Source organism: Emticicia agri (assembly GCF_004168285.1).
Taxonomy (GTDB): Bacteria; Bacteroidota; Bacteroidia; order Cytophagales; family Spirosomataceae; genus Emticicia; species Emticicia agri.
Genome location: NZ_SEWF01000005.1, coordinates 173,014 through 230,684 on the forward strand (window position 1 = coordinate 173,014; position 57,671 = coordinate 230,684).

Sequence of the window (57,671 nt, forward strand, 5' to 3'; positions counted from 1 at the left end):
TTATATCCTTTATAATAAATGGGAGTTCCGTTTAATACTTCCTTTACCAGATATTCAGGAATTTTTCTCTCTCGTTTTTTGGGAGTTAAGAGCGTCGTTTCCATACTATTTTATTTTATCTTTGACAAAAATACCAAAAAACAGCTATAACCCTACCATCAATGAAAAAATTAGCTTCTCTATCAGGCTTCTTGTTACTCTTTCTACTGACCGGAGTGAATGCCCAGATACCGCAAGTACTGACACAAGCCAAAACAGCCGAAGAAGCAGGTTTTTCGAGTGAGAAGTTGAAGCGATTAGATACTCACTTTCAGGAAATTATAGACAAAGGTATTGCCCCCAATGTAGTTACATTGGTAGCTCGTAAAGGCAAAATTGTGCATGAAAAAGCCTTTGGATATAGTAATTTAGAACATAAGACTCCACTCAAAAAAGATGATATTTTCAGGATTGCCTCTCAATCGAAACTGATTACGACTGTTGGCTTGATGATGCTGTTTGAAGAAGGTAAGTTCTTTTTAGACGAACCTATCTCTAAATATATTCCTTCGTTCAAAAACGCTAAAGTACTGGTAAGTTATGACGAAAAAGACCGTAACAAGTATATTACTCGCCCGGCTAAATCTTCTATTACCATCCGCCAGTTACTAAGCCATTCAGCAGGGATTCCTTACGAGCACCCTTTGCAGGAATTGCCCGAATTTAAAGTACCGTTCTTTTGCTCGGTTGAGAATGATATGCTGAAAGATGTGGTAGATAAGATAGCTGTCCGTCCGCTCCTGTCAGACCCCGGCACACAGTTTACTTACGGGCTTAATACCGATGTAATAGGCCGCTTGATTGAAGTGCTTTCGGGAATGTCGTTTGATGAGTACTTACGTAAAAAAGTACTCAATCCTTTGGGCATGAATGATACATACTTTTACTTACCTGCCGATAAAGCCAGCCGATTGGTTGAGTTATACTCTAAAGGTAGCACCGCAGATAATCTGACTTTACACACCAACGAAACTTATCGGAAATTTGCCGTAACCGGACAACAAACCTATTTCTCCGGCGGAGCAGGTTTAGTAAGTACAATTCAGGATTATGCCAGAATATGCCAATTGATATTAAACAAAGGGGAGTTCAATGGCAAAAAACTATTGAGTAGAAGTACCATAGACTTAATGGCAAGAAATCAGATAGGCGAAAGTTTTGTATGGGACAGGCAGGATAAGTTTGGTTTAGGCTTACAGATTATTACCCCCGAATCGCATTATGGCGATAACGCAACGCCCGGCTCACTTACCTGGGGTGGTATGTATTGTTCAGAATATACCATCGACCCTAAAGAAGACCTGATTCTTCTGGTTTTTACTAATGTTCAACCTTATGCGCATTATTCTGATATTGTGCGTAAATTCAGGATTCTGGTATATCAGGCACTTTTGTAGATTTATCATCTATGCAAAGTCTTTTGAGGTGCTTTGTAAAGCAAACGACCTGTTATCGTTTTGCAAAGTCCGATTTTCTGACGAACTTTGTCCCTCTCGACATTATCTATTATTTCAATAAAAATGGCACATCCGTTAGAAGGAGTAGGTGTAGCTTTAATAACACCATTTAATGAACAGCACGAAGTTGATTTTGAGGCTTACGGTCGGCTGCTCGATTTTACAAGCACAGGTGGGGTAGATTATTTTGTTGTACAAGGTACAACAGGAGAAACCTCTACTACTTCTGCCAAAGAAAAGACTGATTTACTAAAGTATACAAAGGAACATAATCCCAAGAACCTGCCAATAGTTTATGGTTTGGGGGGCAACAATACCAAAGCAGTTTTAGAAACCATCAAGGCTACTGATTTATCAGGCGTTACAGCTATTCTATCGGTTTGTCCTTATTATAACAAGCCTCCGCAAGCCGGGCTGATTGCTCACTTTACAGCAATTGCCGATGCCTCTCCGGTGCCGGTTTTGCTCTATAATGTTCCGGGACGTACAGTGATTAGTTTACAAATTCCGACGATTGTTGAATTAGCCAAGCATCCGAATATTATTGGGATTAAAGATGCCAGTACCATCGAAAACGCACAGGAATTAGCCAAACGTTGTCCGGAAGATTTTCTTTTATTATCTGGTGATGATAATCTGGTTACTACGTCTGTCAGCATAGGCTTCAGAGGAGTTATTTCAGTCATTGCCAATGCTTTTCCGAAAGAATTTGGTGAATTGACCTGGGCAGCCCTGAATGGCGATTTTGACAAAGCCGCTGAAATACAGAAAAGATTTATCGATTTTGACACCCTGCTTTATACCGAATCCAATCCGGTTGGTATTAAAAAATGCCTTGAAATTAAAGGTATTTGTAGTTCAGAAGTACGCTTGCCATTGGTAAAGGCTTCTGATGCTTTAGGAGTAAAATTAGAAAAAGCCATGAATGCCGAGGGCTTCTGGCAATAAGAAAACATATATTTATTATTGTAAAGGTGAGTCAATCTCACCTTTTTCAATTTTATAGGTAGTCAGTGCTTCTCTTACAGTAATGCTGATTTCAAAGCCAAGAATTAGAATAAGTGCAATCAGGTATAGCCATACCATCAATGCGATCAATGTGCCTATTGAGCCGTAAAGTTTATTATAGGAGTTAAAATTAGCCAGATAAAATGAAAAAAGGTTAGTGGCTAAAATCCCGAGGAAAGACGATATAAAAGCACCCACATTGAAGAACTTCAGCCTTTTATGAACTGCGGGCGCAAAATAGTAGATAACACAAATACCAAAATAAAAAATCAGAAAGATGCCGCCATACCTCACTACCTGAAATAAGTAAAATGTAAAGTTTTCGTTCAGCAAACCTTTACCAAACAGAAAATCAATGATAATTCGTCCAACAACTAAGATTACAATAGCACAAACCATTACAATAATCAATAATACCGTCAGAAAAAGCGCAATTAGTCTGGCTTTCAGGTAATTCCGTTTTTCTTTTACATGCAATGCCATATTAAAAGCACGCATCAGTGCCATCATGCCATTGGTAGCGGCAAAAACCGTGAAGAAAAAACCAAACGATAATATATCGCTCCGCTTTCTGCTTACAATATCCTGTATAGTTAGTGAGGTATTTTCATAAATCCCTCGCGGCATGGCATCCTCCAGAAAATCCATAATCAACTTGTCAAGATGGTTGATTGGAATAAAAGGAATCAGGGTAAATAAGAAGATAATTCCCGGAAAAACAGCTAATAAAAAACTATAGGAAACCGAGGCCGCACGCTGGTCAATATCAAAAGTTATAATTTTTTCCCAAAGAATTTTCAACAAATTATAGAGTGAAACAGTTGTGTTCCATAGATAGATGCTTTTAAGGAAGTCTTTCAGGCGTTTCAAATGAATAGCTCTTTGGTCTTTTTACAAAAATACAAATTTACTTGAATAACTATTTACATGCCAATTTTCATGAATTTCTACAATATTGCAATCTACACAAATTAAGAAAAATTAAGCGTGCGTATAGGCAATAAAAGTTCATATTTTTGCATTGTAGCTTTACACAATTTATAAAACCGATAATCTTATGCGATATAACATACTCTGGGCAGACGACGAGATTGATTTACTAAAACCATACATAATTTTTCTACAAGGCAAGGGCTATGATGTTACTCCAGTACCAAGCGGAGCCGATGCCATTGACAAAGTAGAAACCGAGCGTTTTGATGTAGTTTTTTTAGATGAAATGATGCCCGGCATGACAGGGCTCGAAACACTTTCACAGATAAAACTCCTCAAACCAAATCTGCCCATAGTCATGATTACAAAGTCGGAAGAAGAGCGAATTATGGAAGATGCCATTGGCTCAAACATTGCCGACTATCTCATAAAACCGCTTAATCCGAACCAGATTCTGCTTTCAGTAAAAAAGATTCTTGAAAATAAACGCCTGATTTCAGAAAAAACCAATTTAGGTTACCAACAGGATTTCCGAAATCTGGCGATGCAATACAACGACCGTATCGGGCATCAGGAGTGGGCAGAAATCTATAAAAAACTGATTTACTGGGAGCTCCAGCTTGACCGCTCGGAAGATAAAAGCATGGAAGAGGTTTTTGGTATGCAAAAATCAGAAGCCAATTCTAATTTCTGTAAATTCATTGAAGAAAATTACGAAGACTGGCTCAATGACCCTAAAGCCGATAAGCCTTTACTTTCGCACCAATTAATGAAGAAAAAGGTTTTCCCTTTGGTGCAGTCAAATTCTCCCCTGTTCTTTTTGTTAATTGATAATCTGCGTTACGACCAATGGAAAGTACTTGAAGAGGTAATTAACGATTATTTCAACGTAGAAGAAGAAAGCGATTATTACGCTATTCTGCCTACGGCTACTTCTTATGCCCGTAATGCCATTTTCTCGGGGCTGATGCCTTCTGATATGGCCAGACAACATCCAGACCTCTGGGTAAACGATGAAGGCGAAAACGAAGATGCACTCAACAATAATGAAGCTGAGTTTCTGAAACGCCAGATTGATAAAAGTCGCCTGAATATCAGTTTCTCTTACCACAAAATTTTAAATACAAATCAGGGCAAGAGTTTGGTTGATAACTTTAATAACTTATTAAAAAACCAACTCATAGCCATTGTTTACAACTTTGTTGACATGCTTTCGCATGCCCGTACAGAAATGGGAATGATTAAGGAACTGGCGCCTGACGAGTCGGCTTATCGTTCAATTACGAGGTCATGGATTGAACACTCACCATTATTAGATTTATTGAAAAAAATTTCAGAGAAAAAAGGCCGACTGGTAATTACAACCGATCACGGGATGATTCGGGTACGACACCCGAAAAGAATTGTTGGCGATAGAAACGTAAATACTAATTTGCGCTACAAGCAAGGGAAAAACCTGAATCTGGACGATAAAGACGACCATGTGCTGGTAGTAAGAAAACCTGAGGTATTTATGTTACCCAAGCCTAATGTATCAACAGCTTATTTCTTTACGATGGAAGATTATTTCTTTGCGTATCCGAATAACTATAACCACTATGTGAGCCATTATAAGGATACTTTTCAGCATGGAGGAATTTCGATTGAAGAAATGATAGTTCCATTTGCTTACCTGACTGCAAAATAGAAACTAAAATGAGAGCCTTACTTTGCATATTCTTTTGTACGGTTTTGTTTGAGGCTGTTGCGCAGGAACAACAGCCTAAATACATTGAAGATAAATACTCCTATTTTATTGCCTTAAATTTAGGGAATGCCCTTGGTAGTTACCGCACCGTATTGAAAGAAGGTAATAAGGCAGGCACCAAGTTTGGGCTGACCGGAGGTGTTTTGTTTAATCCTTATGGCCGAAAAAAGGCTTCTCCTGTGTTTTACGGGGCTGAAGTTGGTTTTCAGGGAGATGGTCGGGAAGACCCGATTACTACTTACAGCGGAGACTTTCGTGTGAGTAATACCTCTTACTGGATTAATGGATTGACACGGTATCGCCCTATTCTCTGGAGTTCAAAAATTAATCCTTATATGGATGCGTTTTTCGGAGCAAAAATTATTCAGACTTTACTGGTAGAACAATTAAATGAAGAAGACTCTGAAACCCTGGAACGATGGACTAAAGTAACGCCCAATTATGGATTAGGTGTAGGTGTAGGTATTAAGTTATTCGGCAATATGAAAAATAGCTATTTAGACATAGGTGTATATTATCAGCAAGCCGAAGCTACTAAAATTGTGAAACCTAATACGGTAGAGATTGACACTAATTTTGAGTATAAAAGTAAACAGGTATTGACAACAACCAACCAGTGGGTGGTTAAAGTGGGGATTACCGGATTTAACTAAGGTTTCCTAAAGACTTTCTGATAAATCCTGTACTAATCCTTTATCGCAATACAGGGTGCGTCGTGGATAACGTTCTATCAATTCAAAATCGTGGGTAGCCATCAATACTGCCGTTTTCGATTTTTCATTAATATCCATAAATAATTTCAGAATTTCCACCGACATTTCGGCATCAAGGTTACCTGTTGGCTCATCAGCTAACAATATCTGTGGCTGATTCAACAAGGCACGGGCAATGCCTACCCGTTGCTGTTCGCCTCCTGATAACTGATGAGGCATTTTTGCAAGAATATGCGGCAGATTCACTAAAGTTAATACTTCGTTTATCCTCACGTTCATTTCTTCTTTATCTTTCCAGCCCATCGCTTTCAGATAAAATATGAGGTTTTTCTCTATATTTCTATCGCCTAATAGCTGGAAATCCTGAAAAACTATTCCTATATTTCTTCTCAAATAAGGTATCTGTGAGCGCTTCAACGCATGAAGTTCATAACCTGCCACTACCCCTGAGCCTTTTTCAAGCCAGAGGTCTGCATATAACGTCTGTAAAACCGAAGATTTTCCGCTACCTGTGCGCCCAATTAAATACACAAACTCACCTTTATGAATAGTAAAATTGACTGCTGACAACACCAGTTGGTCTCTTTGATAAATATAGGCATTCTGCAGAAAAATAACGGGTTCCATGTGTCGGGCATTAATATTCTATCAATAGTAAGCAGTTTCTGCTAAATGCGGCAAAAACTGCTTAATATTGCTTACAAAAACTTATTTCTGGTTTACTTTGGCATGGTCGGCTAAGAATTTTGCCAGACCACTGTCAGTAAGCGGGTGATTCAATAAAGCTAAAATTGCTGAAAGAGGGCCTGTCATTACATCAGCTCCGATTTTAGCACACTGAATAATGTGCATAGGATGGCGAACCGAAGCAGCTAAAATCTGTGTTTCGTATCCATAGTTATCATAAATTAAACGAATATCTTCAATCAAGGTCATACCGTCAGTTGAAATATCATCTAAACGGCCAACAAATGGTGATACATAGGTTGCACCTGCTTTAGCTGCTAACAATGCCTGACCCGGTGAAAATACCAAGGTACAGTTGGTTTTAATACCTCTTTCCGAAAAATATTTGATAGCTTTAATTCCATCTTTTATCATCGGTATTTTTACTACTATCTGCTCATCTATTTCGGCCAGTTCTTCACCTTCGTTAATCATCTCTTCGTATTTGGTCGAGATTACTTCTGCGCTTACATCACCATCCACAATCTCGCAAATAGCCTTATAGTGGCGCATTACATTGTCTTTTCCGGCAATACCTTCTTTTGCCATTAACGATGGATTGGTAGTAACACCATCAAGCACACCAATGTCTTGTGCTTCTTGTATTTCTTTAAGGGAGGCGGTATCGATAAAAAATTTCATAGAACATTTAGCCCCATATCCGAAAAACCGGAAGATTTTGTTAGGACTTTCATGCCTTTGGGGGTTAGCTACATGAAAGTAGTGGTTTATATTTGAACAATTGCTACGAGCCAAAAACAAAAAAAGGCAAATTCACCGCTCAACCACAATACCCTTGCTTCGGTCAAGACCTGGGGGATTCAGCAGGAGCTGGTAATTTGCCGCTGCAAAGGTAAGAAACTTTTCTTCTCTCTACAAATGGTTTTAGAAAAAAGACTGATTTGATAAGTAAAAACAACTATACCTTTTGATAATTTTTAAAGGTTAAAAAGTTAATTAAAAGACAATTATCTTATTAAAAAATAATATCTTTGAAAATTATAAGTGAATATACTTATTAATTGTCAACCATTAGATATAACCATAAAAACTAATTTTAATGAAAACAACCTCTACCACACTTTTCAGGTGTATCTTGTTTTTGTGCTCAATGGTGTTTTACGATTCTTTTTCGCAGAACATCAAAAAAAGCCAGAAAAAACCAAAGACCGACGACCAATACGTTGTGCCGAAAGTGTATGCACAACGCAAAAGCCCCGAACAATTTCTAAAAGATCAGTTAGGTCAGAAAATCGAACTGAAAGAACGTAGCATTGCCGACCAGGTAATTGCCGATGATTTAATAGTACAAGGAAGCGAATGTGTCGGTATTGACTGTGTGAATAATGAAAGTTTTGGGTTTAATACTATTCGTTTAAAAGAGAACAATCTCCGTATTACATTTGATGATACCAGCGTCTCTTCTGGGTTCCCTGCCAATGATTGGGAACTTGAAGCGAATGAAAGCGCAAATGGGGGTAATAACTCTTTTGCTATTAATGATGTAACCGGAGCAAAGGTTCCTTTTAAGATTATAGCAGGCGCACCGACCAATAGTTTCTTTATGGGTTCTAACGGAAAAATCGGTTTACAAACTGCCACACCTGTATTAGATGTGCACATGAATACCAACAACACCCCGGCGATAAGACTGGAACAAAATAGCTCCGGTGGCTTCACCTCACAAACGTGGGATATGGCCGGGAATGAAGCCAACTTCTTTGTCAGAGATGTTACAGGGGGCAGTCGTTTGCCTTTCAGAATAAGACCCGGTGCGCCTACCAGTAGTATTGATATTGCAGCCTCGGGCAATGTGGGTATTGGTATAGCAAGCCCCCAAACCAGATTACATGTAAAAGGTATGGGCTTTTTTGAAGATACGCTCTATGTAGCAGGGGCACTTATGCCGGGAGGCTCTATGGTTACACCATCTGATATGAAACTGAAAAGAAATATCATGGATATGAGCAGTATGTCAAAAATTATCAGCTCATTAAGCCCCAAAACTTTCTATTATAAAACAGATGAGTATCCCAGGTTAGGCTTTTCTAATACCTTACAATATGGACTGATTGCGCAGGAAGTAGAAAAGGTTTTACCTTCTTTTGTAAGCCCTACCCGATTTCCGGGAGAAAACACGTCTTTCAAGACTGTTAATTATGTCGGGCTCATTCCTATTTTATTGCAGGGTATGAAAGAACAGATAGCTGTGAATGAGCAACAAAAGGCAGAGATTGAGGATTTAAAAGCCAAACTGGCTCAATATGAAGCATTAAATACCCGATTAGAACGATTAGAGGCTGTCTTGAATAAAGAAGCTATTTTGAGTAAAGAAGAAAAAGACAAAAAAGCCGACAAAAAATAAATCTGAAAAAATGAAGACTATTTATACACTCATTACGCTATGTTTGCTGAGCATGTCTGCTTTTTGTCAGAATATCGACCAGAACGGACGTACGCCCGAACAGCAAAAAATAACTTCTGTAGCCCCTGTGCAGGAAGTTTATCTGCAAGAAGATGCTTCTGCTAAAACCATTGCCTCTTTCAAATTAAAATATACTTTACCTGCCGGAAAAACCGCCGGTGAAATCGTACTGTTTCATCCGAAAGCCGACCAGGTTCTGAAAAAAATCAGTTTAACCCAACAACAGGGTTCAATTGAAGTTTCAACAAAAGATTTACCTGTTACGGGCGTTATTGTGGCTTTATATACCGATAGTGTACCTTTACAAACCAGAAATATTAAATTCGAGTAAGATACAATTATGACTAAGAGTCCGATAGCAACTACACACTATCGGACTTTTTTATTTACCCTTAAAGACTTTCAGGGGAGCTTTATTCTGAGATACTATATACAATTTGTTTTTTGAGGCGGTTTTTACAACTACAATATCTTTACAATCGCCATCGGCTACAAATCCTGTTTTATCATAAAGCGCAGGTTTAAAGCCCCCCTTACCATCTCCCATCAGCACAAGCCCGACTGAAGCATCGTATCTACCCGCAATGGGCTCTGCATCATAGGCATTACCTACCATCATTACATCCAGATTACCATCCTGATTAACATCGTCTATCAACATACGCTGAACAGGTGCCCATTGAGCCATCTGTGATAGAGGTTTTAAAGTAAACTTTCCATGACCAAGATTTTCGGCATACATACTTTCTTGTACATAGGCTTTTTTAATAATAGCTTGCTTCATTTGTAGCTCTGTCAGCACCTCTTTCATAGTGGCTTTAGCATAACTACCGTAATTAGGGAATTTTTTACGAAATGACGGCAATTGCCTCAATAAATCATCTCTCGTAGGAATCGGGTGTTCTTTTCCATTAATGTAATAAGAAGGTATTCCATCCCAGTGACCATTCTCATCATAATCGGCTCCATAAACTGTCAGGGGTTCATTCAAAGAGAAATGATAACGGGTATTTAAACCTATATTTCCTAATACCATATCTATATCTCCATCTTTGTCAAAATCGGCGGCGGCTACAGTATTCCAGAACCCCTCTGAATTAGGGAAAGCATCTGATTTGCTTAATTTCCCTTGAGTGTTCTTAAAGACAGTAACAGGCATAAACTCTCCTACTACTATTAAATCAAGCCAGGTATCATTATCAATATCTATCCATAGCGCATCTGTAACCATACCCACTTTGGCAAGTTCGGTAGAAGCCTGTGCAGTATAATTACTGAAAATGCCATAATCGTTTTTCAGCAGATAACTTTCGCCCGATTGAGGATACTGCAAGGGTGTTAGTCGCCCACCCCGAAAAATATCTAAATCACCGTCTTTATCAAAATCGGCTACTGCCACACACGAGCCACTATGCCTGATCTCAGGAAGCTGACTGGTAGCATCAGTAAAATTACCTTTGCCATCGTTGAGGTACAATCTGTCCTGATAATATTTTGAACCATCAGGATACTCATTAGAACCACTTACGATGTATAAATCCAGGTCTTTGTCACGGTCGGCATCAAACAATATCATTTCTATATCTTCTTCTCCTTTAGGTAAGCTTTCATTCGTATAAGACTTCTGAATAAACTGCCCTGCAGGAGTCTGAACAAAGAATTTACCATAGTTTTTATAAGAACCGCCTACAAAAAAATCATCAAGACCGTCATTATTGATGTCTCCAACAGCCATTTTAGGCCCTTGTTGTGACAGTTTATGCAACAAGAGCGTTTCTACATGATAATCTACATAGCGTTCTTCCTGAGGCTGAAAATTGATATTTACTGCTGACGTTACATCTGCAAATAGTGTAGCCTCCTGTTGCTTGTCAGGTTTAGTAGCTGTGGTAGCGTTTGTATAATCTAAAGTAAGTGTCTGATTGGCTTTGATATTTTTCAGTTTCTGTGCTTTACCATCAGTCCAGACTATTTCAAGAGAATCTATCTGAGTGTTTTTCCCTAAGCCAAAATGTATGGTATAATCAACCGAAGAGGCATATCCTTTTGTAACAGCCTGATGATATTTCTGTAAATACCCGTTGGCATAAATACTGACTTCACTGCCTAAACCATACCTGTTCTTCGGTCTACCTTTCAGCAGAATTTTCAAAAAATTAGCCGTTGGTGCATCATTCCGCATGATATAAGCGGGTTTATTTGTATTATTTACAACCAGGTCTAAATCTCCGTCATTATCCAGGTCGGCATAAGCAGCGCCATTAGAAACAGAAAGAGAATCACCAAACCAGGCTTTTGTTGTGTTTTCAAAGGTCAGGTCTCCTTTATTTCTAAAAAAACAATTGACATCATTCCATGAAGGTAGCTCTAACGATCGGTCAATCATATATCTTCTTAAATTACCGAGATTTTTTTGCTCATAAGCTACATTATACGAGATAAAATCAAGGTTGGTAATATCTCTCAGATAACCATTTGAAATAAACAAATCTCTTAACCCGTCATTATCGAAATCGGCAAATAAGGGAGCCCAGCTCCATTGACTGCTATGCACACCTGCAATTTGGCCTATTTCTGAAAAAAGTATTCGCCCGTCAGGTGATTTGCCTAAATTCAGGTGAAGCATATTCCGCATAAACTGCGAATGATAACCTGTATTTAATTCTACTTCATATTGTTCAAAATTTCCCGGACCAGTCATCATTTTTCGTTGCTCATTATTGGCAGGCAACATATCTACCATCATAATGTCTGCCCTGCCATCATTATTAAAATCAGACACATCATTACCCATCGAAAAACGGCTGTGGTGTTTCAGGTACTCTTTTGCCATTTCTTTAAAAGTACCGTCATGATTATTAATATAAAGCAAATCATTCGGCAGAAAATCGTTGCTCACAAAAACATCTTCCCAACCGTCGTTGTCAATATCACATATGGATAATCCCAGACCATTGCCGTCATGTAAAATTCCTGCTTTCCGGCTTACATCAATAAATCTGGCATTACCATCATTTTCATATAATTTATCTGCCGAATAACCTGTTCCGTCATTAACAGGCACAGTAATCCTGTTAGGATTTCTAACCAGATTGGTGGTAGTCAGCAAATACATATCCAGATCACCATCTTTATCATAGTCAAAAAAAGCCGCCTGACTTGAATAGGTTGTATCAGCTAAACCATATTGCTGTGCCATTTCTTTAAAAGTTGGTACGCCATTCTGCCCTGCTCCCTGATTAATATACAACTGATTAGCCCGCAGACTACCTGTATAGTTGCCTGATTTGCATACATAGATATCTAACAGACCATCGGCATTGACATCTGCTAAGGTTACACCTGTTGACCACCCCCCTTTATGTATTCCGGCTTTATCAGTAATATCCTGAAATTTCAAAGAACCTTTTTCATTGTCGCTTATATTGATATACATGCGGTCTCCGGACATATTTCCGGTAAAATATAAATCAGGCAGGTTATCATTATTCAAATCGCCGACAGCTACCCCTGCCCCATTATATACATTATGGAAATCGTAGAGATTAAACTGTTCGTTTTCAATAACAGTATTCTGAAAAGTAACGCCTGTTTCAGAACCCGGCAATAATGTAAATAGTGTTTTTGGCTCGCTATTACAGGAAAGTAAGAAAGGGAGGAAAAGAAATAGAAGAAATCTGAGGTTCATGGCGTAACTAAAAAAATCCGGAAAGGTGTTGAGCAGGAAAGTTATAAAACTTTTAACTTGACAACAAATGTTTTTTTAGGTTGTTTTGATAAGCCAATCCTTATTATAAAATCTTTCAACCAATGGTCAAAAAAATTATTCTATGGCTTTTTATGGCCTTTTTTGTGTATGCGGCTATCATGCAGTATAATGACCCTGACCCTTATGTCTGGATACCTACCTATCTGATTCCCGTTTTTTTATGCTATCATAAACTACAAGGGAAAGGAGAACCAATCGTTTATTTTGCGATAGGGCTGTTATATCTTATGTGGTCAATTAATCAGTTTCCGCCTCAATGGGAAGGAATAAAACTGAATGAGATGGGTATGAAAACGATTAATATTGAATTAGGCCGCGAATCTCTTGGCTTAGGTGTATGTGCGGTTGCTTTATGGATAGCTGCCTTATTGAAGAAGTAACTGAAAGAAGAAAGGAAAATGGAGAACGGAACAGGGAAAATGGAAAAGGAATATGAAAATCTTTTCACAGTTAAGCCTTATTGAAAGTATAGTAAACTAATTCTTCCTTTTTCCATTCTCCAGTTTCCCTAGAACCAAATGTGTTATTTGCCTATTTTTTCTAAATCTTCTTTGGTATCGATACCAAAACTCTCGTAATTGGTTACAACCGCATAAATTTTGTATCCATAGCCCAACCAACGAAGCTGCTCTAATTTTTCAGTATTTTCTAACGGAGACGTAGGAATATGAGAAATCTGTTCTAAAACATCGCTCCGATACGCATAAATACCGATATGTTTATAAAAGTCAGCATGTTCCAGCCATTCTTCCGGCTCATAGCCGCGTACATATGGAACTACCTGACGACTGAAATATAAACATTGCTTACGCATGGTCAGAACCGCCTTCACTACATTAGGGTCTTTCAGGGTTTCATAATCCTTTATTTTTTTAACTGCCGTTGCAATTTCAGTCTTAAAATCCAATAACCCGGAAATCTGGTCTATTGTATCAGGGTCAATAAAGGGTTCATCTCCCTGAATATTGATGGCATAATCGTACTTTGTTACGCCGCCAGCTTTTTCAAGTGCTTCAAAACAACGGTCCGTTCCTGTCGGATGACTACTTGAAGTCATTACGGCATCACCACCAAACTCTAGCACATGATTCAGAATTCTTGCATCATCTGTTGCCACTACAACTCTTTGTAGACTCTTGGCTTTCAATGCCTGTTCATACACACGCTGAATCATACTTTTGCCGTTAATATCGACAAGAGGTTTGCCCGGAAAACGACTTGAGGCATATCTTGACGGTATAATTCCAAGAATTTTCATAGGTTTCAATGTTTTATTCGGGGCGAATTTACACGAAAAAAAAATATATGCGTTAATCTCTCGCAGAATCATTAAATTTGCGTTAAATCCAATCGCTTGACTACCATGTTAAGATACCTTTTTACTACGGCTTTTCTCGTGCTTTACCTGACAAAATCATTCAGTAATTCACTTCCAACTCCTCTCGATTCTATTGGTATTGAGAAAAAAAACGGCAAGTTGTTTGTTCTACATAAAATAGAACAAGGCGAGACTCTCTACTCGATTCTGAAACGTTACAATGCTTCAGAAAAAGAATTTTATGCAGCCAACCCTGAGTTTAAGAAAGATGCGATTATGGCCAGCGACCAGGTAATCAGTATTCCTCTTAATACTAAAAGCAAAAGCGTACCCCGACCCAGAGTAGCAGAAGTACTGCCTACACAGGATAGTACCCGACCGAGAGGTGTTATAGATGAAAATGGCATAGAAGTAATTGATATTCCGGAGGCAACGCCTAAAGATGCTTTAGCTAACAACGAAGACAGCCTGAAAAACTCAGCAACTGATAATGTTACTGATACAAAAAATATCAAACTCAAAACCCATACAGTTGTAGCAGGCGATAAACTCTTTAGTGTGGCTACTAAATACAAGGTAAAAGTATGGCAACTGAAAGAATGGAATAAGCTGACTACAGATGTGCTTCGTGTAAACCAAGTACTGGTAGTAGAAAAACCAGTAGATTTAGTAGCCAATGTCCCTAAAGAAGAGAAAAAAGAAGTTGCTAAGGCAAAGCCTGTGGTAAAACCTATCGCTACGGTCAGCAAACCTAAAACGGCTTCTGGCCCTGCCGGAGACGTTGAGAAAGACAAAAAGTCAACAACGGTAGTAACCAAGCCTCTGGCTAACAAGCCTCAGACACCCGTACCAAATGCGCCAACAGGTAAAAAATATAACGAACAAGGTATTGCAGAAGTAATAGACGCGGGTTCATCGACCAATAAATATCTGGCCTTACACCGTACGGCTCCGGTAGGGACACTCATTAAAATTGCCAATGAAGCAAACGGGCAAAGTGTCTGGGTAAAAGTAATCGGTAAATTGTCAGGTTCTGGAGATGCCATTATCAAGATTTCTCCCAAGGCTTTTGAAAAATTACAGCCCAAAGATAAACGAATTCGTGCTTCTTTGAGTTATGCCTTATAGAATAAGAGAAAATAAGTACACAAATCACAATTTCATGCATCCCAATCAGTTAAAAGATAATTCGCCAGAACCTGTTACAGCAACCTCGAAGAACAAGATATGGACAGTGTTCTTTGCTATCATGTATCCTATCATTACGGTTTTTGGTCTTTTATTTACAGGTATCGTAGCTATATTTTCTGCTATTTCAAGGGTTTTTGTATTTATTCTGAGATTAATTAAGAAATAAATTATCCTTTTTCATATAAAAACTCCACTTCAATCGGAGTAGTTTTATGCTTGCCCATGTCTGACTACATACTCAATCTGCTGAACGAAAAATACGAACAGTTTAATCAACCCGGTTTTATTCCTGACGACCCCATCAGTATTCCACATCAGTTTACACTAAAACAAGACATAGAAATTACCGGCTTTATCGCTGCTACCTTGGCATGGGGTCAGCGGAAAACTATCATTAATAAATGTAATGAATTGGTGAAATTAATGGATGGTGCGCCTTATGATTTCATTAAAAATCATCAGGATACCGACCTGAAACGCTTTCTCTCATTCAAACATCGTACTTTTAATCCTACTGATACACTGTATTTTATAGAGGTTTTCAAAGATTTTTATGCCCGACATGAATCTTTAGAAGAGGTATTTACGCAGGGCTTAACCCCTGAATCAACAGATACAAAACTTGCGCTGGAAAATTTTCAGAAAGCATTTTTCAGTTTAGAAGATTATCCGACCCGTACCAGAAAACACATTGCTACTCCGGCTAAAAATTCTTCATGCAAACGAATTAATATGTTTTTACGCTGGATGGTAAGAAAAGATGACAAAGGGGTGGATTTTGGTATCTGGAATAAAATTTCTCCCGCCCAACTGGTTTGCCCTTGTGATGTACACGTAGAAAGAGTAAGCCGTAAATTAGGACTGATAACTCGCCCGAAAGCAGACTGGCAAACGGCTATAGAATTGACAAAAAACCTTAAACAGTTTGACCCTGCCGACCCTGTAAAATATGATTTTGCTTTGTTTGGTTTAGGAGTAGAAGGTTATATGTAAGAATAAAACGGTCTTGGCTGGTTGACTTAATAAAGAAATTTCTATTTTTACTTTCCTTATCTCAACCTCTATTCTATGACCACCACTAATACCTCTACCCGTCTGGCATCGGCCGATGTCTATCGAGGCTTTGTTATGCTACTGATGATGGCCGAAGTCTTGCGTTTACATAAAGTTTCTGAGGCCTTACCCGATAGCTCGTTCTGGCAATTTTTAGCTTATCACCAAGACCACGTTGAGTGGGTAGGATGTGCCCTGCATGACCTTATTCAACCTTCATTTTCGTTTTTGGTAGGTGTTGTACTGCCCTACTCTATTGCCAGCAGATTAACCAATGAAAGTAGTTTCTGGAAAACATTCCGCCATGCTTTGTGGCGTTCGCTGATACTAATTTTATTGGGCATATTTTTACGCTCTCAGTGGGCAGACCATACCAATTTTACTTTTGAAGATACCCTTACACAAATAGGCTTGGGCTATCCTTTCTTGTTTCTATTGGGCTTTGCTTCTCATCGCATTCAGTTAGTTGCTTTAATCGTTATTCTGGTGGGTTATTGGGCGGCTTTTGCGCTTTATCCCCTCCCCAGCCCCGATTTCGACTATGCTAATGCCGGTGCTATCAAAGACTGGGAACATAACCTGACAGGTTTTGCTGCTCACTGGAATAAAAATACCAACCTCGCCTGGGCATTCGACCGTTGGTTTCTGAATTTATTTCCAAGAGAAAAACCTTTTTTATTTAATGGTGGTGGTTATGCTACCTTAAGTTTTATTCCTACGCTGGGTACTATGTTATTAGGTTTAATCGCTGGAAACTTTTTAAAGTCCACTAAAACACCGCAGGAAAAAATCAGGATTTTTCTGATTTTAGGCGTTTCAGGGCTTATTTTAGGACTGCTTTTAAATTGGTCAGGCATCTGTCCGAATGTAAAAAGGATATGGACACCAACCTGGGTTATTTTTAGCGGTGGTTGGTGCTTTCTGTTTCTGGCTTTCTTTTACTGGGCTGTAGATGTATTACAAAAGCGCAACTGGTTCTTTTTCCTGACCGTAATTGGTATGAACTCCATTGCCGCTTATGTAATTGCTGATGGTTTTAATTCTTACGTTTCAAAGTCATTAAGAACACATTTAGGACAAAACTATGCAGCTATTTTCGGAGATCCTTATCAGTCTTTAGTGCATGGTTTTTTAATGCTTGCCATTGATTGGCTGATTCTGAAATGGATGTATGATAAGAAATTGTTTATAAGAATATAGAGTTCTTGTGTTTTTACTTTAACCACGGAGTAAATCGGAGCGACCGACGCCCGGTTTACTCCGTGGTTATAAAAATTTCTTAATTGTCACTTTCTTTTCTTACCTCAAAAATTCTTTTTAACCATTGTTTTTTCTCAGTCTTTTCTTCTTCGTCTTCTTCTTTGGTAGGCTCATATTTTTTGAGCGGCATTAAATCAGGTTGACCTGCATCTACCCAACACGTAAACCAGAAGTCGCCAATCATTTTTACTGATGCACGCATTTGTCTTTCAACCTGATTTTTAAGCATCTGATGATACTTCGTCGAAAACTCCTTCGAATAAACACGGGTAGTAACGCCGTTTACCTCCTCAAAACTAAACTTCTTATCTTCTGAAAACTGACTATTTAATTGTTTTTCGAATAATAATACCGAATCTAATGCCGCATTGGCATGAGTTACAGTTTGCCAGGCTCTTTTTTGTGGAAATTCTTCGTAAGTGGCTTGCCCTACAAAGAAATCGTAGTTCTCGGCAAACATTTCCGGCAATCGGCTTTCCCAAAAACCATGAATCCCTATCTGATTACTTAGCTGACCATTGTAATTTCTGGTAGTGTGCAACGGCACATGCGCGTCGGCAATATAATGACCTATATCTGTTGAAAGACTGAGTATTCTTTTCACATCTTTTTTTCTGAATGCTTCTGTTAACTGATACTTCATAGAATTAATATGCCATGGCACAATTCCATGTGCATAAAGCGAATCTTCTCCTACTTTATCTACGGCCTCTTTCCATGAATAACCGGGTAATTGTTTTCTGACAGAATCGGAATAATTATCCAAATCAATAAAATGGCGGGGTGCTTCTTGTTTAAACGCATATCGCCTTTGGTCGGCATTAATAGCGTTTTCAGAAATATAGTCAATGTTTTTCTTATAAAACCCAAACATTTCAGGCGGCAAAGTAAAAACCGCTAAACGATTAATACGCTTATGCGCAAAAAATCCCCATAACGGACGTTGCCAGAGTGGTCGCTTTAGTGAAAAAGCGCAAATAGTAGGTAGTATCCCTATTACTAATAGCAGTTTCAACAGGTTAAAATTCTTTCTAAGTCTTGCAAAAAGTGGTATTATTTGCTTCATTAGTGTCAGTTTTAATTATTCCCCTAATATTATACCTATTTCAATAAAATGAAAAAGTTTCTGTTTTTCTTTTCCTTGTGCACTACACAAATTTTTGCTCAGAATACCTTAAAATTCGCTTCTATTGGTCAGTTTAAAACGCAAGGCAGTAAAATTATTAAGAACTGTAAATTGGGCTATCGTACTTTTGGTCAGTTAAACGCCGAAAAAAGCAATGCTATTCTGTTCCCGACCTGGTTTGGTGGTACAAGTGAAAACCTGATTGCCAATGCCGGAACTATGATTGATACAACTAAATTTTATCTGATTTTAGTTGATGCGCTGGGAAATGGCATTTCTTCTTCTCCTTCTAATACCCCCGGGTTTCCTGATATTACTATTAGAGATATGGTAAATGCCGAATATACACTAATAACCAAAAACTTTCAGCTCAATCATTTATATGCAGTAATGGGGATTTCGATGGGTGGTATGCAAACTTTTGAGTGGATCACTGCTTATCCTGATTTTGTAGAAAAGGCTATTCCTATCGTAGGCACTCCTAAACAATCTTACTATGATATTTTACTCTGGAAAACCGAGTGGAACATTATTGAGCAGGCAGGTAAAAATCCGGTGGCTCGAAAAAATGCAATGCGACAGGTGGCAACCGTACATAATCTGAACTTAGCAACACCTGATTATTATGTCCGAACTGAAAAAGCTGAAGAGGCTTATGCTAAAATGCAAAAATCGGGCGAAGACAGAGTAAAAGGTAATAACCCTGAAAACTGGATCTGTCAGATAAAAGCGATGCTTTCACAAGATATTTATCAGACCTCCGGAAAGTCTCTTTCTGAAATGCCCAATCATATTAAAGCAAAGCTATTAGTAATAGTAGCTACAAGAGATGCGATGGTTAATCCGTACACTGCAACAGAGTTTGCTAAAGCATTGAATACCAATTATGTAGAGCTGACAGGCGATTGTGGGCATCTTGCCCCGGGCTGCGAAACAGATAAAGTAAAAAAAGCCATTGCAGCATTCTTGTAGAATGTCAGAATAATATTTTTTAAACGAAAAAAAATCTGAAAAGCTGAATTTGTAGCCTTAAAATCATAAAAAATATACTTTTTTCTCCTGGAATCTCAAATTTGGAACATACAAATTTGAGATTCTCTATTTTTTCAGACAAATCTCCTTAAAATCACACCTATTCTTAACTTTTTACAATTTTCACAAAAAAATCTCCATTTTGCAATAAAAGTCAAAAACAGAATATTATTCTGCAATATTAATAAATTATAAAATCAATAAAATATTTTCTTGAAAAAATGCAATGATTTAAAATAATTTCTGTTATATTTGTACTGTAATACAAAATATTATTCGGAAAAAGAAAATGAGTCATACACAGAAAAAATCTTTATTGAGATACGTAATGCCTGCAATTGCTTTAGGCGTTTTTGCTTTTTTGATGGTAGCTTATGGGTCAGCCTATACACCGCCTAAAGCACAAAAACAAAGCATTGTTTGCTATAAGTTTAAGGAAGGAACTTCAGCCGAGGCAATTAAAAAACATTTAGAACAATTTCAGGATTTGAAACGCGAACTACCTGAAATCGTTAATTATTCTGCCGGAAATACTATTTCAAATGGTTCAAACGCAGAATACGACGTAATGCACTATCTTACTTTCAGAACTGATAGTGAATTAGAGAAATTCCGTCAGAGTGCCCAATACAAAACATTTGAGAAAGCAAATGAAGCTAATTGGGAAAAAGTTTTGGTTATTAATTCAGAGATAAAGTAATTTTACTCTGTTCATTCAAAGAATATTCAGAAAAAGCACGCAAAAAAGCGTGCTTTTTTTATGAGGGCATATAAAGGCAACAAAAACAGTTACTTGTTATTATATTTTTAGAGTTTCTGTTTTGCATTTAATAATAAAATCCTTATTTTTGCACCCTCAATTGGAATTCGAAAAAAGAACAGACAAATTTTTTATAATAAAATGGCAAATCATAAGTCGGCATTAAAACGTATCAGAGCGAACGAGGCAAAGCGTTTGAGAAATCGTTACCAACACAAAACAACTCGTACAATTGTTAGAAAACTACGTGGTCTTACAGATAAAGTAGCTGCAACAGAGTTGTTTAAATCAGCCGCTTCTATGTTGGATAAATTAGCGCGTAAAAACGTTATCCACAAAAATAAAGCAGCAAACTTGAAATCTGGTTTAGCGAAACACATCAGTGCTTTAGCATAATTGGTGTGAGATACAATATTTTGCTCATGGAAACGCCTCCGTGGGCATTTTTTGTTTAGTATTGTATAAAAATACATAGCTACAACCTTACCATATTCATGAACAATATTCTTTCCTGGGCTGAAGAAGACCGTCCGAGAGAAAAACTAATCCTCAAAGGCAGAGCTGCCCTTTCTGATGCCGAGCTGATTGCTATTCTTATTGGCTCCGGCACAAGAGAATTATCAGCCGTTGATTTATCAAAACTAATCCTGCATAGTGTCGGCAATAACCTGAACGAATTAGCCAGGTTAAGTATCAATGACCTGATGAAGTTTAAAGGCATTGGTGATGCCAAAGCTATTTCTATAGCTGCGGCACTTGAATTAGGAAGAAGAAGGAAAGAAAGTGAGGTATTGAAAAAGGCAAAAGTAACTTCATCGTCAGATGCTTATCATGCTATCCGCCCTTACCTGATGGATTTATCGCATGAACAATTCTGGGTTTTATTGCTTAACCGGGCTAATGAGGTAATCAGACCATTTCAGGTAAGTATCGGTGGTGTGGCAGGCACAGTAGCCGACCCTAAGATAATTTTCAAGAGTGCTATAGAATATTTAGCCTCAGCCATCATTCTGGTGCATAATCATCCTTCGGGCAACCTCACACCCAGTCAGGCCGACAAAGACCTGACTAAACGGGTAAAAGAAGCAGGGCGTCTGTTGGATATTCCGATACTTGACCATCTTATTTTTGGCGATAACGGTTATTTCAGCTTTGCTGATGAAGGAGTTCTTTAAATTTTATTTATTGTTTTCATACATCTAATCATATTCGACATTATAAATTCTTTTGATATAAATGCTAACAGTTTCAAATATTTCGCTTCGTTTCGGGAAACGTACCCTTTTCGAAGAAGTTAATCTAAAATTTACTCCCGGTAACGTTTACGGGCTTATTGGAGCCAACGGAGCAGGAAAATCAACTTTTGTAAAAATTCTTTCAGGTGAAATAGACCCTACTTCGGGAAATGTAAGTATGGACCCAGGTGAAAGGATGTCGGTTTTGAAACAAAACCAGAATGCTTATGACGACGAAACTGTATTAAACACAGTTATCAGAGGTAATGAGCGTTTATCAGAAATTATTGCAGAAAAAGACGCCATTTATGCCAAACCGGATTTCTCGGAAGCAGACGGGAATCGTGCGGCTGAACTTGAATCAGAATTTGCTGAAATGAATGGATGGGAAGCAGAATCAGATGCGGCCTCGTTGTTATCAGGTTTAGGTATCAAAGAAGAGTTACATTACAACATCATGGCAGATATGAACCCCACTGATAAGGTAAAGGTTTTGTTGGCACAGGCTTTGTTTGGTAACCCTGATATTCTGCTATTAGATGAGCCTACCAACAACTTAGACATTGAGTCTATTTTATGGTTAGAAAACTTCCTGATGAACTTCAAGAACACCGTTATTGTAGTTTCTCACGACCGTCACTTTTTGGATAATGTATGTACCTACATTGCTGACCTTGATTACAAAAAAATCACCTTATATGGAGGTAACTACTCTTTCTGGTATGAGTCAAGCCAGTTAGCTGCCCGTCAGAAAGCCGACCAGAACAAAAAAGCCGAAGAGAAAAAGAAAGAGTTGGAAGAGTTCATTCGTCGTTTCTCTGCTAACGTGGCTAAGTCGAAACAGGCTACTGCTCGTCAGAAAATGATTGAGAAACTGAACATTGAGCAAATTCAACCATCATCCCGTAAATACCCTTACATCGGTTTCAAACCTGAGCGTGAGGTAGGCGACCAGATTTTATTGGTAGAAAACTTAAGCTACAAATTAGAAGATGGTACTTACTTGTTCAAAAACCTGAGTTTCCAGGTATCCCGTAATGAAAAGATTGCTTTCCTAAGCAAAGATGGTCTGGCAGTAACAGCCCTATTCGATATTCTGATGGGTGAAAGAAAAGCTACAGGTGGTACATTCAAATGGGGTATTACTATTACCAATAGCTACTTACCTAACGATAACAGTGAATATTTTAAAGATGGCAGTCTTGACCTGGTAGATTGGTTACGCCAGTATTCAACCGAAAAAGATGAGACCTTTATCAGAGGTTTTCTGGGTAGAATGTTATTCTCAGGTGAAGAGGCACTAAAGAAATGTACTGTACTATCAGGAGGAGAAAAACAACGTTGTATGTTCTCAAGAATGATGCTTTCAGGTGCCAATGTGCTGCTTTTTGACGAACCAACTAACCACTTGGATCTGGAATCGATTCAGGCTTTGAATAAAGGCATGGAAGACTTCCCAAGCAATATTCTCTTTACTTGTCATGACCATCAGTTAACGCAAACAGTAGCTACCCGTGTGATAGAATTGACGCCAAATGGCTGCTTAGACAAGTTGATGGATTTTGACGATTATCTGACTAACGAAAAAGTTAAAGCGCAAAGAGACGCATTATATGCCTGAGCGAAAGCATTTCAAGCCTGATGATTCGCTTTGGAAAGCAATCTTAGAGGACATTTTTGATGATTTTTTAAGGTTTTTCTTTCATCAGGCTGATGAGCTTTTTGCTATGGAAAAAGGCTTCGAGTTTCTGGACAAGGAACTCGAACAACTTTTCCCTCCTCAAAACGATAATTTTTCGCCAAAATATGTTGACAAATTAGTAAAAGTCTTCATGAAAGATGGCAAAGAAAAGTGGATTTTAGTACATATAGAAGTGCAAGGTTATAAAGATGTGAATTTTCCTGAAAGGATGTTTACTTATTACTATCGCATTTTTGATAAGTATAACAAACCAATTACCGCATTTGCCATATTCACTGACGACAGTTTCAGGCTTTATCCTGATAAATTCGAACAATCATTTTTAGGTACCAGTATCCGCTACGAGTACAATACCTATAAGATAACCGAACAAAGTGAAGAAGATTTATTTAGCAGCAACAATCCATTTGCTATGGTTGTATTAGCTGTTAAAGCGGCTCTCAAAAGCAAGAGAATCAATCAATCAGAGTTATTTGAATTAAAGCTCGGTTTAGCAAAAACACTTTTGCGAAAACAATTCTCTAAAGATAAAATAAGAGCCTTAATGAACTTTCTGAAATATCATATTCGTTTTGATAAAGAAGAAACTATGATTAAATTTGATAAAGAAATTGAATCACTCACAGGTAAATCTACTACTATGGGCATTGAAGAATTTTTAATCAATCGGGCAACAGAGCAAGGACGAAAAATAGGAGTTGAAGAAGGGATTGAATCACAAAAGGAATCTTTTGTAATTGCTCTTTTAAGAGATACAAATCATAGTTCAGAAAAGATCGCTCAATTAACAGGTGTTTCTTTAGCGTTTGTTGAAAAAATAAAAAAAGAATTAGAAACAAAGTAGTTTATAATTGTCAGACTTCACCGAAATATCACAACAAGACCTTCAGGCAATTCTTGCCAAGCCTAAAACATTATTATTAGATGTTCGGGAAATATGGGAATTTGCTGATTTTAATATTGGGGGTATGAATATCCCACCGCATGAAATTACCGAAAGACTGGAAGAATTGAGCGGTTATGATACTATTGTAGTTGCTTGCTCAAATGGCACAAGAAGTAGTATTGTGGCTCGTCTTCTCACAAAGAAACTACCTGCTAAAGAAATATTACACCTCGAAGAAGGAATTTTCTGATAAATATCAATAAATAGCTCCGTGGCTACTTATTGATATTTACTCATGGGTTTAGAATCCTTTATAGTCTCTGTCTTTCTTAACTAACCATTTACCAACGGCATAAGAAAGAGCCATTAAAACAACAAAAAATAAAATAGCAACCCAGGTTGGATATTGATAACCGAACATATTCGTTTTGAGTTTTAAGTTTCAACCCTGCAAAAATACAATAAAAACCTATACGCAGAGGTGATTGGCTATAAAAAAAACGAAAAATTTAACAGCAAGTTATTTAACTTTAGCTAACGACATTTCGAAAAAATGTATCCAGTTTTGTCCGTCTCTGCTGATTTCTCCTTTTTCAACCCATTTATTATCTACTAAACGAATCGTATATTTAATCTCGCCCGCCTGTGGGTTCTTAAATTTCCATTCAATGGCTCCATCAGCCAGTATAGTAAAATCTGCATCAACGTGTCCTCCATCGCCTCTGATAGCCCTCATCAGATACTTGTTATTATACAAATCATAAGAGACCGTAGCATAAGCCTGATGAATCACCGTATTGGTATCATCGGCAGCTACTCCTCTACCCTCAATCTGTACAACAGTATTATTAGCTTTTAATGAGACATTCTCTGTCTGAATAAAATTATGTTTCTGAGGACCAAACTGAATCCAGCCTGTTCCTTTCCATTTTCCGACCAGAAAGTAAGTTTTGTTCATAGCTTCCAACAATTTGGGGCTTGGTTTTAAAGTAGGTTGTGCCATAGGTGTAAACCCAACACCCAACAAAAAAAGTATTAGCAAAAAAACAATGTAATTCTTCATATTCATAAAGTAGTTTACAATATAAACTTGATTAATAAAAAAATTAGTTACTTCTTAAATACACTTGCAGGTCTTTTACATATTTGCTGAAAGCCTCTGCTCCCTGATTTGTTATTTTGCAGATAGTAAGTGGATACTTGCCTTTAAATGTTTTTTCGATGCTGATATAATTTGCCTGTTGCAATTTTTCCAACTGCACACTTAAATTTCCGGCAGTTGCATTGGTTTTTTCTTTCAGATATACAAATTCGGCTTGTTCTACCCCTACCAAAATAGACATAATAGCCAAACGTAATTGCGAGTGAATAAGAGGGTCTAAGTCGTTAAACATCTTTTTGTGCCTTATTATACAAAATATGCCCGGGTATGATATAAGCAATTACTACAACTGCTGCTGTAACTAATAACTGCTCCATCATTTCTAACCTGAAAGCAATTAAACAACCTATCCAGGCTACTACGGCTCCTACAATCTGTGGCGTGAATTTCAACATTCCTCCATTAACAAATAAAGCAATACCATAGAGTAGTAAAATTAAGGGGATAATTTTGAAATTGATGAATTGCATGTTCAAAACTAAAATTAAAATACAAATCACAAATCCTGACCAGAGAAATATCAGTACTTTATCGAAATAAGTCGTTATCTTCTGTTCATTCTTTTGTTTAAACCCTAAGGCAATACTGGCTATTGCGCCTAAAATCATAAGGCACCAAGCTAAATAAGATTGCTGACCATAGCCTGCACTGAGCAGATAGTAATTCAGAAAACTGGCAATCAATACCAGATACCCCCACATCAATGAGTAATAGCTATCGAGCTTTGTTATTCTTTTTTTTGTCGTTTCTATCATACTTTCAATGATGAGCAGACTTTCATTCTGAGTAATTGGTTTTTCTTCCATAGTTTGTATTAATAAATCTTCCACAATTATAAAGTAGTTTATATTATAAACCAAATTAATACGTAAAAAAACTTTATATAATTTTTTACCATATCAGATAAAAGACTTAATTGCCATACCAAGCATAGCTACCACCACTATCCAACCAATAAACTGGAGAAAAATTGAGTGTTTGTAGGTTCCCATTAGTCTTGTTTGCCTGCTCACTAATAAAATAATGGCTAAACCCACAGGTAAAATAAAACCATTGAGTGTGCCAACCCATACCAAAACAGCAACCGGTTTACCAATTACTACGAAAACAATGGTTGAAAAAACAATGAAGCCAATTATGATTTGCTGATGAAATTTTTCGAAGACCGGATGAAAGGTGCGAAAGAAAGAAACGGAAGTATAGGCTGCCCCTACTACCGAGGTGATAGCTGCACACCAGATAACAATACCAAAAATTTTATAACCTATATTTCCTGCTGCTTGCTGAAATACCGAAGCCGCAGGATTATCTTTGCTTAAACTAAATCCTGCTACTACTACCCCTAAAGAAGCTAAAAATAGCAGATAACGTACAATAGCCGTTACTAAAATACCTGTAGATGCACTTTTATTAATCTGAGGTAGATTCTCCTGCCCGCCTATTCCGGCATCAATTAAGCGGTGTACACCTGCAAAGGTAATATATCCACCTACTGTTCCGCCAACGAGAGTGATAGTAGCTAAAGCATCAAATTTTTGAGGGATAATGGTGTGGTGTATAGCATCCAAAACCGGCGGTTTAGCTACAAATACTACATATAAAATCAGGACAATCATAGCAAATCCTAAAATTTTAGCAAAGTTATCCATTACTTTGCCTGCTTCTTTAGATAAAAATATCCCTATTGCTATAATAGCACTGATCACTGCTCCAGTTTTTACATCTATCCCAAAAAGTACCTCAAAGCCTAAGCCTGCGCCTGCTACATTTCCGATATTAAAAGCCAACCCTCCGATTACAATCAGAAAAGCTAATAAATAGCCAAGCCCTGGAGCTAAATCATTGGCTAAATCCTGTGCTCTTTTGTTACTGACAGCTACTACTCGCCAGATATTTAGCTGTGTTGCAATATCTAACAGAATTGACAATAAAATAACAAAGCCGAAACTTGCTAATAGTTGACCTGTAAAAACAGTAGTTTGAGTCAGAAAACCAGGTCCTATGGCAGAAGTTGCCATCAGAAAAGCCGCACCTGTAATAGCTCCTTTGTAGTTATTTTTTGTCATTAGTGATTAGGTTAAAACTTTTATTTTGAACAGGAAGCGAACTGCTTTTATGCTAATAAGTAATAATATATAGGTTTTTACTTGATTATCAGCAAGTTATCAATTGTTCCCAGTATTAGAAAAGGTTTGATAATTTTTTATAATAAAGAAAGGCATGACTGAGCCATGCCTTTCTTTATAAAATCAAATATCCTAAAATCACCCTTCATACTCCTCCACCGGAGGGCAAGCGCAAACTAAATTCCTGTCCCCATAAGCAGAGTCAATACGGCTTACGGTTGCCCAGAATTTGTTGGCTTTTACGTAGGGTAACGGAAAGGCTGCTTTTTCTCTGGTATATTGTTTATCCCAGTTTTCGGCTAATACTACTGCTGCCGTATGTGGGGCATTTTTCAATACATTATTCGCTTTGTCAGCATTGCCTGCTTCTACTTCGCTGATTTCTTCTCTGATAGTCAACATGGCATCACAGAAACGGTCAAGTTCTGCTTTTGATTCTGACTCTGTTGGCTCAATCATCAAAGTTCCTGCAACCGGGAACGACAAGGTTGGGGCATGGAAATTATAGTCCATCAAACGTTTGGCTACATCTTCTGCTTCTACGCCTGCCGATGATTTGAACGGGCGTAAATCTACAATCATTTCGTGCGCACAACGGCCGTTGCTTCCGGTATAGAGAATCGGATATTTTTCTTCCAGACGGGCCTTGATATAATTGGCATTCAGAATCGCATATTTAGTGGCATTGGTTAATCCCTCACCGCCCATCATAGCAATATACGCATAAGAGATAGTCAGGATACTGGCACTACCATAAGGCCCTGCCGAAATAGCATGAACTCCATCATAACCCGATACAGGTACTACTTTGTGGTTGGGTAAGAAAGGCACCAGATGTTGAGCTACACCAATTGGCCCCATACCCGGACCACCCCCACCATGCGGAATACAGAAGGTTTTATGCAGATTCAGGTGGCAAACGTCTGCTCCTATAGAAGCAGGAGAAGTTAAGCCTACCTGTGCATTCATATTGGCTCCATCCATATATACCTGTCCACCGTTCTGATGAATAATGGCACAGATTTCTTTGATTGATTCTTCAAAAACACCGTGTGTTGATGGGTAAGTAGCCATCAGACAAGAGAGTCTGTCTGCATATTGCTCTGCCTTGGCTTTCAGGTCTTCTACATCTATGTTTCCTCTTTCGTCGCATTTGGTTACAATCACCTGCATACCTGCCATCACAGCCGATGCCGGATTAGTACCATGTGCCGACGACGGAATCAGGGCAATATTACGATGCCCCTCTTCACGGCTTTCATGATAAGCTCTGATAACCATTAAGCCTGCATATTCGCCCTGTGCGCCTGAATTAGGCTGTAGCGACATTCTGGCAAAACCTGTAATGGCGCACAACCAGTCATTCAACTCTTCAAATAACTGCTGGTAACCCTGTGTTTGTTCTTGTGGTGCAAATGGGTGCATCTTCCCAAACTCAGGCCAGGTAACCGGAATCATTTCGGCGGTGGCGTTGAGTTTCATGGTACAACTTCCCAACGAAATCATGGAATGTACCAAAGACAAATCTTTGTTTTCCAATGATTTCAGATAACGCAACATCTCGTGTTCGGTATGATAGCTACTGAATACCGGATGAGTCATATAAGCAGAAGTACGATTCAGACTTGGGGCAAAAACCACATCAATCTCACTTTTCAGATTAATTGTTGTCTCTTTTCCGCTTGCTTCTGCAAAAATCTTCAATAATTCTTCAACATCAGCCAGAGTCTTGGTTTCGTCAAAAGAGATACTTACATTGCCTTGGTCAAGGTATCTGAAATTTACGCCTTGTCTTTCAGCAATGGCACGAAGTGCGGTGCTATCTTCTGTATGAAGCGTAACGGTATCGAAATAATTATGAGTCAATAACTGATAATCCAGTCCTTCTACTGATTCGGCAAATAGTCTCGTTAGGCCATGAACTTTGGCTGCTATATTTTTCAAGCCTTGCGGGCCATGATAGACGCCATAGGCCGCCGCCATTACTGATAGCAGTACCTGAGCAGTACAGATATTAGAAGTAGCTTTTTCACGGCGGATATGTTGCTCACGGGTTTGTAAGGCCATACGTAAAGCACGGTTGCCTTGTGCATCTACCGATATGCCTATGATACGACCCGGAATCTGACGTTTGAAAGCATCTTTAGTAGCAAAGTAAGCCGCATGAGGGCCACCATAGCCCATAGGCACACCTAAACGTTGCGCTGAACCCACTACTACATCAGCACCCATTTCACCCGGAGGGGTTAGTAAGGTCAAGGCTAATAAATCGGCTGCTACGGCTACTGTTACATTCAGTTCATGTGCCGAGGTGATTAAGTCTGTATAATCATATACTTCTCCGTTAGTAGCCGGATATTGCAACAATACGCCATATACCTCTTCTTGTGTCAGGTCGAAAGTTTCATGGTTTCCTACTACTACTCTGATACCCAGCGGTTTTGCACGACCTAATACCACATCAATGGTTTGTGGATGACAAAGCTCTGAAACGAAAAAAGTATTGGCATTTTTCTTCGCAGCCGGACGGATATTGTGCAACATCGTCATAGCCTCTGCTGCTGCCGTGGCTTCATCCAATAAAGAGGCATTGGCAATTTCCATTCCTGTCAGGTCAATTACCATTGTCTGAAAGTTCAGCAGCATTTCCAGACGACCCTGAGCAATCTCTGCCTGATAAGGAGTATAAGCCGTGTACCACGCAGGGTTTTCGAGAATATTTCTCAGAACAACGTTCGGCACTGTGGTATCATAATACCCTGTACCTATGTATGATTTAAAAATCTTGTTTTTTTGTGCCAGCAATTTAAAGTCAGCTAAGAAATCAGCTTCTGATTTAGCTTTTGGCAAATTTAAAGGTGCTTGCAGACGAATCTGCTCCGGAACTGTTTGATTGATGAGTGTTTCAAGCGAATCGGCTCCGATGGTTTTTAACATTGCCTGTAAGTCATTTTCGCTTTTGCCTTGGTGTCGGCTTTCAAAGGATTCTTGAGTATTGAGATTGATTTTCATCGGGAAGTTAAAATGTGTTATTGAACGACCCGCCGCAGCGGTAAATGCACTATTGCTAATACAACAATAAGTACATTCCAGATTGTTCTGCAAATATAATAAAATTAGAAATTAGTTGTCGAAACAATTGACTTGAATAGCAGATAATTTTTATTAGAAAGAAACAATTTAGCTTTAGTTTTACCTAATGGCCTTACATTTTTTAGAAAAAATATCTATCAAATTAGTAGAGTGATAGATAAATTGTCGATTTTTGATTGCAGATTGTCGAATAGGATATTAAATCAATTGACAATCTGCAATCGACACTCGAAAATTCCTCTCATTTCAACAATCCCTTCACAAACTCATTATTCTGCAGATAGCTTTCAAACATGCTTCTTCCTTCAGGCACTGCACCTTCTATTTGCACACAGCCGGTATAGCCGATTTCATCAATACAGCGCCTTACTTCCATAAAATCCACCATACCTTTGCCTAAAAGGTAACCATTCTCTTTGAAATGAAATTCACAAATCTGGTTTTGCTTACCCAACCAACGAATCTCTTTATAAATATCATACCCCATTTGCAGAGAGTTCGCAACATCATAATAACATTTGATGGCTTTTGAGCCTACAGCATCTATAATCTTCATGTGTTCTTCGGCACTCAACCATGATTCTATGCCCAAGGTTATACCCAATCTCTCGGCTTTAGGTGCTACCTGCCTGAATTTTTTGATAACGACCTCCTGCCCTTTTGGGTCATTTTTCAAATCTCCATTAAAGAAAAAGGCTAATAAAACTACTTTGACGCCCAATGCTTTGGCAACATCTATACTATCAGACACCCACTCGTCGGTACGGTTATCTGATTTGTAAGGTATATTGTTCAACTCCCCTATACCTAAGCCTGTAAAACCTACTTTAAAAATATCGGCCAATGCTTTATAGGCTTGTTGCACGTCTTTATTGCGTAGGTGCATATTGTTTTCTGCCGAACCCAAACTTACCTGTACGCCATCTAAGCCAATACGCTTCGCCATTTCCATCGCACCTAAATTTCCGGTGTTGTTGATAGACCAGTCGCAGGCACCAACGCGAAACTGATTGTCTGTTGCAGCAAACAGTTCATTATGGAAAAAGGAGGCCATCATGCCTCCCCCTATCCCTTTGATAATATTTCGTCGGTTCATAAATTTAATTAGTGAATAGCGAATGGTGAATTAGTGAATAATGCTATTCGCTAATTCACCATTCACTAATTCGTCATTATTTATATCCCCATTTATTGATTATCTCTAAATCTTCTTTGATAGAATCTAACGGAGCTTTGCCTTGGTAAGATTCCTGCTCTATGATAAAATGTACCGTACCGCCAGATTTTCTACCCATATCAATGATTTCTTTTACATTGATAATACCTGTACCTAACACAGCACTTTCATATTTTTCACCGGCTCCCTCTGCCGTTCCTTTTACGGCAATCTCATCTTTTACGTGCATCGACTCAAAACGACCTGGGAATCTTTTCAACAAATCAGCGGCTCTTCCGCCACCACCATACATATTACCAATATCCAATTGTTGAATCACGAGTTTAGGGTCTGTGTTTTGCAGAATAAGGTCATAAACCGGTACAGCATTTAATTTAAGACTAAACTCGAAATCGTGGTTATGATAGCCATATTTCATTCCTGATTTCTGACATAATTCACCTGATTTATTGAAAACATCCATAAAACGTTTCAAACTATCCATGTCTTTACGCAGACTTACATCTAACCAGGGGCTTATCACATATCTTTGTCCGCAAATGGCGGCATCTTCTACTGTTTTTTTCCAAAGGTCAGTAAAATCATTTTTCGACTCGTCCCAGTGTTGTTTGCCCATTACTGTATGACCGCTCGGCATTTTCAAGCCTAAATCGTCCAGAATTTTCTTAAACTCTGTAGGTGAGTATCCGTAGAATTTACCATTTACATAATTGGCGTGTTCTACATTTTTATAACCCATATCAGCCACTTTTTTCAAAGTGCCCATTGGGTCTTTTTTCATATCATCACGCACTGAGTAGAGTTGCACACCCACCATTTCACCTTTCTTTTTTGCTGCAAATAACTCATGAGATAAGGCAGTGGAGGCTGCAAGAGCCATAGCTCCTTTTTGTAAGAAGTCTCGTCTTTTCATAGTAATACTGATAGGTTTTTGATAGATAACGGTAATGTCCGTTTGGTTGAATCTTTAAATTTACTAATTGTCAATTGATTACTTAAATAAAACATTAAAAAAAATTTACAAATAAGGCGAAACCATTGTTTTCAGCGATAGGATGAGTTCTTCGTCCATAAACTGGTATTCATCAGGAATATCTAATACCATGATTTCCTTCTCATTAACAAGGTGAGGGAATTTTTGTTGAATACGTTGCTTATGTTTTTTCTCCATCACAAAAACCACATCAGCCCATTGTAAGAGTTTCTCAGTCAGTTTGGTACGGGCACTGGGTTCCGTACCTGCCGATTTCACCTGATGATAGGCATGGTTTTTAAAAATAGCCTCAGCAGTGGGGCTACGCCATTGGTTACGACTGCATACAAAAAGAAGATTCATTAATTATTTGTCCACAATTTTTTTAACTAACTATCAGAGGGTTAAATTTCTTTTATATCATAAGACCGCACTACACCAGTACCCATAAACCTGATACGTGTACCTACTATTTTACCGATAGGTTTTGTAAAATCACCCTGATAGGCAAGTTTCTCACCAACCCATATCTTGATTTTCTGGTTTTGTACTTCGCATTTTACCTTTACAAAATCCTGAAAATCTACGCCAAAATCTGAAAGGTCATTCGTTCTGCCCTCTCTCGTTTTCGCACCTACATTCAGGTGTATCTCTCCTACACAACCTTTAATACTTAAAGGAATAGCAATAATACCTTCGGTACCCAATAATACAATTCTGGTGTATTGACAAACTCCTTCCCCTCTCGAAAAAGTATGTTTTACTTCAGTTTCCATTAAAAAATGCTCGCTTGAAACCGTGTTCTTTCCGGAAACTTTATGAATACTCGACCACAGCTTTTCTTTATTCAAATCAATACCTAAACTTTCAAAGTCCTTTTCGTCTATTCTCAAAGGCTTATGCTCATCAATTTTTTCTATCTCATGTCTGAATAAGTAAGCCGGAATCGGTTCTTTATCAATCATGCCCAACCAGCCATCTGACTCTATAAATAAATCATGCTCTTTTACTATCGTATTATTCAGAATCAGTTTTGCCTGAAAATAACCGGGAGCATAATAAGTACTGGTGTACTCATGCTTATATTTATCTACCTTAAAGCGTCGTGAAGGGTCCCAGTTTTGCTGGATAAATACCGAGTCGGCATTAGAATCTGCGGCGTTATATTGAAAAATAACCGTGTTGGGCAATCCCTTGGCAACAGGCTTACTTGTAAAATAAATATTGCGATATGTCAGACCATTAGACTTGTTTTGGAAAGCCCACAAAACCCCGGTAAAAAGTATAATTACCGTAGCTACTAATCCCCAATTGAATTTTTTCGGAACATACTCCGTACGTATGGTTGGCTCAGGTTCATCAAGGGTGAACGGTTGCTCATATATTATAGCTCCGTTTTTCAGAAACTCTCTCCAGTTTTCGTAGCCTATAAACTGCGCCAGTACATTAAGCGTGGCAAGATTTGGTGTGCTGTCATATTTTACCTTTCCCCAAATCCTTTTGAGTGTTGAGTTACTCAACGAAACTTTTGTTTTGGCAAAAATCAACTCGCTTAACTCCTCAAAATCCTGATTCTGCCAGTGTGCACTATCGCCCCAGGATAATTGAGTCTCCACTATTTCCTTACATTTTTCAATATAAAAACGCTCGTTGTTCATCGGAAATGAAATGAAAAGGTTTGCAAAAATTCTGAAAGGTTTAAATTTTAACAAACGCAGGATTACAAACTAAAATTAACGAAACTTTTTCGTATTCGGTTATTAACTCTTTTAAATGATATAAAATTAAATCGAACGGCAACTTATAATAAGCCAGAGAAAGACCGTATTAGCGCCATTGCACTTTTCTCACTTAATTATTTTTTCGTTAATTTGAATAAGGTTAATAAGCAGGTCATTCTTGTTAGCCTTGTATATATGGCTACATTTACCAGACTTGAGAAATTTTATGCCGAAGCCAAAGGGAATAAATGGTTTCGTGGGTTTACTGTTTTCTGTCGCATAACTTTAGCCTTAGGATTTATTCCGTCAGGTTGGGTAAAAACCATTGGCGAACGGTTTACAGCCCTATCCAATAATCATCCGTTAGGTAATTATTTTGAAGCCTTACACCATACAGGGTTTTATTATACTTTTATAGGTGTTTCACAGTTGCTGATTGCACTCTTATTAATAATTCCCAGAACGGCAATTCTTGGTGCACTGCTCTATTTTCCTATCATTCTGAATATTTGTATCCTTACTTATGCTACCCGGTTTGAGGGCACTCGTATTGTAACTTTAATGCTTCTGGCAAACCTGTATTTGCTATTCTGGCATTATGACCGCATAAAATATATTTTACCGTTTAACCAAATCAAAGAAGCGAATATCGAAACACAAAAGAAATCTTCTACCAACAAATTTCCATTCATATTTTTTGGTTGTGTGATTCTGGCTATTGCTTCGGTGATAATCATTAACATTTTTTTGTTTGACATCCGGCCAGGAAATTCATTGATTGAATGCACCAATGGCTGTGCAGGTAGTGATAAAAAAGCCTGTGAAGAATTCTGCGATTGTATTCACAACCAGGGCAAACCGCTTGAAAAATGTTTAGAAAAATACCATACAGCTAAAAAAAGGAAGGAATAGCTATGAGGCCATTATAATCAAATATCCTACTTTGAGTTTGCCAGCCATCGTATTATTTTCTCCCAGATCAATATGCCATTACTCAATCTTTGAATCGTTAGCTTGATAAAGTTTCGGTTTTTCAGCCTAATTGTATCAGCATAAAGACCGAAAGGATAGTTCTTTCATATTCAAATGATTTAATTCAACGCAAAACAATGTAGAAACACCTGCTTTTAGCGTATTGCTGGCTATTCAAATATAAAAGCTATAGGTTAATATTGGTACCCAAAACTTATTTTAAGGCAGGTCTTCTATTGTATACAAATCATTACAAAAAGCACTATAAATATACAAACCCTTTTTACCACTTAGTAAAATACTGATAAAACTCATGGAATCACTTTACTTTTTGACGAACTTTGTTTAATTGTTTAACGGACAAACAAAAACCATAAACTTTTCAGCTAAGATTAGCCATTGAGGTTGATTAGCTGTTTTAAATTTACATTTTATAGCTATGAAAAATTCACAAGTCTTACTGCTTGGGCTTATTATCCTGAGCAGTTGTAAATCTTCTGACCCTGCACCAGTGCCTGTCGACAAAACTGAATTTACAGTCGAAAGCATTATCGGAACCAATACCGGAAATATTGTTGCTTCCCGTAAAGGCTTTTTTAGTCTATCAGATGGAAAAGTTTACTCTCAAACAGAAGCCGTTGCTGTTTCAGACCAGATTGATTTTGCTTACAATTATCATGGAGGAGGTTGTAGTAGCTGTCGTTTTTTTGAAAATGTAAAACAGATGTCAACCCGAACCGGATATGTAAGTGCGTTTAGTACTGTTACTGATTCTCGTGTCGAAAATGTTGAGTATTATAACAAAATGTCGGTAGCTGCCTTTGATTCTGTTGAAACAGTTGCTGATTTTGAAAGGGTAGTAAAGAACTACAAAATCAAATTCGATGAAATGTATGGTTCGGCTGATGTAACTAACCGAACTACTGATGCCGCAACCGGAAAAGTCTTCGGCTTTAAAGACAAAAAAGGACGCTTAGGATTCTTTAAAATCAGTAATTATACTGCTAATGTGGCAACAGGTAGCGCCACGCCTTTAACTATCAGTGTAAAGCTAAAACCCTTGTAAAAGGTTGCTGACAAAAGAGTTATTAAGAGTAGTGCTATTCATCTGAAAAATAGTTACTACTCTTATTTGCTTCAACAAATTATTTTGTGATTGAAATAGTCTTGTTATCTTTCCCATATCCTGACTTATTCAACCATATTCCATTTTATGACCCGAAGTTTTTATTCTTCTGCCATTGTCTTTGCTGCTATATACACTGTTCTTATCTTATTTAAAAGCATTTTGTATCTGATACTCGGCATACAAGCGAGTAACCTGCCATCAATCGGTGGGTGGTTTACTTTCGAGTTTCTGACATGGCTGGTCTGGTCAATAATATTACTGAAATACTATCATTTCTATAAGCATACTTTTGTTTTCCGGGCACTTATACTATCCATAGTAGTTTCTGTCTTTCATTTTTTCTCTTTTCTGCAACTCATGCAAACGAAAGAGATACTCAATTATCATATCATAACTATTATCGGTTCTCTGGGAGCCGGTATATTATATGCCATCAGCCTGCTCAGTTCCGGTACAGGTAAAAATCGGTGGCTACGAATGGCCGGAATTGTGTTATTGATAGAAGGAATCATTATGACTTCAGCTATTATCTGGTCTATTAACTCTACCAGTTTTATGCTGAGTGGTACACTTGGGCGTATAGAACAATGGGTAGGATTGGCAGGAACACTGGTACCCATTGCTTTTATTTTCCATTTTTTAGAAGAAAAGAAAATAAGTACAGACAAACCTAATGCTGGTCAGGAATCGTGGGTAGGTACGATTAATTTTGCTGCAGTGATCATAGCAATGGGCGGGCTTTATTTCATTTCAATTTTAGTTTTAGATAGTATGGACATCAGCAAAAATGCCAGACGTGCAGACACTCATCTCAAAAAAATAGCAGAGCCATTTGAAGCAGGAATCTATGTAAACAATCATCAGGATACTCTCCGGTATCGCTTATTGAAACCTCTGAACTATGACTCAACCAGGCAGTATCCATTAGTCATATGCCTGCACGGGAGTTCAGGAAGTGGGATGGATAATGCCCGTCAGGTTGTTGCGTCATTGCCTGTACCATTGCTTTCAAAACCCGAAAACAGAACTAAATACCCTGCTTTTCTTTTTGTTCCTCAATGTCCGGTAGGCGCTACCTGGGGTGGTATCCCTCATTTTCCTGCTATTGACTCTCTGGTTTTTGAAGCCATTGCCTCATTACAACAAAAACTTCCATTTGATACAAACAGGTATTATGTAGCAGGCAATTCTTTAGGAGGTTATGGGGCATGGCATTTTATCTCTACACGTCCTACACTATTTGCTGCGGCCATTCCAATTTCGGGTGCGGGCAATACTTCGGTGGCTAAAAATATTGTTGATATACCTGTATGGGCTTTTCATGGAGCCAATGACAGAAATGTTCCGGTAATTGGTTCCCGTGTCATGATTGAGGCGATGAAAAAAGCAGGAGGAAACCCTAGATACACCGAATATTCCGACAAAGCCCACAATATCTGGAATGAGGTAAGTGATACACCGGGGTTGTTACAATGGTTGTTTGCGCAGAGGAAAAAATAGTGTGTTTTGTAGAGGTGTATACCTCTTCGGAATTCAAAAAAATAGCTTATCAGCCAGACGAAAAGTATTGCAATGAGCTTCTACAATATCGGCAATACGTGGCGAATAACCGCCACCCATTGAAACCACAATCGGAATTTTGTTTTTGATAGCCTGTTCAAAAACAAAAGTATCCCTTTGCTTACAGCCCTCCATCGACACCTTCAGTTTACCTAATTTGTCGGAGGCTAAAATATCTACACCAGAAATGTAGAAAATAAACTGTGGTTTTACCTCTTCTATCAATTGTGGCAATGTTCTATAAAGTAAACTCAGGTATGCTTCATCTTCACAATAGGTAGATAATTCTATATCTAAATCTGATTTTTCTTTTTTCAGCGGATAATTCTCTTTACCGTGCATTGAAAAAGTAAAAACCCTTGGCTCATTCTCAAAAATAAGCGCAGTACCATTGCCCTGATGCACATCCAGGTCAACTACCAGTATCTGATTGACTAACTGATTGGTAAGCAGGTAATTGGCCGCTACCGCTACATCATTCAACAAACAAAAGCCCTCGCCCCTATCGACATAGGCATGATGCGTGCCGCCTGCAATGTTCATCGAAATCCCCGATTCAAAGGCAAACGTACAACAGTCAATTGTACCTTGTGTAATTATCAGTTCCCGCTCAACCAGTTTTTCAGAGACCGGAAAACCAATACGACGTTCCATTCTGGCATCAATCCTTAGGTTGAGCAAATCTTCAAAATAGGCTTTATCGTGTACACCTAATACCCATTTCGGTTCAACAACCACAGGTGCAAAGAAGTTTTCGGGCGTGCATGTACCCTCATAAAGCAACTGTTCATGAATTAACTCGTATTTTATCATCGGAAACCGATGACCCGGCGGCAGTGGATGAGTATAGATAGAATCGTAAGCTATTTTCAGCATAGATACTACTTAAAAAGGCGGGTGTCTAAAGAATACTTGCCGGGGCCTGTCAGAAAAATGGCAACAAAACCTGTAAGATATAATAAGGCTTGTTCTTTATCGCCAAGGGGGTCGTCTCCATGAATTACCAAAGCAACTACTCCCATGCAGATAATCAGTACAACAGAAGCTAATCTGGTAAATAAGCCTATAATCAGCAGTAGAGAACAAAAGAATTCTGCAAAAATAGTTAACCCTTGCGAAACCATAGGTGATACATGCAAAGGGTCAGGAAAATCATGGACTCCGGCTAAAAAACTCTGGAGTTTATTATAACCGTGTGGAATCATTAAACCGGCCAAGCCTAACCTTAATAATAAAACTGCTAAACTTATCTGGTTTGTTAAAGTTGTGGGTTTCAGAAATTTTTTAAGCATTATTCTTATTTTATCTCTTCAAAATCAACATACTGTCCGCCTTCGTATCCTCCTTTCTTATCCGACGATTGTGTGGGTTTCACCTTGATATCTCCCTCTTTTCCTCGTTTTTTCTCCATTATATCGTTGTAGCGTTTTTGCTCTTTGGCAATCTGCTTACCTACCAATAAATTGAACAGGAAGTTTCTGAACACCGGAACAAAGACTATCAGTAGTAAAAATATGAGAATGTATTTAAACATGACCTTAATTCCCGAATGGGAAATTTAAAAATAAGACTGAATATTGTACAAATGTAATTTGTTTTTAGAGCATTTTTAAATTTTATTTTTCTGACTGAAAAGGACAGATTTTTTAGTTAGACAAGACACATTTTTTCGATGTAGCCAGCAGCTACATCGAAAAAATGTAACGCAGTATAACTGAAAAAGATGCCTTTGAAGGTCGAACAATAATTTTTAAATATGCTCTAATAGATGTAATACAATCAAAACTGAAAATTAATTCCTTCTGTTTTGCCCTTATGAGATACCAATCAGTTTCAATAGAATGTCTAATGTATCTGGACTACTCGGGCGAACAGCATCAGGCTGAACAATTGTTCCGTTTTTATCGATAATCATATAACGTGGAATACCGTTGATTTGGTATTTTCTGACTACTTCAGAGGCCCAGCCACCCTCTGAATACCCATGTTCGCCATTGTCTAACTGCAATCTTTCAACCGCATTTTTCCAGTTATTAGGGTCTTCATCGATAGAGATATATAAAAACACAATGCTTTTCTTTTGCTTATCTGTAAGCGAAGCATGAATTTTTTTAGAAAACGGAAATTCCTGACGGCAAGGGCCACACCAGCTTGCCCAGAAATCAACATAAATTACCTTGCCTTTATATTTGGCAAAATTAAATTTATTGCCATTAATATCTGTCAGCACCGGATAATCGCTCGTATTTAGCAATTCCTTGGGGCTTTGCGTCTTTTCCTCTTTCTTCTTGGCAATCTCTTCTTTTTTGTTCAACGTTTCCTGACAATGGCTAATCAGTAATTTACGGTAAGTATCTGATGATACCTGACTAATCCAGTATTTGGCCGCCGAAGAGGTAATTCGTCCGCAGTTATCATACATCAGTTTTGAGAGTGTATAATCTAAAACCTTGCCTTTCAGGTATTTCAAAGCATAGTTGCTTTTGTCTGTCAGGGCTTTTACCTGGTCGCTGTATTTCACAAATTTTTGTTCCTGTGAATTAAAATAAGTAACGAAAAAAGACAGAAAGTTGCGGTAGCTTTCTGAAATCAACAGGCTTTCGTCCTGTACTTTCTGAGGGTCAAGTGCCTCAATCATTACTGACGGTAAGGATACCACACGTGTTAGTTTAGTATCAAGGTTACTGCGAGTGATAGAATACGCCAGTAATAAGTGCCAGTAATTCCAGCGGATATTGCTTTCGACCAATTTCTGAAAGTCAGCAGAAAGTTTTTCTTTTGCCGGATAATTTTTCAGAAAGTCTAATTGATTTTTGCGCTCGTCGTATAAGCCCATTTCCCAATCATCTACATTAGCTACTAACAATTGTTTATAGCGTGTTTCTTTTTCAAACGAATCAGGGAATTTCTTTTTAAATTCCGCCATAAAAGTCTGGCTTTCAGGCTCCTGCAATAGCTTATTCAATTGATTAATCAGCGCTGTTTCGCCTGACTGCAAAAAAATATCAACACTATCACCTTTTGAAAACCCGATGGTTTGCGCTGAAGACAGGATAGGGATTAGTAAAAATAAAAGTATTTTCTTTAGCATAGCTCCGGCATGTTTGATTGTCTCGTCATTATCACTCAAAACTCAATAACAAATTAACGAAAATCTATGCCAAAGATTGATAAAAAATAAAAAAATGTCGGTCTAAACCAAAGATGCCTCTACTTGCAATGACTTAAAATCCTTCTTATCGGTTTCACAGGTAGGGCACATATAGCTATCGGGCAGTTTTTCAAAAGGCACTCCTACAGGAATATCATTCAGTAAATCACCGAAATCTTTGTCATAAATTGTCAGGCAACAAGGGCATTGGTGTACAGTTTTGGTAGCGAGTACAGGTGTTTCGTCAGTCTTGTGGTCGTCTTTTAATCCTGCTGCTTTTACCTGATTTTCTGCAATCATTTTGTTGTATTTCAATACGCATCTTCTTAGCTGCTCGTCTACATTAAATCGCCATACACCCCTACTAAAATACTTTTTTGTACGCCCGTTCGGGTTAAAATCTTCTGTATAAGAAATATCATAAACCGAAAAAAGCGGAATAAGGTTAAAGAGTCTGAAGCGTCTTTTCATTAACATAATTGAAGCATATACTTCTGTACGTGGTCGGGTTTTGATACCAAAGCACAAGCCAAAAGTTCGTAAATCAATAGCATCAAAACCTCTTATCAAGGCTGATTTCAACTGTAAAGCAGTATCAGAATCATCTTCAATCTGCCAGTTAAGTTCATTGGCGGCATGACGTACATTGATATTAAACTCCGACAACACATTGCTCCACCTCCATCTGTCAACTTCCTGTATTCCTTTCACTATCAAAGATTTGAAAGGTGTCAGGCAAATCTCTCCTATTTTAGTTTCCTGGCATAAACTACAGATTTTCATCAGGAAATCTATCGGATAAGATTCATTCCTGCGATATATTCCTAACCATGTTTTTTTACCATACCTATTAAAGCCTTCGTAATAAGGCAAAGTAAAACGGGCAGGAATCAATTCCGTTTCAAGAGGAGCCAAAATAGCAATCGGCAGGTTTTCGAGCAATACTTCAATCTCTCTGCTTTCTGTTTTTTGTTGTATCAATAGCTGCTCTTCTAAATACTGACAGATTTTAGCTATCTCGTTTGAAAAAACCAATCTTTTAAAACTAACCAGTGCATTGCTTTTGGGTATCCTGACATACAGATACCAGAAATTGGGTGTAGGTGAGGCTATAAAGTTGAGATGTCCTGAAAAAAACGGGCTGAAACTTTGGTCAGCATCAGATATATTTACTTTCAGTTGAGGACTATATTCAAAAGTATCCAGAATATCCTTATAAATTCCTTCTGTCAGCCAGTTGCCTTTCTGAAAGACTTCTTCTGCCACATACGAACTCACGATGTTTGGATGCTGATTAGCATCTACCTGATAATCAATTTGCAGGGCTTCCATCGCTTTGCCGAATGTTTTTCCGAAACTATGCGGCACATAAAGCAACATCTGCTGGCGTAAGCCAAAGCGTACGCTCTCTACCTGTGCCTGTGTCGCCACAGTCAATATAGCCTTCATTTCGGCAGGCGAAGCAATGCCGCCTTTAAAATTGATTCGTATCAGATATTTATCTTGCATAAGATTAATAGTTTAATCAACTTATTCCGTTTTAATTATTACAGCCACCAATACCACTCAGAAACACACTCCCATACTTTAAAACCCGGATTCAATAAGATATGCTTTTGTGCCTTATAAATAACATTAGCACTTGAGTAAACCATATTATTGGCCTGTATAACTTTAGGGCCTCTGATATCGGCATTGCCACTTATCGGGTTATTGATGACATAGGGGTCTGTCAATGAGATAGTTGTTTGCTTTACCTGGCTTCCCTGTGGGTTGCGTGCAGTAAGTGTTATAGTATAACTCCCTCCATTTGCGTATTGATGTACCGGATTTTTTTCGGTAGAGGTAGTGCCATCACCGAAATTCCACAAATAAGTCATGGGCTCATTGGCTGACTGATTCTGAAAAGTAAATCTATTCAAACAACCATCTGACTGTATCGCCACAAAATTTGTAACCGGAGCTACCAGTTTTGGTAAAGTCATTTTCCAGATATTTCCCAATAAGTCGGTTATATAAATTATGTTTCCTACTTTTTCTGCATCTGTCAGTTTCGTAAATCCGGTTACCAATCGTGTTGTATTCACCTTATAATTGGTATTGGCCGCATCATACACCAATTTTAGTTGGCATACATCTCCTGCCGAATCTTCATTAGGCAAATACCCTCCGCCTCCATCAGGCAGATGCGCTAACATAAAGCCCGAGCCAGTATAAGGCATTTGCAAGGTGCTATCTCTATCAAATACTAACCCAACAGGTGAGCGGTGGCCTGTAAAAGTGGTTACTTCGGTGCCTTTATACATTTGTCCGTTTGATGGGTTTCTTACCCAGTTGGCGTCTGGGCCAAGGTTTTTGATTGGTTCAGTAAATACCACGCCTGAGGGTCGTGCCGGATAACCGGGGTCGTTATAAAATATATTTCTGGCCAATGCCTCGGCGGGCACCAGTTTATCCTGACTGGCATCATAGGGTGTATATTGCATAGGCGTATCGTTCCCCCCTATCCGCCACGGAAACCCGTAGTGCTTATCTTTACGCAACCAGTTCATTTCTTCGGGGTCGTCTCTATCGCCTGAGTTTTCAATACCAAATAGTCGGTTTTCCGCATTAAAAGCCATATCAAATTCATTTCTCACCCCTCTGGCAAATACAAAACCGCTTGCATTAAGTGCATTCTCATCGTTGGGCAGATAAATATTACTTGCATTGATAGGAATACGAAAAATTTTAGCTGTAAGCGGGACTTCTCTTAAACCTGTATAGCTTCCTGAGTTTTTTACCTCGCCGTGGTCAGTACGAGAACCACTGGCGATATACACAGAATCTTTATTGGGTGATAAACAGATTCCGGCAAAAGCATGGTCGAATAATGTACCTGACGATGGGTATAATTCAGTGGTTAGCATGGTTGTCCACTGGCGTTCTCCATTAGGCATAATCGTACATTTCTCCACCACACCATATCCATTTGAGTTTTCGGCCGTGTTATGGTTACCTATCAGAATAAAAGTATTGTTGTAATACACCATGCCTTGTAAATAATTAATATGATGCTCATGTGGTGGTAAAAATCCACTTTCATCGCCTGCCATTCCATTTATAATCGGAACCTTAAAAACCCAACCGTCAATATTACAGGTGTAAAGGCAATTGCTTATAGTGTCATATACAACCCTGACAGGCAAATGCCCGAGTGCCTTGAATAATTCTACTGTAATTCCGGCTTGTGTAGGCGTAATAGCCGACGGAAGAACGGCCTCTCCTTTCTCACCCTTTTTGTATTCTTCATAAGATTTTTCTTGAGCGCAAGCACAAAGGCTTAAGAATAGGAATAGTAACAACAAAATATTTTTCATGCAAAAAAGAATAATGTGTGAACACAAATTTAATTAAATACCTTATTCTTCAAACATTTACTCTTTTTTCTTAATAAAATATTAAGACCTAAGCCAATGACTCTTCGGTTACCTTATTCTTGTCAAGCATACTTTCCAAAATCAATTTTACTTCTGGTCTACACGAGCCACAACCCATGCCTGCTCCTGTTTTCTGGCATAGTTGTACCATATCCTTACACCCTCCTGAAATGGCATTTTCGAGATTGCCTTTGCCTACATTGTTGCACGAGCACACCAGTTTGCCAATAACAGGTTCGGCAGCTTTACCAGAACGCAATAATGCCAGCCGTTTGTCTGATAACTCAATACCATTGATAATTAAATCTTTAAACTCTAAAAACTCCGACTTATCTCCTATCAGAATCGCCCCTACCAATCGGTCATTATGTACAATACATTTTTTATAATAATGCCGGGTTTTGTCTATAAAAATAATCTCTTCATAATCGGTGCTTCCTGCAGGTATTTCTACCATACCCAGCGAACAGAGATTAAGTCCGTGCATTTTAAGAATATTCATTGAAAGGCTCCCATTGTAGTAGGTAGCAAGGTCTCCAGCCAGAAATCTGGCTACAACGGCTGCCTGTTGTTCTGCTGCCGCAGTAATACCCCACATCTGGTTCTGCCATTCGGCAATTTCGCCGCAGGCAAAAACATCAGGGTCTGAAGTTTGCAGGTAGTTATTCACCACTACCCCTCGATTACAAGCCAGCCCGGCATTTTTTACCAGTTCGATATTCGGAGTAGTACCTGCCGCTACAATCAATGCATCACAAGTCAATTTCATGCCCGATTTCAGGCGTACACCCGTAATTTTCTCACTGCCATATACCTGTTCTACTTCATCGTTATAATACACATCAATGCCGCGAGCAATAATTTCTTCATGCAAAATATCGCTGCCTATCGGGTCTAATTGCCTGTCCATAAAGCGTCCGATTCTTTGTATGACTGTCACATTTACCTGAATCTCTTTTAAAGACGCTGCCATTTCTAAACCTAATAGTCCGCCGCCTACAATTACAGCATGTCTACCGGCTTTCACATAGGGCAACAGAGCATCGGCATCAAGCCTGCTGCGCATGTTAAACACTCCTCCTATCCGTGGAAAATTCTTTGGCATAAAAGCACGGCTACCCATCCCCAAAAACAGTTTATTGTAATGATGCTCATGGCCATTACTATCTACCACCACTTTGTTTTTGCGGTCTATATGTTCAATGCCTATGCCTTTATGGACGGTTATTTGTGTTTCTTTAAACTGGTCTTCCCTCAGTTTTACCAGTTGATCCCAGGTTTGTATACCACTGATATAATCAGGCAACATCACACGGTTGTAGAATGGATATATCTCTTTAGAAAATACCTCAATTTCGTCGGTCTGATTCAGGGCACGATATGCCGAAATAAAACCTAACCCTGCCGAGCCTGCACCTATGACAATAATTTTCTCTTTCGGTTTCTGGTATCTGACTACTTCAACAGCCGAATATTTGAAATCAGGTTCTTTCGATTTAGGGTCAATCAGGTTATTGGTCAGGTTATTGGCTCGGCCAAAATCGTTGTCCAATATTCTGCCCCAGTGCATAGGCAAAAAACAATTCCCTTCTTTTACTTCGTCAGTAGTCCGGGCTTTTACTTTTACGCTTCCACGCTTGCCTTTTATTTCTACTACCGCCTCATTTTCAATACCCCGGCTTCGGGCATCATTCGGATGAATTTCCAGAAAGGGTACCGGAATATGTTGTTTCAGTTTATTTACACGCCCTGTTTTGGTCATGGTATGCCATTGGTCTCTGATTCTACCCGTCAGCAAAATCAAAGGAAAATCCTCACTCGTCTTTTCAGATTCGTTTTCATCAGATACTGCATGTATTTTTGCCCTTTGATTAGCTGTATAAAACCGATGGTCTTCAAACAAACGAGGTGTTCCTTTGCTTTGCGCAGCCTTTGCCGGATACGGCCATTGCACCGTATGCTGTTTCAGCAAATCATAGCTTACGCCTGTTACATCAATGTTTGTTCCTGCGGTAGTGCGTGTATATTCCTCATAAATTTCTCCGAAATTTTTATAGCTGAATTTATCTCCCCAGCCCATTTTCTCAGCAAAGCGGCAGATAATTTCAGCATCGGGCAAAGTCTCTCCGGGTGCTTCGCTGACTTTATGCAGATAAGAGACCCTACGCTCGGCGTTAGTCATCGTTCCTTCTTTTTCTGTCCAGGCAGCCGCAGGCAAAACCACATCAGCAAACCGAATAGTATCAGCTTTATTCGAAATATCCTGCACAACCACAAACCGGGCATTTTTCAAAGCCATTTCGGCCATTTTTGCATCGGGCAGGCTTACCATCGGATTGGTACAAGCTATCCAGATAGCCTTGAGTTTGTCGCTTTCCAAACCTTTAAACATTTCGGTAGCGGTTAATCCCATTTTGTCAGAAATAGTAGTCCCTCCCCAGAAAGTTTCCATTTCTGCCCTGTGTTGCGGATTCAGAATATCACGGTGCGATGCCAGCATATTTGCTAATCCACCTACTTCTCTGCCACCCATTGCATTAGGCTGTCCTGTCAGCGAAAAAGGCCCGTTACCCGGTTTACCAATTTTACCTGTAATAAGGCTCAGGTTAATGAGAGACAGGTTTTTATTGACACCAATCACCGATTGATTCAAGCCCATTGTCCACATTGACAAGAAGCCTTTGGCCTTTGCTATCCAGTAGGCTGCTTTTTGTATATCTTTTACCGAAACACCACATATCAAAGCCGATTCGTCTAATGTCCGTTCAAAAATCTTTGTTCTGAACTCACCAAAGCCATCGGTATGATTAACTATAAATTTATTATCAATCCAGTTGTTTTCTATCAGCACCCTTGCTATGGCATAATTCAGGGTTACATCTGTACCCGGATTAAGCTGTAAATGCAGGTCTGACGAAGTAGCCGTTTGTGTACGGCGAGGGTCAACTGTAATAATTTTCAGGTCAGGATTAGCCGCCCTGTGTGCTTCAATTCTTCGCCACAATATCGGATGGCACCATGTAGGGTTTGCGCCCTCAACCAAGATACAGTCTGATGCCTCAATATCATCATAACAAACCGGAACAGCGTCTTCACCCAATGAGAGTTTATAAGCCACCACAGCCGAGGACATACACAGACGTGAATTGGTATCTATATTATTAGACCCAATAAAGCCTTTCATCAGTTTATTCCATAAGTAATATTCCTCTGTGAGGCATTGCCCTGAAACATAAAGCCCTACCGAATCAGGCCCATATTTAGCAATGAAAGCCTTAAAAATAGCTGCCGTACGTTCCAGTGCCGCATCCCAGCTTACCTGTTGCATAGGCATGCTTCTGTTCATCCGCATTTGCGGATACAGCAGTCGGTCAGACTTATCATTGACCGTATAATGCAGATTCATCCCTTTTGAGCAAAGCATTCCTTTGTTCACAGGGTGGTCTTTATCACCCTCCACATGAATCCTGCCATTGCCGGTATCCGTTACCACAATTCCGCATCCTACCCCACAATAACAGCAGGTGGTTTTATATTTTTTTGAGGTTTGCATGACCAGAGAGTAATTAATGAATTTTTTATCCGTTAATTTCTCCTCTTTTTCAAGGAGGATTACCCATAAATAACCGATTTTTCATCGGTTATTTATGGGGGAGGTGGTTAACCATAAGCTCATAAAACTATTAAGAACTAATTTACAGACCTGCGTTTAACCACTCCGTCAAAATCCGACTTCGTCAGGATTTTGCCTCCCCTCCTTTAAAATGAGGGAAAATTTAAAACACAATTTTTTTACACCAAATCCTCCACCATCGCAGTCTTCTTCACTTTTTCTTTCACACTAAATCTGGTAATGGCAATGAGAATAGCTGCTGCAACCGCAGCCATACCTATGTAACGGAAAGCATCGGCATAAGTCAGATTTTCTGATTTGAACAGGAAGCCCATCAGCATGCCGCCAATGTTACCTCCTGCTCCTACAATACCTGCTACCATGCCTACATTTTTTGCATTGATAAAAGGCGTCAGTGCATACGTAGCGCCATTAGCCATTTTTAGAAACAAGGCAAACAGTACCATTGAAGCAATGGCCACAGGCAAAGTAGCCGCACTGGCAAAAAATACAAGCCCGATGCCCTCTATAGCAATTAATATAGCCAGTAAGCGACCCTTTCCGGTTAAACCATTCTTTTTACCGATTTTATCGGCCCAAATACCCCCTAAGGCACGGGCAAAAATATTCATGAACCCAAACATACCTGCCAGTAGTCCGGCCATTTTCTGGTCTACCCCGAAGTTATCTACAAAGTGTAGGGCTGCCACGTTATCGAATGTAATTTCCATACCAAAACAGATGGAATAAGAGATAGCCAATGCCCATACACGCCAGTCTTTTACTACTTCCCATGTATTGGGTTTTTCTTTTTGAGCTACTTTGCGGCGGATGTCTGCGTAGTTTCCGGCAGGAGTATCCTGTGTGAATTTATAATATAGAAATGCACATAGTAACAGTAGTGTCCCCGGTACAATCATAGCCAGACGCCATGCTTCACCTTTGGTATAACCCAGACCTACAATTCCGGCAAAAATTAAAGGCATCAACATATTGGTAATGCCGCCACCCAGATTCCCCCAACCTCCGGCTACTGCATTGGCTGTACCTTTAATACCTGGAGCAAACATTATCGATGTATGGTATTGCGTAATTACAAACGAGGCACCGATAACCCCGATAGCCAGACGGAATAATAAAAAGGTTTCGTAGCTATGCGATAAACCCACCAGATACACCGGAACAGCACAAAGCACCAATAAGGCTGTATAGGTTTTGCGAGGTCCCCAGGTATCGCAAAGGCGACCAATAATTAAACGGGCAATGATAGTGGCCGATACCGCCGCAATGAGTGTATTACCTACCTGTGCTTTGCTCAGACCCAGGTCTTCTCTGATGGTTGGCATTAAAGGTGCCAGACCGAACCAGCCAAAAAAGCACATAAAGAAAGTAAGCCATGTAACATGGAATGTACGCATTTGTACACTTGAAAAATCAAAAATATTTAGTTTTTCTAATGGTTTATTCGATTTCATGAGATTTTGTTCGTTTAGATAATGAGAAAATGTAGAAGAATCCGTGTCTTATTTTTTGGCAGAAGCAAAAAATTCGGGACGGATATTGAGCATCAGATAGCCCCACTGACCTGTCTTGCGGGTTTTATCCATCGAATTCTGCTTTACATATTCAAGGCTGTTATTGCCTTGCATCAGGGCATAGCCTGCCTCAAGCGTTGTAAACTTATTGAGGGAATAATTGAGCACCAAATCATATTCTAAACCCAACATCGAGCTGACTTTAGCACCTGTGGGTGCGTCAGTAGTTTTATTGGGTGTAGCAGCCGCCAGCGCAAAATAATGAATGTCTAAGGTTGTAGTCAGGCGTTTGTTTACGTGCTTGAATTTGAAGAAAGCATTCTGTAAACCACCTGCTGGTGAGCCTGTGCCAACATAAAAGTAATCCATGTAGCCCCAATGTTTATGAGGGGTGCCATACAATGGGTCAAAACGATGTGTTTCTCCTGCTTTCAGTTTGAAACCATCGTTACCCGACAGTACTTCATAACCCGGCCCGAAGCTAAGAGTACCACGCTGAATCATGAAATTACCTCCATAATGGTAAGCACCTTTGATAGTGAGTCCGTCACGGTCTTTGCCCGATTGCAGATAACCGAACACCTGCCATTGTACTTTATGTAGTTTGGTAAGACTGTTGGTACCAGTCAGCATGGCTCCATAAGTAAGGCGAGAGTTTACACCTGTTACATCGTATCGGCGGCCATATACATATCCGTTAGTCACACTACCGATACTATCTATACGAAATTTCGAAAAATCATCTTTAAAAAACAAAACCGATAACCTGGTTTGTTGAAACTTGCGTGCCAGATAAGCCATCTGAAAAGATTTAAACATCTGGTTCTGCCCGTTAGTACTCACGGCATTAAGCAAGGCAGGAGCACCTCCTTTGCCATTAGTAGGTAAAAAACCACCCGGAATAGTAAGGCTTATACCTTTAGCAGATAATGCCGTGGCAGGTACGTTTCCGCCTACATAATAGGTACCGTTGGCACCAAACGCATCTCCGTTCTGATTGAATCCTCCGCCTAAATCCAATGTCCAGCCCTTGTGTTGCGCTTTAAGTAAGGCAGCATCGAACCTACGCCCCTGTTGTAACCAATCCAGATTACCCAATAGCCTTACGTCGTCATAGACTAATTCCTGACGGCCTATTTTGAGCGAAAGATACTGCAAGGCTTTGAATTTAAAACTGGTGTCGGTGGCGTTAGCCAGCGCTAATTCTGCCCAGGCTTCGTGTACGGCTAATCTGGCACCATCGCTATTTGAGATAGAAGAAGCATCTTGCCCCCATACCCGTACGTCCTGTACCGATACGCCCAGATTTACTCTATCCCATTTGTAACCAAAAGTCAGTCGGGTTCGTTGCGATGTAAAAGCAGCAGGTTTAGCCCCAACCAGAGCCAGATTACCTAATCCGTCTCTGATTTCGGTACGGGTTCTTAGCTGACCTGTGAGTGAAAATTGTGAATACGAACCTCCCGCAAAGAAAACAATGAAGAAAAGTGCAAGTGCAAATTTGCGTAATAAATTTTTTTTCATTTGCTTTGATGTTGAATTGTGAATAAATACCTACGTTTTGCGATTCAGTGCCGATTCTGATACCCCCATATCAGGTCGGCTTTTTTGTTGGCAGAAATCGGGGCCCCCACCCCGACAATTGTCTTCGACAATAGCCATAGTTTGTGCTTTTGTTGTTTTTTTCCCTATGTTTGCATGAGCTTTTGAATTGTTTATTGTTTAAAATGGTTGTGAAATATAATACTTTGATAGCCCCCACTACCCAAATATTATATAAGTAAAAATACTTATTTATACAATAATTTTCTTTACTTAGTCAAATGTAAAAAATAATATTTTATACTCAAAATCATTTTATACATATTTTTAGTGTTTTTGCTAATTTTAATCAATATTCTTTTAAATCTGAAACTTGTTTTTAGAAAAATACAATTTTTATTCACTAAAAAGGTATTTTTTAAAACCATAAAACTACCTTTTTGACATTTTTACATTTTTTCTCACCAAGAATTAAATATAAAAAAAGTACAATTAAAACAGAAGGGATAAGTAAGTATTCAGAAGAGTATTCTGACAAATAAAAAGAGAAGAAAAGAGTAATTCGGTATAGCCCGTGAATTACTCCTTAAATAGCTAAGCATTTTTTCCTGACAAATAGATGTCAGTTATTATTACTAAAATCAATCTGATATAATTTGTTACTTAGCTGTCAAATATATATATGAAATCAAACGCAGCAGATAGAAAACCATCACTCAATTACCAACCTTTCTACATAGGCTTCTACATATTCAGGATGCAGACTTACTACTTCACCAATAATAATCACCGCCGGATTGCTGATGCCCGTCTGATTAACTTTGGTCTGAATATCTTTTATTTGCCCGAATACTGAATTTTGTTTTTGAGTAGTGCCGTGCTGAATAATGGCTATGGGTGTTTCTTTTTTGCCATTTTCGCAGAAAATCGCCGCTATTTCATCTAATTTGCTCATGCCCATCAATATCACCACCGTAGCCGATGACTGCGCTGCCAGTTTTAAATCGTTGGGCAATAAACCATCACTGGTATGTCCGGTTACAACCCAGAAACTACGGGCAATATCCCGGTGAGTAACCGGAATCTGGTTAACTCCTGCTACCCCTACACTACTCGATACCCCTGGAATTACTTCTGTTTCAATACCCAAGGCACGGGCATACTCTAACTCTTCATACCCTCTGCCAAATACAAAAGGGTCGCCCCCCTTCAAACGCACCACATGCCCGAATTTAAAGGCATATTCGACAATCATTTCGTTGATTTCAAACTGGGCATATGAGTGTTGCCCTTTACGCTTGCCTACATTCAGCAGAATGGCATTTTCAGAAACATATGCTAACAGCGATTGATTGGCTAAGGCATCGTATAAAACCACGTCAGCCTTCTGTAAGGCCTTGATGCCTTTAAGTGTGATGAGTTCGGCATCGCCTGGACCCGCCCCCACGAGTGTCAGTTTTGCTTGCATTTTAGTTATTTATAGTCAGTCGTAAAATCAGAATCGGCTTGCGAAACGGATTATATATTTATTAATAATGAATAAAAGTAGAAGATAATTTTATCAATACAAACATTTTCAGAATAATATTTGCATAAAATTGAATAATTCAAAATAAAAATAAGAAAAATACAATTAAGTAAAAATACTCAATTTTATGAATGGTATTTTTTTAATAATTAATAAAAAACTATCAAGAATCTGTATTTTAACGTTGGAAAAGGTGTTTTTTTATACTAAATTTCTTTGGAATCTAAGCGACGATACTGATACAAATGCCTACACTCGAACAACAGGTTACCCAACGTCTGACAAAACTTTATATTCTTGCCCTGACTGCCGTAGCCGTTCTTTCGATAACCGGGCAGGTGCTGATACAGGAATCATTAGAGGACACCCTCAATGATGCACACGTAGTAAATATAGCCGGACGCCAACGGATGTTAAGCCAGCGTTTATCAAAAATGGCTATTCTGCTTACCAATACCGACCGATTTTCGGAAGAAGCTAAATTCTATCAGAAAGACTTCGGAGAAACGCTGGCTTTGTGGAGTAAATGTCATGAGGGTTTTATGAACGGAAAGTTAGAAGTTGAACGGGAAGTAGCAATAAAAAACTCCCCTGCCACTATCCGGATGCTCAATGAATTAAATCCGGTTTTTCTGAAGATAAAAAATCAGATGGACTTGATTCAGACTCATCAGACCATTGATAAAAAGCAGGTATTAAACGAAATACTGCGCAACGAGCGGCTTTTTTTGAATCAGATGGACAGTATTGTGTTTCAATATGATTTAGAGTCGCACGAAAGAGTAAACAGAGTACGGAGCATCGAATTATTTTTATTTTTCCTTACCATTGGTATTCTTCTGTTAGAGGGCTTGCTGATATTTAAACCTCTGGCAGATTATATCAAAAAGGTAATCAGAATGTTGACTAATTCGGAAGAAGCCTTGCAGGAAAAAAACCAGGAACTGAGTATTTCTAACCAGAAACTGATAGAAGCGCAGAAAGACATTGTAAAAATTACGGAAGAAAAATACGAGTTGGTGCGTAAGGAAGATAACGTGCGGTCGAGTGCATTGATGCAAGGGCAGGAAGAAGAACGCCGGAGGTTATCAAGAGAACTGCATGACGGTATAGGGCAAATGCTGACAGGCTTAAAACTCCATAGCGAAAAACTGAAAAGCCTGCCTTTTGCCAACGACAAACAAAGAAAAACTTTTGAAGAACATAACAAACTGATTGAAGAAACGATAGAAGCTACACGTATGGTATCGTTTAATCTGATGCCGCCTATCTTGACAGATTTTGGCTTAGGAGCAGCCATCAGGTTATTGACAGAGCATACCACCAAAACAAGCGATATTCAGGTATCCTTTGATAGTAACTACGGACAAACCAGGCTGAACGGGAATCTGGAAGTAAATCTTTACAGAATAGCACAGGAGGCTCTCAATAATATGGTAAAACACTCAAAAGCTACAGAGGCCAATGTGGTTTTACAGAAAACTCAGGCAGGAATTGAGTTGCACATCAGTGATAACGGTATAGGCTTTGACGAAAAAAATACTAAAAAAGAAAAGAACATCCATAACGGACTGCCTAATATGCAAACCCGTGTGCGTTTGTTGGGCGGCCAAATGACAATACAAGCGAAATCAACAAAAGGAACCCAGATAACCGTGAAAATCCCAAACTAAAATGGCAAACAAAATTAAACTGATGATTGTGGACGACCACGCAGTTGTACGCAAGGGAATTATTAACCTATTAGAAGATGAGGAAAATATTGAGATTGTGGGTGAAGCACCTGATGGTGTAGAAGCACTCGAAGGCATCAAAGAATTAAAACCTACCATTGTACTTTTAGACCTTTCTATGCCCAGAATGACAGGCTTTGAGGTAGCTAAGATTATCTCGCAGAAATATTCGGCCGTGAGGTCTATTATTTTCTCCATGCACAACAATCAGGAATACATGGTGCAGGCCGTTGAAAACGGAGCTATGGGGTATCTATTGAAAGATACGAGTAAAGAGGAAATACTGAAAGCACTGGATACCGTAGCGAATGGCAATAAGTACTTTCCGCCTACGGTTTCAGCCATGATTATTGACGGATTACTGAATCATAAGAAAAACAGTGTAGCTACTAATAAAAAAGAAACCTCTGCTATTGTCAGCACATTATCAAAACAAGAGAAAGTAATTCTGAACTATATAGTAGAAGGGTTGAATAGTCAGGAAATCTCCGAAAAGCTTAACCTGAGTGTCCGCACGGTTTCCAACCATCGTGCCAATATTCTACGCAAAACACAGGTTAAGAATACTGCGGAGTTGGTGAGATTGGCAGTGGAGTAAATCTTATTTAAAATTCAATCCAATTCTCAAACTATACTTATCCATGTGATACGAAAAAGTATTATAGCTTGATTTCTGGGCATTGATGGCATAGGCATAAGCAGTTTCTATCCACAAAATCTGACGATGGCTGACTTGCTTACTGAAACGATAACCTGTATAGGCATCAAAAACAGGTCTTTCCGTAAAACTGCTGCCTGCCTTAAAACCCAGAATAAAATCCTGCATGGGGCGTACTTTGTACATCAGGTCGTTTTGTATTTCTAATACCTGCCATTTTTTAGATTCTGTCTGTAAACTTTCAAGATTTACATACTCAAATGTATTATTATCCAAACGTACAGGTACTTGTTTGCCACTAATCAGGTTATATTTAAAATTAGATTGTGCCGAAAAGAAGCTCAATCCAACTCTATAGCTTAGCCTTCTCAGTTTAAGTGGATACACAGCCCCTGCCTGCACAGCCCAGCCTACCCTACCACCATTATTGGCTCCATTAAACTGATTAATGACTGCATTAGAAAATACCCGATAGTAATTTAAAGACGGTGTCAGTGAAACATATACTTCAGCGGGTACTTTGAAAAAACTTTCTCGTGTCTCCTGTGGCTGAACTTCGGCTTCGCAAGCAATACGGGTATTGAACGGAATCGCATGGGCAGCTACGTCATTCCTATTATTTAAATAATCAACGTCCGAAAACCCTTTAGCCATTTCTGCATTTGCTATAGCTTTTTGCTCATTATTAGCCTCTCCAATTTCCCTGCTTATCGTTTCATTAGCTTTTATGTTGTTATCTTCTGTAAACATCACAGCTATCTCTTTACCAGGTTCTTTTACTGCCGTTATAGGCTTTTTACCAATAGCCACAATATTTTGTTTTTCAACAATCAATTCTGAGGATTTAGTAACGGGGTTTTTCCATATTGAGTTTCCGGCTTTTTGCGATTTTACGGATTTACTATCACTGGCAATTTTATCTTTTTGAATTTTATTTTCTTTTAATGCTGTTTTATCATTTTCAGCCGCTCTGATGGCTATTGTTTCTTTAGTAGCCTGTTCTTCTGGCACATGCGTTTCATTCGCCCTTGATGCCGTTTTTGTATCTTTTTCAGGGATACTTTTTTGTGCATCTGTATCAGGCTTCGTTGTATTTTCTTTTACTCCGACTATGTCCGAATTTTGTTTGTTATCAAGCGATTGATAAGCTACATAGCCAATCAGCGAAAACAGCAATAAGGCTGCTGCCAGACCCCATCGCCAGAGTTTGCGGACAGGTGTCTCCACGGGCGGAAGATTCGCCTCTATATCAGCCCAAAGGCTATCGTCGGGCATTTTATCAAAGTCATTGATATGGCTCTGAAATAGTTTCTCTATGTTATCTTCAGGCTTGTTCATGCTTTATATATGCATCATCTTTACCGAATCCACTACACTATATCCCTTTTTTTTAACTTTTCCTGTATATATTTCTTCGCAAAAAACAATTGCGATTTTGAGGTTCCCTCGGCTATCTGTAATTGTGCCGCAATTTCGGGGTGTGTATAGCCCTCCATTACATACATATTAAATACAATTCTTGCGCCATTGGGTAATTCTGCTAAAACCTGGTTCAATACCTCCATCAGTTCCTTATTATTAAGTTGTGTAAGTATATCTTCGTTGGTATCAAATGGCAACAATACATCGTCAGTCACATCATCAAATACCACCTGTTTCCGGTAATGATTGATAGCTGTATTTACAATAATTCTTCTTACCCATGCCGACACATCTCTGGCGTCTCTCACCTCTTTTATATGTTTAAACACTTTAATTAATGCTTCCTGAAAAATATCTTCGGCGTCTTCACGGGTATTGGAATAACGCCAGCAAACGCCAAAAAAACGACTTTTATATCGTTGATAAAAAGTCGCCTGCGCTTTACGGTCGTTTTTCAAACAACCCCTGAATACCTCCTCGTCAGTAAGCAAGTTTAAATATCCTTATGCGGTTTAAAATAGCTGTATTATAGTTTGATTGAAACTGACACCTTTGCCTGTACAAATTGTGTCTCGTTACGATACAAGCCATAGTTAAAAGTATCACTACCCGAAAAACTTTTGTCTGCCTGATATAAGATAACAGGTTTATCAAAATTGGTTGTATCAATACTTATTTTGCCGTGCTGTGGTTGTGATACAATTCTGAGTGTTGCGTTGCTGTACAAAGAACAAATCACATCATTCTGCAAAATATCAATGGCAATACTTGAACCTA

General features: G+C 38.8%; 52 protein-coding genes (2 of these 52 only partly in view). 23 read left to right on the forward strand and 29 right to left on the reverse strand.

Going from position 1 to position 57,671, the window contains the following annotated elements; translation table 11 throughout:
- Positions 1-104 carry the 5' end (the start) of a Uma2 family endonuclease gene (locus EWM59_RS04950; RefSeq protein WP_130019834.1) on the reverse strand. It extends 502 nt beyond the left edge of the window, so 104 of the gene's 606 nt are visible here — the first part of the coding sequence; its start codon is at positions 102-104; its stop codon lies off the left edge, out of view.
- Positions 105-161: 57 nt separating this feature from the next.
- Between EWM59_RS04950 and EWM59_RS04955 the strand changes: the two genes are divergently transcribed.
- Together EWM59_RS04955 and dapA are read left to right on the forward strand one after the other, a co-directional pair.
- A complete protein-coding gene (locus EWM59_RS04955; RefSeq protein WP_130019835.1) occupies positions 162-1,436 on the forward strand; it encodes a serine hydrolase domain-containing protein in 1,275 nt (424 codons plus the stop codon).
- A gap of 123 nt (positions 1,437-1,559) precedes the next feature.
- Positions 1,560-2,444, forward strand: coding sequence for a 4-hydroxy-tetrahydrodipicolinate synthase (dapA, locus tag EWM59_RS04960; RefSeq protein ID WP_130019836.1), 885 nt, complete (start codon positions 1,560-1,562; stop codon positions 2,442-2,444).
- A 15-nt stretch (positions 2,445-2,459) separates the two neighbouring features.
- Here the strand turns inward: dapA and EWM59_RS04965 are convergent, their stop codons facing one another.
- Positions 2,460-3,374, reverse strand: coding sequence for a YihY/virulence factor BrkB family protein (locus EWM59_RS04965; RefSeq protein WP_130019837.1), 915 nt, complete (start codon positions 3,372-3,374; stop codon positions 2,460-2,462).
- 187 nt (positions 3,375-3,561) lie between these two features.
- On the opposite strand from EWM59_RS04965, the gene porX reads away from it, so the two are divergent.
- Both porX and EWM59_RS04975 read left to right on the forward strand, forming a co-directional pair.
- Entirely contained in the window at positions 3,562-5,124 is a 1,563-nt protein-coding gene (gene porX, locus EWM59_RS04970; RefSeq protein WP_130019838.1) for a T9SS response regulator signal transducer PorX, read from the forward strand.
- An 8-nt stretch (positions 5,125-5,132) separates the two neighbouring features.
- Entirely contained in the window at positions 5,133-5,837 is a 705-nt protein-coding gene (locus tag EWM59_RS04975; RefSeq protein ID WP_130019839.1) for a hypothetical protein, read from the forward strand.
- A 6-nt stretch (positions 5,838-5,843) separates the two neighbouring features.
- Here the strand turns inward: EWM59_RS04975 and EWM59_RS04980 are convergent, their stop codons facing one another.
- Together EWM59_RS04980 and fsa are read right to left on the reverse strand one after the other, a co-directional pair.
- Positions 5,844-6,524, reverse strand: a complete 681-nt coding sequence (locus EWM59_RS04980) for a cell division ATP-binding protein FtsE (RefSeq protein ID WP_130019840.1) — start codon at positions 6,522-6,524, stop codon at positions 5,844-5,846.
- 81 nt (positions 6,525-6,605) lie between these two features.
- The gene (gene fsa / locus EWM59_RS04985; RefSeq protein ID WP_130019841.1) at positions 6,606-7,265 is read right to left on the reverse strand and encodes a fructose-6-phosphate aldolase; all 660 of its coding nucleotides are present in this window, start codon (positions 7,263-7,265) and stop codon (positions 6,606-6,608) included.
- A 418-nt stretch (positions 7,266-7,683) separates the two neighbouring features.
- Between fsa and EWM59_RS04990 the strand changes: the two genes are divergently transcribed.
- A complete protein-coding gene (locus EWM59_RS04990) occupies positions 7,684-8,988 on the forward strand; it encodes a tail fiber domain-containing protein (RefSeq protein WP_130019842.1) in 1,305 nt (434 codons plus the stop codon).
- A 10-nt stretch (positions 8,989-8,998) separates the two neighbouring features.
- Entirely contained in the window at positions 8,999-9,379 is a 381-nt protein-coding gene (locus EWM59_RS04995; protein ID WP_130019843.1) for a hypothetical protein, read from the forward strand.
- A gap of 51 nt (positions 9,380-9,430) precedes the next feature.
- On the opposite strand, the gene EWM59_RS05000 is transcribed toward EWM59_RS04995, so the two are convergent.
- A complete protein-coding gene (locus tag EWM59_RS05000) occupies positions 9,431-12,736 on the reverse strand; it encodes a VCBS repeat-containing protein (protein WP_130019844.1) in 3,306 nt (1,101 codons plus the stop codon).
- A gap of 122 nt (positions 12,737-12,858) precedes the next feature.
- Here EWM59_RS05000 and EWM59_RS05005 point away from each other — a divergent pair, with 122 nt between their 5' ends.
- A complete protein-coding gene (locus EWM59_RS05005; RefSeq protein ID WP_130019845.1) occupies positions 12,859-13,197 on the forward strand; it encodes a transmembrane 220 family protein in 339 nt (112 codons plus the stop codon).
- A 143-nt stretch (positions 13,198-13,340) separates the two neighbouring features.
- Here the strand turns inward: EWM59_RS05005 and kdsB are convergent, their stop codons facing one another.
- A complete protein-coding gene (kdsB, locus tag EWM59_RS05010; protein WP_130019846.1) occupies positions 13,341-14,075 on the reverse strand; it encodes a 3-deoxy-manno-octulosonate cytidylyltransferase in 735 nt (244 codons plus the stop codon).
- A gap of 105 nt (positions 14,076-14,180) precedes the next feature.
- Between kdsB and EWM59_RS05015 the strand changes: the two genes are divergently transcribed.
- The 4 genes from EWM59_RS05015 (at position 14,181) to EWM59_RS05030 (ending at position 17,579) form a co-directional block, all read left to right on the forward strand.
- Complete coding sequence (locus EWM59_RS05015) at positions 14,181-15,263, forward strand: LysM peptidoglycan-binding domain-containing protein (protein WP_130019847.1); 1,083 nt, start codon at positions 14,181-14,183, stop codon at positions 15,261-15,263.
- A 34-nt stretch (positions 15,264-15,297) separates the two neighbouring features.
- Positions 15,298-15,492 carry a hypothetical protein gene (locus EWM59_RS05020; RefSeq protein WP_130019848.1) on the forward strand — a complete coding sequence of 65 codons (195 nt, stop codon included), beginning with the start codon at positions 15,298-15,300 and terminating at the stop codon, positions 15,490-15,492.
- A 56-nt stretch (positions 15,493-15,548) separates the two neighbouring features.
- Complete coding sequence (locus EWM59_RS05025; protein ID WP_130019849.1) at positions 15,549-16,319, forward strand: TIGR02757 family protein; 771 nt, start codon at positions 15,549-15,551, stop codon at positions 16,317-16,319.
- Positions 16,320-16,394: 75 nt separating this feature from the next.
- The gene (locus EWM59_RS05030) at positions 16,395-17,579 is read left to right on the forward strand and encodes an acyltransferase family protein (RefSeq protein WP_229239278.1); all 1,185 of its coding nucleotides are present in this window, start codon (positions 16,395-16,397) and stop codon (positions 17,577-17,579) included.
- Positions 17,580-17,658: 79 nt separating this feature from the next.
- Here EWM59_RS05030 and EWM59_RS05035 read toward each other — a convergent pair whose 3' ends face one another.
- Positions 17,659-18,705: a zinc dependent phospholipase C family protein gene (locus tag EWM59_RS05035; RefSeq protein ID WP_130019850.1), complete on the reverse strand. Its 1,047-nt coding sequence runs from the start codon at positions 18,703-18,705 to the stop codon at positions 17,659-17,661.
- A 48-nt stretch (positions 18,706-18,753) separates the two neighbouring features.
- On the opposite strand from EWM59_RS05035, the gene EWM59_RS05040 reads away from it, so the two are divergent.
- From EWM59_RS05040 to EWM59_RS05070, 7 genes are all read left to right on the forward strand, one after another.
- On the forward strand, positions 18,754-19,737 hold the full coding sequence (locus EWM59_RS05040; RefSeq protein ID WP_130019851.1) for an alpha/beta fold hydrolase: 984 nt from the start codon (positions 18,754-18,756) through the stop codon (positions 19,735-19,737).
- 349 nt (positions 19,738-20,086) lie between these two features.
- Positions 20,087-20,497: a Dabb family protein gene (locus EWM59_RS05045; protein WP_130019852.1), complete on the forward strand. Its 411-nt coding sequence runs from the start codon at positions 20,087-20,089 to the stop codon at positions 20,495-20,497.
- A 201-nt stretch (positions 20,498-20,698) separates the two neighbouring features.
- The gene (gene rpsT, locus EWM59_RS05050; RefSeq protein WP_130019853.1) at positions 20,699-20,953 is read left to right on the forward strand and encodes a 30S ribosomal protein S20; all 255 of its coding nucleotides are present in this window, start codon (positions 20,699-20,701) and stop codon (positions 20,951-20,953) included.
- A 98-nt stretch (positions 20,954-21,051) separates the two neighbouring features.
- A complete protein-coding gene (gene radC / locus EWM59_RS05055; RefSeq protein WP_130019854.1) occupies positions 21,052-21,732 on the forward strand; it encodes a RadC family protein in 681 nt (226 codons plus the stop codon).
- A gap of 61 nt (positions 21,733-21,793) precedes the next feature.
- Positions 21,794-23,413, forward strand: a complete 1,620-nt coding sequence (locus EWM59_RS05060; RefSeq protein ID WP_130019855.1) for an ABC-F family ATP-binding cassette domain-containing protein — start codon at positions 21,794-21,796, stop codon at positions 23,411-23,413.
- Positions 23,414-23,519: 106 nt separating this feature from the next.
- The gene (locus EWM59_RS05065; protein WP_229239279.1) at positions 23,520-24,338 is read left to right on the forward strand and encodes an RpnC/YadD family protein; all 819 of its coding nucleotides are present in this window, start codon (positions 23,520-23,522) and stop codon (positions 24,336-24,338) included.
- Between the two features lie 7 nt (positions 24,339-24,345).
- Positions 24,346-24,630, forward strand: coding sequence for a rhodanese-like domain-containing protein (locus EWM59_RS05070; protein ID WP_130019857.1), 285 nt, complete (start codon positions 24,346-24,348; stop codon positions 24,628-24,630).
- Between the two features lie 270 nt (positions 24,631-24,900).
- On the opposite strand, the gene EWM59_RS05075 is transcribed toward EWM59_RS05070, so the two are convergent.
- The 9 genes from EWM59_RS05075 to EWM59_RS05115 all read right to left on the reverse strand — a co-directional run bounded on the left by EWM59_RS05075 (position 24,901) and on the right by EWM59_RS05115 (position 34,569).
- Positions 24,901-25,443: a hypothetical protein gene (locus EWM59_RS05075; protein WP_130019858.1), complete on the reverse strand. Its 543-nt coding sequence runs from the start codon at positions 25,441-25,443 to the stop codon at positions 24,901-24,903.
- Positions 25,444-25,486: 43 nt separating this feature from the next.
- On the reverse strand, positions 25,487-25,774 hold the full coding sequence (locus EWM59_RS05080; protein WP_130019859.1) for a winged helix-turn-helix domain-containing protein: 288 nt from the start codon (positions 25,772-25,774) through the stop codon (positions 25,487-25,489).
- Positions 25,767-26,348, reverse strand: coding sequence for a hypothetical protein (locus tag EWM59_RS05085; protein WP_130019860.1), 582 nt, complete (start codon positions 26,346-26,348; stop codon positions 25,767-25,769). Before EWM59_RS05085 ends, EWM59_RS05080 begins: the two co-directional genes overlap by 8 nt.
- Before the next feature lie 93 nt (positions 26,349-26,441).
- Positions 26,442-27,608 carry an NRAMP family divalent metal transporter gene (locus EWM59_RS05090; RefSeq protein ID WP_130019861.1) on the reverse strand — a complete coding sequence of 389 codons (1,167 nt, stop codon included), beginning with the start codon at positions 27,606-27,608 and terminating at the stop codon, positions 26,442-26,444.
- Positions 27,609-27,806: 198 nt separating this feature from the next.
- Positions 27,807-30,680, reverse strand: coding sequence for an aminomethyl-transferring glycine dehydrogenase (gene gcvP, locus EWM59_RS05095; RefSeq protein ID WP_130019862.1), 2,874 nt, complete (start codon positions 30,678-30,680; stop codon positions 27,807-27,809).
- 322 nt (positions 30,681-31,002) lie between these two features.
- On the reverse strand, positions 31,003-31,857 hold the full coding sequence (locus EWM59_RS05100) for a sugar phosphate isomerase/epimerase family protein (protein WP_130019863.1): 855 nt from the start codon (positions 31,855-31,857) through the stop codon (positions 31,003-31,005).
- 76 nt (positions 31,858-31,933) lie between these two features.
- Entirely contained in the window at positions 31,934-32,851 is a 918-nt protein-coding gene (locus tag EWM59_RS05105; protein ID WP_130019864.1) for a sugar phosphate isomerase/epimerase family protein, read from the reverse strand.
- Between the two features lie 105 nt (positions 32,852-32,956).
- Positions 32,957-33,274: a low molecular weight protein tyrosine phosphatase family protein gene (locus EWM59_RS05110; protein ID WP_130019865.1), complete on the reverse strand. Its 318-nt coding sequence runs from the start codon at positions 33,272-33,274 to the stop codon at positions 32,957-32,959.
- A gap of 41 nt (positions 33,275-33,315) precedes the next feature.
- Positions 33,316-34,569: a hypothetical protein gene (locus EWM59_RS05115; protein ID WP_130019866.1), complete on the reverse strand. Its 1,254-nt coding sequence runs from the start codon at positions 34,567-34,569 to the stop codon at positions 33,316-33,318.
- Positions 34,570-34,827: 258 nt separating this feature from the next.
- On the opposite strand from EWM59_RS05115, the gene EWM59_RS05120 reads away from it, so the two are divergent.
- The 3 genes from EWM59_RS05120 (at position 34,828) to EWM59_RS05130 (ending at position 38,233) form a co-directional block, all read left to right on the forward strand.
- A complete protein-coding gene (locus EWM59_RS05120) occupies positions 34,828-35,544 on the forward strand; it encodes a DoxX family protein (protein WP_130019867.1) in 717 nt (238 codons plus the stop codon).
- A 499-nt stretch (positions 35,545-36,043) separates the two neighbouring features.
- On the forward strand, positions 36,044-36,670 hold the full coding sequence (locus EWM59_RS05125) for a hypothetical protein (RefSeq protein WP_130019868.1): 627 nt from the start codon (positions 36,044-36,046) through the stop codon (positions 36,668-36,670).
- A 147-nt stretch (positions 36,671-36,817) separates the two neighbouring features.
- Entirely contained in the window at positions 36,818-38,233 is a 1,416-nt protein-coding gene (locus EWM59_RS05130; RefSeq protein ID WP_130019869.1) for a carboxylesterase family protein, read from the forward strand.
- A gap of 33 nt (positions 38,234-38,266) precedes the next feature.
- Here the strand turns inward: EWM59_RS05130 and EWM59_RS05135 are convergent, their stop codons facing one another.
- From EWM59_RS05135 to cobA, 10 genes are all read right to left on the reverse strand, one after another.
- Complete coding sequence (locus tag EWM59_RS05135) at positions 38,267-39,169, reverse strand: histone deacetylase family protein (RefSeq protein WP_130019870.1); 903 nt, start codon at positions 39,167-39,169, stop codon at positions 38,267-38,269.
- Positions 39,170-39,174: 5 nt separating this feature from the next.
- Positions 39,175-39,585: a DoxX family protein gene (locus EWM59_RS05140; protein ID WP_130019871.1), complete on the reverse strand. Its 411-nt coding sequence runs from the start codon at positions 39,583-39,585 to the stop codon at positions 39,175-39,177.
- Between the two features lie 5 nt (positions 39,586-39,590).
- Positions 39,591-39,827 (reverse strand): DUF4834 domain-containing protein, encoded by a 237-nt coding sequence (locus EWM59_RS05145; protein ID WP_130019872.1) that lies wholly within the window; start codon positions 39,825-39,827, stop codon positions 39,591-39,593.
- Between the two features lie 279 nt (positions 39,828-40,106).
- On the reverse strand, positions 40,107-41,423 hold the full coding sequence (locus EWM59_RS05150) for a TlpA family protein disulfide reductase (protein ID WP_130019873.1): 1,317 nt from the start codon (positions 41,421-41,423) through the stop codon (positions 40,107-40,109).
- Positions 41,424-41,486: 63 nt separating this feature from the next.
- Complete coding sequence (locus tag EWM59_RS05155; RefSeq protein WP_130019874.1) at positions 41,487-42,953, reverse strand: rubredoxin; 1,467 nt, start codon at positions 42,951-42,953, stop codon at positions 41,487-41,489.
- A gap of 38 nt (positions 42,954-42,991) precedes the next feature.
- Positions 42,992-44,803 (reverse strand): PKD domain-containing protein, encoded by a 1,812-nt coding sequence (locus tag EWM59_RS28195; protein ID WP_207219941.1) that lies wholly within the window; start codon positions 44,801-44,803, stop codon positions 42,992-42,994.
- Between the two features lie 88 nt (positions 44,804-44,891).
- The gene (locus tag EWM59_RS05165; protein ID WP_130019875.1) at positions 44,892-48,416 is read right to left on the reverse strand and encodes a nitrate reductase; all 3,525 of its coding nucleotides are present in this window, start codon (positions 48,414-48,416) and stop codon (positions 44,892-44,894) included.
- A gap of 239 nt (positions 48,417-48,655) precedes the next feature.
- Positions 48,656-49,951 carry a NarK family nitrate/nitrite MFS transporter gene (locus EWM59_RS05170; protein WP_130019876.1) on the reverse strand — a complete coding sequence of 432 codons (1,296 nt, stop codon included), beginning with the start codon at positions 49,949-49,951 and terminating at the stop codon, positions 48,656-48,658.
- Positions 49,952-49,999: 48 nt separating this feature from the next.
- On the reverse strand, positions 50,000-51,535 hold the full coding sequence (locus EWM59_RS05175) for an alginate export family protein (RefSeq protein WP_130019877.1): 1,536 nt from the start codon (positions 51,533-51,535) through the stop codon (positions 50,000-50,002).
- 730 nt (positions 51,536-52,265) lie between these two features.
- Positions 52,266-53,021, reverse strand: coding sequence for a uroporphyrinogen-III C-methyltransferase (gene cobA, locus EWM59_RS05180; protein ID WP_130019878.1), 756 nt, complete (start codon positions 53,019-53,021; stop codon positions 52,266-52,268).
- 305 nt (positions 53,022-53,326) lie between these two features.
- On the opposite strand from cobA, the gene EWM59_RS05185 reads away from it, so the two are divergent.
- Together EWM59_RS05185 and EWM59_RS05190 are read left to right on the forward strand one after the other, a co-directional pair.
- Positions 53,327-54,754, forward strand: a complete 1,428-nt coding sequence (locus EWM59_RS05185; protein WP_130019879.1) for an ATP-binding protein — start codon at positions 53,327-53,329, stop codon at positions 54,752-54,754.
- A gap of 1 nt (position 54,755) precedes the next feature.
- Entirely contained in the window at positions 54,756-55,412 is a 657-nt protein-coding gene (locus EWM59_RS05190) for a response regulator transcription factor (RefSeq protein WP_130019880.1), read from the forward strand.
- A 3-nt stretch (positions 55,413-55,415) separates the two neighbouring features.
- Here the strand turns inward: EWM59_RS05190 and EWM59_RS05195 are convergent, their stop codons facing one another.
- The 3 genes in view from EWM59_RS05195 to EWM59_RS05205 are tightly spaced (at most 35 nt apart) and all read right to left on the reverse strand, a layout consistent with a single transcriptional unit that may run on beyond the window.
- Positions 55,416-56,810: a hypothetical protein gene (locus EWM59_RS05195; RefSeq protein ID WP_130019881.1), complete on the reverse strand. Its 1,395-nt coding sequence runs from the start codon at positions 56,808-56,810 to the stop codon at positions 55,416-55,418.
- 32 nt (positions 56,811-56,842) lie between these two features.
- On the reverse strand, positions 56,843-57,385 hold the full coding sequence (locus tag EWM59_RS05200; protein WP_130019882.1) for an RNA polymerase sigma factor: 543 nt from the start codon (positions 57,383-57,385) through the stop codon (positions 56,843-56,845).
- A gap of 35 nt (positions 57,386-57,420) precedes the next feature.
- A protein-coding gene (locus tag EWM59_RS05205) for an Ig-like domain-containing protein (RefSeq protein ID WP_130019883.1) crosses the window boundary here: on the reverse strand, positions 57,421-57,671 show its 3' portion. Its footprint extends 709 nt past the window's final position; the window shows 251 of its 960 coding nt (coding positions 710-960); its start codon lies off the right edge, out of view; the stop codon is at positions 57,421-57,423.

What these genes read in the sequence shown, in the direction of transcription:
- EWM59_RS04955 (WP_130019835.1), top strand. Translation starts at nt 162, where the DNA reads ATGAAAAAATTAGCTTCTCTATCAGGCTTCTTGTTACTCTTTCTACTG.
- dapA (WP_130019836.1), top strand. Translation starts at nt 1,560, where the DNA reads ATGGCACATCCGTTAGAAGGAGTAGGTGTAGCTTTAATAACACCATTT.
- porX (WP_130019838.1), top strand. Translation starts at nt 3,562, where the DNA reads ATGCGATATAACATACTCTGGGCAGACGACGAGATTGATTTACTAAAA.
- EWM59_RS04975 (WP_130019839.1), top strand. Translation starts at nt 5,133, where the DNA reads ATGAGAGCCTTACTTTGCATATTCTTTTGTACGGTTTTGTTTGAGGCT.
- EWM59_RS04980 (WP_130019840.1), bottom strand. Translation starts at nt 6,524, where the DNA reads ATGGAACCCGTTATTTTTCTGCAGAATGCCTATATTTATCAAAGAGAC.
- fsa (WP_130019841.1), bottom strand. Translation starts at nt 7,265, where the DNA reads ATGAAATTTTTTATCGATACCGCCTCCCTTAAAGAAATACAAGAAGCA.
- EWM59_RS04990 (WP_130019842.1), top strand. Translation starts at nt 7,684, where the DNA reads ATGAAAACAACCTCTACCACACTTTTCAGGTGTATCTTGTTTTTGTGC.
- EWM59_RS04995 (WP_130019843.1), top strand. Translation starts at nt 8,999, where the DNA reads ATGAAGACTATTTATACACTCATTACGCTATGTTTGCTGAGCATGTCT.
- EWM59_RS05000 (WP_130019844.1), bottom strand. Translation starts at nt 12,736, where the DNA reads ATGAACCTCAGATTTCTTCTATTTCTTTTCCTCCCTTTCTTACTTTCC.
- EWM59_RS05005 (WP_130019845.1), top strand. Translation starts at nt 12,859, where the DNA reads ATGGTCAAAAAAATTATTCTATGGCTTTTTATGGCCTTTTTTGTGTAT.
- kdsB (WP_130019846.1), bottom strand. Translation starts at nt 14,075, where the DNA reads ATGAAAATTCTTGGAATTATACCGTCAAGATATGCCTCAAGTCGTTTT.
- EWM59_RS05015 (WP_130019847.1), top strand. Translation starts at nt 14,181, where the DNA reads ATGTTAAGATACCTTTTTACTACGGCTTTTCTCGTGCTTTACCTGACA.
- EWM59_RS05020 (WP_130019848.1), top strand. Translation starts at nt 15,298, where the DNA reads ATGCATCCCAATCAGTTAAAAGATAATTCGCCAGAACCTGTTACAGCA.
- EWM59_RS05025 (WP_130019849.1), top strand. Translation starts at nt 15,549, where the DNA reads ATGTCTGACTACATACTCAATCTGCTGAACGAAAAATACGAACAGTTT.
- EWM59_RS05030 (WP_229239278.1), top strand. Translation starts at nt 16,395, where the DNA reads ATGACCACCACTAATACCTCTACCCGTCTGGCATCGGCCGATGTCTAT.
- EWM59_RS05035 (WP_130019850.1), bottom strand. Translation starts at nt 18,705, where the DNA reads ATGAAGCAAATAATACCACTTTTTGCAAGACTTAGAAAGAATTTTAAC.
- EWM59_RS05040 (WP_130019851.1), top strand. Translation starts at nt 18,754, where the DNA reads ATGAAAAAGTTTCTGTTTTTCTTTTCCTTGTGCACTACACAAATTTTT.
- EWM59_RS05045 (WP_130019852.1), top strand. Translation starts at nt 20,087, where the DNA reads ATGAGTCATACACAGAAAAAATCTTTATTGAGATACGTAATGCCTGCA.
- rpsT (WP_130019853.1), top strand. Translation starts at nt 20,699, where the DNA reads ATGGCAAATCATAAGTCGGCATTAAAACGTATCAGAGCGAACGAGGCA.
- radC (WP_130019854.1), top strand. Translation starts at nt 21,052, where the DNA reads ATGAACAATATTCTTTCCTGGGCTGAAGAAGACCGTCCGAGAGAAAAA.
- EWM59_RS05060 (WP_130019855.1), top strand. Translation starts at nt 21,794, where the DNA reads ATGCTAACAGTTTCAAATATTTCGCTTCGTTTCGGGAAACGTACCCTT.
- EWM59_RS05065 (WP_229239279.1), top strand. Translation starts at nt 23,520, where the DNA reads ATGGAAAAAGGCTTCGAGTTTCTGGACAAGGAACTCGAACAACTTTTC.
- EWM59_RS05075 (WP_130019858.1), bottom strand. Translation starts at nt 25,443, where the DNA reads ATGAAGAATTACATTGTTTTTTTGCTAATACTTTTTTTGTTGGGTGTT.
- EWM59_RS05080 (WP_130019859.1), bottom strand. Translation starts at nt 25,774, where the DNA reads ATGTTTAACGACTTAGACCCTCTTATTCACTCGCAATTACGTTTGGCT.
- EWM59_RS05085 (WP_130019860.1), bottom strand. Translation starts at nt 26,348, where the DNA reads ATGGAAGAAAAACCAATTACTCAGAATGAAAGTCTGCTCATCATTGAA.
- EWM59_RS05090 (WP_130019861.1), bottom strand. Translation starts at nt 27,608, where the DNA reads ATGACAAAAAATAACTACAAAGGAGCTATTACAGGTGCGGCTTTTCTG.
- gcvP (WP_130019862.1), bottom strand. Translation starts at nt 30,680, where the DNA reads ATGAAAATCAATCTCAATACTCAAGAATCCTTTGAAAGCCGACACCAA.
- EWM59_RS05100 (WP_130019863.1), bottom strand. Translation starts at nt 31,857, where the DNA reads ATGAACCGACGAAATATTATCAAAGGGATAGGGGGAGGCATGATGGCC.
- EWM59_RS05105 (WP_130019864.1), bottom strand. Translation starts at nt 32,851, where the DNA reads ATGAAAAGACGAGACTTCTTACAAAAAGGAGCTATGGCTCTTGCAGCC.
- EWM59_RS05110 (WP_130019865.1), bottom strand. Translation starts at nt 33,274, where the DNA reads ATGAATCTTCTTTTTGTATGCAGTCGTAACCAATGGCGTAGCCCCACT.
- EWM59_RS05115 (WP_130019866.1), bottom strand. Translation starts at nt 34,569, where the DNA reads ATGAACAACGAGCGTTTTTATATTGAAAAATGTAAGGAAATAGTGGAG.
- EWM59_RS05120 (WP_130019867.1), top strand. Translation starts at nt 34,828, where the DNA reads ATGGCTACATTTACCAGACTTGAGAAATTTTATGCCGAAGCCAAAGGG.
- EWM59_RS05125 (WP_130019868.1), top strand. Translation starts at nt 36,044, where the DNA reads ATGAAAAATTCACAAGTCTTACTGCTTGGGCTTATTATCCTGAGCAGT.
- EWM59_RS05130 (WP_130019869.1), top strand. Translation starts at nt 36,818, where the DNA reads ATGACCCGAAGTTTTTATTCTTCTGCCATTGTCTTTGCTGCTATATAC.
- EWM59_RS05135 (WP_130019870.1), bottom strand. Translation starts at nt 39,169, where the DNA reads ATGCTGAAAATAGCTTACGATTCTATCTATACTCATCCACTGCCGCCG.
- EWM59_RS05140 (WP_130019871.1), bottom strand. Translation starts at nt 39,585, where the DNA reads ATGCTTAAAAAATTTCTGAAACCCACAACTTTAACAAACCAGATAAGT.
- EWM59_RS05145 (WP_130019872.1), bottom strand. Translation starts at nt 39,827, where the DNA reads ATGTTTAAATACATTCTCATATTTTTACTACTGATAGTCTTTGTTCCG.
- EWM59_RS05155 (WP_130019874.1), bottom strand. Translation starts at nt 42,953, where the DNA reads ATGCAAGATAAATATCTGATACGAATCAATTTTAAAGGCGGCATTGCT.
- EWM59_RS28195 (WP_207219941.1), bottom strand. Translation starts at nt 44,803, where the DNA reads ATGAAAAATATTTTGTTGTTACTATTCCTATTCTTAAGCCTTTGTGCT.
- EWM59_RS05165 (WP_130019875.1), bottom strand. Translation starts at nt 48,416, where the DNA reads ATGCAAACCTCAAAAAAATATAAAACCACCTGCTGTTATTGTGGGGTA.
- EWM59_RS05170 (WP_130019876.1), bottom strand. Translation starts at nt 49,951, where the DNA reads ATGAAATCGAATAAACCATTAGAAAAACTAAATATTTTTGATTTTTCA.
- EWM59_RS05175 (WP_130019877.1), bottom strand. Translation starts at nt 51,535, where the DNA reads ATGAAAAAAAATTTATTACGCAAATTTGCACTTGCACTTTTCTTCATT.
- cobA (WP_130019878.1), bottom strand. Translation starts at nt 53,021, where the DNA reads ATGCAAGCAAAACTGACACTCGTGGGGGCGGGTCCAGGCGATGCCGAA.
- EWM59_RS05185 (WP_130019879.1), top strand. Translation starts at nt 53,327, where the DNA reads ATGCCTACACTCGAACAACAGGTTACCCAACGTCTGACAAAACTTTAT.
- EWM59_RS05190 (WP_130019880.1), top strand. Translation starts at nt 54,756, where the DNA reads ATGGCAAACAAAATTAAACTGATGATTGTGGACGACCACGCAGTTGTA.
- EWM59_RS05195 (WP_130019881.1), bottom strand. Translation starts at nt 56,810, where the DNA reads ATGAACAAGCCTGAAGATAACATAGAGAAACTATTTCAGAGCCATATC.